Source organism: Streptomyces sp. NPDC050528 (genome assembly GCF_044457795.1).
Lineage (GTDB): Bacteria > Actinomycetota > Actinomycetes > Streptomycetales > Streptomycetaceae > Streptomyces.
The window spans coordinates 114,476-172,146 of record NZ_JBITHH010000006.1 but is presented as its reverse complement, the minus strand read 5'-3'; the positions used below and the strand labels follow the sequence as shown (position 1 = coordinate 172,146).

Annotated in this window: 41 protein-coding genes and 1 tRNA gene (2 of these 42 running past the window's edge); 21 read left to right on the top strand and 21 right to left on the bottom strand. The window is 71.3% G+C overall.

The annotated features are described in order from the left end of the window. From ACIBK4_RS22285 to ACIBK4_RS22270, 4 genes are all read left to right on the top strand, one after another. Positions 1–737 carry the final stretch of a phage tail sheath family protein gene (locus ACIBK4_RS22285; RefSeq protein WP_398996710.1) on the top strand. It extends 856 nt beyond the left edge of the window, so the window shows 737 of its 1,593 coding nt (coding positions 857–1,593); its start codon lies off the left edge, out of view; the stop codon is at positions 735–737. A gap of 70 nt (positions 738–807) precedes the next feature. After that, positions 808–1,251 (top strand): phage tail protein, encoded by a 444-nt coding sequence (locus ACIBK4_RS22280; RefSeq protein ID WP_019063375.1) that lies wholly within the window; start codon positions 808–810, stop codon positions 1,249–1,251. Beyond that, positions 1,251–1,763 (top strand): hypothetical protein, encoded by a 513-nt coding sequence (locus ACIBK4_RS22275; RefSeq protein WP_398996707.1) that lies wholly within the window; start codon positions 1,251–1,253, stop codon positions 1,761–1,763. The genes ACIBK4_RS22280 and ACIBK4_RS22275 overlap by 1 nt, the downstream gene beginning before the upstream one ends. Further along, positions 1,760–1,918, top strand: a complete 159-nt coding sequence (locus ACIBK4_RS22270) for a DUF6760 family protein (RefSeq protein ID WP_200684736.1) — start codon at positions 1,760–1,762, stop codon at positions 1,916–1,918. Before ACIBK4_RS22275 ends, ACIBK4_RS22270 begins: the two co-directional genes overlap by 4 nt. 917 nt (positions 1,919–2,835) lie before the next feature. On the opposite strand, the gene ACIBK4_RS22265 is transcribed toward ACIBK4_RS22270, so the two are convergent. Further along, complete coding sequence (locus ACIBK4_RS22265) at positions 2,836–3,174, bottom strand: hypothetical protein (protein WP_398996705.1); 339 nt, start codon at positions 3,172–3,174, stop codon at positions 2,836–2,838. A gap of 2,473 nt (positions 3,175–5,647) precedes the next feature. Between ACIBK4_RS22265 and ACIBK4_RS22260 the strand changes: the two genes are divergently transcribed. From ACIBK4_RS22260 to ACIBK4_RS22230, 7 genes are all read left to right on the top strand, one after another. Further along, positions 5,648–6,070 carry a phage tail protein gene (locus tag ACIBK4_RS22260; protein ID WP_033281422.1) on the top strand — a complete coding sequence of 141 codons (423 nt, stop codon included), beginning with the start codon at positions 5,648–5,650 and terminating at the stop codon, positions 6,068–6,070. A gap of 18 nt (positions 6,071–6,088) precedes the next feature. Next, positions 6,089–6,811 (top strand): LysM peptidoglycan-binding domain-containing protein, encoded by a 723-nt coding sequence (locus ACIBK4_RS22255; protein ID WP_318019426.1) that lies wholly within the window; start codon positions 6,089–6,091, stop codon positions 6,809–6,811. After that, complete coding sequence (locus tag ACIBK4_RS22250; RefSeq protein ID WP_398996702.1) at positions 6,811–8,718, top strand: VgrG-related protein; 1,908 nt, start codon at positions 6,811–6,813, stop codon at positions 8,716–8,718. Before ACIBK4_RS22255 ends, ACIBK4_RS22250 begins: the two co-directional genes overlap by 1 nt. Before the next feature lie 85 nt (positions 8,719–8,803). Continuing rightward, positions 8,804–9,247: a GPW/gp25 family protein gene (locus ACIBK4_RS22245; protein WP_019062855.1), complete on the top strand. Its 444-nt coding sequence runs from the start codon at positions 8,804–8,806 to the stop codon at positions 9,245–9,247. A gap of 3 nt (positions 9,248–9,250) precedes the next feature. Then, complete coding sequence (locus ACIBK4_RS22240; protein ID WP_398996700.1) at positions 9,251–11,209, top strand: putative baseplate assembly protein; 1,959 nt, start codon at positions 9,251–9,253, stop codon at positions 11,207–11,209. A gap of 46 nt (positions 11,210–11,255) precedes the next feature. After that, complete coding sequence (locus ACIBK4_RS22235; RefSeq protein ID WP_398996698.1) at positions 11,256–11,822, top strand: phage tail protein; 567 nt, start codon at positions 11,256–11,258, stop codon at positions 11,820–11,822. Further along, entirely contained in the window at positions 11,819–13,327 is a 1,509-nt protein-coding gene (locus ACIBK4_RS22230; RefSeq protein WP_398996696.1) for an NADase-type glycan-binding domain-containing protein, read from the top strand. Before ACIBK4_RS22235 ends, ACIBK4_RS22230 begins: the two co-directional genes overlap by 4 nt. 32 nt (positions 13,328–13,359) lie before the next feature. Here ACIBK4_RS22230 and ACIBK4_RS22225 read toward each other — a convergent pair whose 3' ends face one another. After that, positions 13,360–13,818, bottom strand: coding sequence for a cupin domain-containing protein (locus ACIBK4_RS22225; protein ID WP_398996694.1), 459 nt, complete (start codon positions 13,816–13,818; stop codon positions 13,360–13,362). Positions 13,819–13,991: 173 nt separating this feature from the next. Between ACIBK4_RS22225 and ACIBK4_RS22220 the strand changes: the two genes are divergently transcribed. Next, positions 13,992–14,615: a TetR/AcrR family transcriptional regulator gene (locus tag ACIBK4_RS22220; RefSeq protein WP_398996692.1), complete on the top strand. Its 624-nt coding sequence runs from the start codon at positions 13,992–13,994 to the stop codon at positions 14,613–14,615. 53 nt (positions 14,616–14,668) lie between these two features. On the opposite strand, the gene ACIBK4_RS22215 is transcribed toward ACIBK4_RS22220, so the two are convergent. The 3 genes from ACIBK4_RS22215 to ACIBK4_RS22205 all read right to left on the bottom strand — a co-directional run bounded on the left by ACIBK4_RS22215 (position 14,669) and on the right by ACIBK4_RS22205 (position 18,241). Next, positions 14,669–17,053 (bottom strand): hypothetical protein, encoded by a 2,385-nt coding sequence (locus ACIBK4_RS22215; protein WP_398996690.1) that lies wholly within the window; start codon positions 17,051–17,053, stop codon positions 14,669–14,671. A gap of 3 nt (positions 17,054–17,056) precedes the next feature. Then, positions 17,057–17,128: transfer RNA gene (locus ACIBK4_RS22210), tRNA-Lys, on the bottom strand. 87 nt (positions 17,129–17,215) lie between these two features. Then, positions 17,216–18,241: a YbhN family protein gene (locus tag ACIBK4_RS22205; RefSeq protein ID WP_398996688.1), complete on the bottom strand. Its 1,026-nt coding sequence runs from the start codon at positions 18,239–18,241 to the stop codon at positions 17,216–17,218. Positions 18,242–18,546: 305 nt separating this feature from the next. Here ACIBK4_RS22205 and ACIBK4_RS22200 point away from each other — a divergent pair, with 305 nt between their 5' ends. Further along, positions 18,547–20,025 carry a glycoside hydrolase family 3 protein gene (locus ACIBK4_RS22200; protein WP_398996686.1) on the top strand — a complete coding sequence of 493 codons (1,479 nt, stop codon included), beginning with the start codon at positions 18,547–18,549 and terminating at the stop codon, positions 20,023–20,025. Positions 20,026–20,028: 3 nt separating this feature from the next. Here the strand turns inward: ACIBK4_RS22200 and ACIBK4_RS22195 are convergent, their stop codons facing one another. After that, positions 20,029–21,315, bottom strand: coding sequence for a glycosyl hydrolase (locus ACIBK4_RS22195; RefSeq protein WP_398996684.1), 1,287 nt, complete (start codon positions 21,313–21,315; stop codon positions 20,029–20,031). Positions 21,316–21,330: 15 nt separating this feature from the next. Here ACIBK4_RS22195 and ACIBK4_RS22190 point away from each other — a divergent pair, with 15 nt between their 5' ends. Next, positions 21,331–22,341 (top strand): N-acetylglucosamine kinase, encoded by a 1,011-nt coding sequence (locus ACIBK4_RS22190; protein WP_398996682.1) that lies wholly within the window; start codon positions 21,331–21,333, stop codon positions 22,339–22,341. Then, on the top strand, positions 22,338–24,647 hold the full coding sequence (locus ACIBK4_RS22185) for a glycoside hydrolase family 3 N-terminal domain-containing protein (protein WP_398996680.1): 2,310 nt from the start codon (positions 22,338–22,340) through the stop codon (positions 24,645–24,647). The genes ACIBK4_RS22190 and ACIBK4_RS22185 overlap by 4 nt, the downstream gene beginning before the upstream one ends. Here ACIBK4_RS22185 and ACIBK4_RS22180 read toward each other — a convergent pair. The 6 genes from ACIBK4_RS22180 to ACIBK4_RS22155 form a co-directional block, all read right to left on the bottom strand. After that, entirely contained in the window at positions 24,637–25,521 is an 885-nt protein-coding gene (locus ACIBK4_RS22180) for a carbohydrate ABC transporter permease (protein ID WP_398996679.1), read from the bottom strand. The two genes, ACIBK4_RS22185 and ACIBK4_RS22180, sit on opposite strands and share 11 nt — an antisense overlap. After that, positions 25,518–26,534, bottom strand: a complete 1,017-nt coding sequence (locus tag ACIBK4_RS22175) for a carbohydrate ABC transporter permease (RefSeq protein ID WP_398996677.1) — start codon at positions 26,532–26,534, stop codon at positions 25,518–25,520. Before ACIBK4_RS22175 ends, ACIBK4_RS22180 begins: the two co-directional genes overlap by 4 nt. Beyond that, entirely contained in the window at positions 26,534–27,904 is a 1,371-nt protein-coding gene (locus ACIBK4_RS22170) for an extracellular solute-binding protein (RefSeq protein ID WP_398996674.1), read from the bottom strand. Before ACIBK4_RS22170 ends, ACIBK4_RS22175 begins: the two co-directional genes overlap by 1 nt. 129 nt (positions 27,905–28,033) lie before the next feature. Further along, complete coding sequence (locus ACIBK4_RS22165; RefSeq protein WP_398996672.1) at positions 28,034–28,663, bottom strand: peptidyl-prolyl cis-trans isomerase; 630 nt, start codon at positions 28,661–28,663, stop codon at positions 28,034–28,036. Beyond that, on the bottom strand, positions 28,660–32,904 hold the full coding sequence (locus tag ACIBK4_RS22160; RefSeq protein ID WP_398996670.1) for an NEW3 domain-containing protein: 4,245 nt from the start codon (positions 32,902–32,904) through the stop codon (positions 28,660–28,662). The genes ACIBK4_RS22165 and ACIBK4_RS22160 overlap by 4 nt, the downstream gene beginning before the upstream one ends. A gap of 133 nt (positions 32,905–33,037) precedes the next feature. After that, positions 33,038–33,922 (bottom strand): MurR/RpiR family transcriptional regulator, encoded by an 885-nt coding sequence (locus ACIBK4_RS22155; protein ID WP_318019443.1) that lies wholly within the window; start codon positions 33,920–33,922, stop codon positions 33,038–33,040. Between the two features lie 118 nt (positions 33,923–34,040). Here ACIBK4_RS22155 and ACIBK4_RS22150 point away from each other — a divergent pair, with 118 nt between their 5' ends. Continuing rightward, the gene (locus ACIBK4_RS22150) at positions 34,041–34,805 is read left to right on the top strand and encodes a sugar isomerase domain-containing protein (RefSeq protein WP_398996668.1); all 765 of its coding nucleotides are present in this window, start codon (positions 34,041–34,043) and stop codon (positions 34,803–34,805) included. A gap of 232 nt (positions 34,806–35,037) precedes the next feature. On the opposite strand, the gene ACIBK4_RS22145 is transcribed toward ACIBK4_RS22150, so the two are convergent. After that, positions 35,038–35,823, bottom strand: coding sequence for a DeoR/GlpR family DNA-binding transcription regulator (locus tag ACIBK4_RS22145; protein WP_398996666.1), 786 nt, complete (start codon positions 35,821–35,823; stop codon positions 35,038–35,040). A gap of 116 nt (positions 35,824–35,939) precedes the next feature. Here ACIBK4_RS22145 and eda point away from each other — a divergent pair, with 116 nt between their 5' ends. From eda to ACIBK4_RS22130, 3 genes are all read left to right on the top strand, one after another. Continuing rightward, on the top strand, positions 35,940–36,587 hold the full coding sequence (gene eda, locus ACIBK4_RS22140) for a bifunctional 4-hydroxy-2-oxoglutarate aldolase/2-dehydro-3-deoxy-phosphogluconate aldolase (protein WP_390160598.1): 648 nt from the start codon (positions 35,940–35,942) through the stop codon (positions 36,585–36,587). Between the two features lie 104 nt (positions 36,588–36,691). Beyond that, positions 36,692–37,987, top strand: coding sequence for an MFS transporter (locus tag ACIBK4_RS22135; RefSeq protein WP_398996663.1), 1,296 nt, complete (start codon positions 36,692–36,694; stop codon positions 37,985–37,987). Then, on the top strand, positions 37,984–38,568 hold the full coding sequence (locus ACIBK4_RS22130) for an AAA family ATPase (protein ID WP_398996661.1): 585 nt from the start codon (positions 37,984–37,986) through the stop codon (positions 38,566–38,568). Before ACIBK4_RS22135 ends, ACIBK4_RS22130 begins: the two co-directional genes overlap by 4 nt. Before the next feature lie 17 nt (positions 38,569–38,585). Here ACIBK4_RS22130 and ACIBK4_RS22125 read toward each other — a convergent pair whose 3' ends face one another. From ACIBK4_RS22125 to ACIBK4_RS22100, 6 genes are read right to left on the bottom strand one after another with little or no spacing between them, the layout of a single operon-like run. Next, positions 38,586–39,668 carry a class I SAM-dependent methyltransferase gene (locus tag ACIBK4_RS22125; RefSeq protein ID WP_398996659.1) on the bottom strand — a complete coding sequence of 361 codons (1,083 nt, stop codon included), beginning with the start codon at positions 39,666–39,668 and terminating at the stop codon, positions 38,586–38,588. Next, on the bottom strand, positions 39,665–40,864 hold the full coding sequence (locus ACIBK4_RS22120; protein WP_398996657.1) for a glycosyltransferase: 1,200 nt from the start codon (positions 40,862–40,864) through the stop codon (positions 39,665–39,667). Before ACIBK4_RS22120 ends, ACIBK4_RS22125 begins: the two co-directional genes overlap by 4 nt. After that, entirely contained in the window at positions 40,861–41,715 is an 855-nt protein-coding gene (locus tag ACIBK4_RS22115) for an alpha/beta fold hydrolase (RefSeq protein WP_398996655.1), read from the bottom strand. The genes ACIBK4_RS22120 and ACIBK4_RS22115 overlap by 4 nt, the downstream gene beginning before the upstream one ends. 3 nt (positions 41,716–41,718) lie before the next feature. Continuing rightward, positions 41,719–42,021, bottom strand: coding sequence for an acyl carrier protein (locus tag ACIBK4_RS22110; RefSeq protein WP_398996653.1), 303 nt, complete (start codon positions 42,019–42,021; stop codon positions 41,719–41,721). Beyond that, positions 42,018–46,562: a beta-ketoacyl synthase N-terminal-like domain-containing protein gene (locus ACIBK4_RS22105; RefSeq protein ID WP_398996650.1), complete on the bottom strand. Its 4,545-nt coding sequence runs from the start codon at positions 46,560–46,562 to the stop codon at positions 42,018–42,020. Before ACIBK4_RS22105 ends, ACIBK4_RS22110 begins: the two co-directional genes overlap by 4 nt. 2 nt (positions 46,563–46,564) lie before the next feature. Beyond that, positions 46,565–53,440, bottom strand: coding sequence for an SDR family NAD(P)-dependent oxidoreductase (locus ACIBK4_RS22100; protein WP_398996648.1), 6,876 nt, complete (start codon positions 53,438–53,440; stop codon positions 46,565–46,567). Between the two features lie 396 nt (positions 53,441–53,836). Between ACIBK4_RS22100 and ACIBK4_RS22095 the strand changes: the two genes are divergently transcribed. Continuing rightward, positions 53,837–54,442 (top strand): GPP34 family phosphoprotein, encoded by a 606-nt coding sequence (locus ACIBK4_RS22095; protein ID WP_398996646.1) that lies wholly within the window; start codon positions 53,837–53,839, stop codon positions 54,440–54,442. 212 nt (positions 54,443–54,654) lie between these two features. Here the strand turns inward: ACIBK4_RS22095 and ACIBK4_RS22090 are convergent, their stop codons facing one another. After that, complete coding sequence (locus ACIBK4_RS22090; protein ID WP_398996644.1) at positions 54,655–56,097, bottom strand: sensor histidine kinase; 1,443 nt, start codon at positions 56,095–56,097, stop codon at positions 54,655–54,657. Next, complete coding sequence (locus ACIBK4_RS22085) at positions 56,094–56,783, bottom strand: response regulator transcription factor (RefSeq protein WP_398996642.1); 690 nt, start codon at positions 56,781–56,783, stop codon at positions 56,094–56,096. Before ACIBK4_RS22085 ends, ACIBK4_RS22090 begins: the two co-directional genes overlap by 4 nt. Before the next feature lie 150 nt (positions 56,784–56,933). Between ACIBK4_RS22085 and ACIBK4_RS22080 the strand changes: the two genes are divergently transcribed. Beyond that, positions 56,934–57,671: the 5' portion of a ferric reductase-like transmembrane domain-containing protein gene (locus ACIBK4_RS22080; protein ID WP_398996640.1), read on the top strand. 600 nt of this gene lie beyond the right edge of the window; the window shows 738 of its 1,338 coding nt (coding positions 1–738); the start codon lies at positions 56,934–56,936; the stop codon falls past the right edge of the window.

Here is a 57,671-nt window from a genome sequence, read left to right as displayed (position 1 = left end):
GCGAGCTGATGGGCGACCGGGTCGCGGTCATCGACCCGCCGCCGAGCCTGAACGCCCGTCAGATCCGGGTCTGGCGGCAGGAGACGGCCGGTTACGACTCCAAGTACGCGGCCCTGTACTACCCGTGGATCAAGACCTTCGACCCGTCCAGCGGACAGTCCCGGCTGATCCCGCCGAGCGGCCACATCGCCGGCGTCTGGGCCCGCAACGACTCCGAGCGCGGTGTGCACAAGGCGCCCGCCAACGAGGTCGTACGCGGCGCGGTCGACCTGGAGACCCAAATCACCCGCGGCGAGCAGGACTTGCTCAACCCGATCGGCGTCAACTGCATCCGCGCCTTCCCTGGCCGGGGCATCCGCGTCTGGGGCGCCCGCACCATGTCCTCCGACCCGGCCTGGCGTTACCTCAACATCCGCCGGTACTTCAACTACCTGGAGGAGTCGATCCTGATCGGCACCCAGTGGGTGGTGTTCGAGCCGAACGACCACGCCCTGTGGGCGCGGATCCGGCGCAACATCTCGGCGTTCCTGGTCAACGAGTGGCGCAGCGGTGCCCTGTTCGGCCAGCGGCCGGAAGAGGCGTACTACGTCAAGTGCGACGAGGAGACCAACCCGCCGGAGTCGGTCGACGTCGGCCGGGTCGTCTGCGAGATCGGCATCGCACCGGTCAAGCCGGCCGAGTTCGTGATCTTCCGCCTGGCTCAGTTCTCCAGCGGCAGCGGTGAGTTGGAGGAGTAGTCCGCCATCTCCATCCCCGGCCCCATCAGCCAGCAGTCAGCCGCCGTAACGCCAGAAGGAACGCGAATTCATGAGTCTCCAGCCGGGTGACGCCCTCACCTCACACAATTTCGGCCTGCAGATCGACGGCGTGATGGTCGAGTACCTCGCGGAGGTCAGCGGCCTCAGCATCGAGCAGGACGTCATCACGTACCAGCAGAACACCCCCAACGGCCAGAACGTCGTCAAGAACCTGCCGGGCGTGAAGAAGAACGGCACCTGCACGGTGATCCGGGGCATGACCCAGTCGGCCTCGTTCACCCAGTGGATCAACGAGTCGATCTCCGGCCAGATGACCACCGCGCGCAAGAACGCGTCGATCATCATGATGGACTTCCAGAACAACCCGGTGAAGCGCTACCACCTGCGCAACGCCTGGTGCAGCAAGATCGACGCGAGCACGGTGAAGGCGGGCGAGGCCGCCGCGCTCACCGAGTCCGTGACCATCGTGTTCGAAGAACTGGTCATCGAATAATGAGGCGTTCGGCGGCCGCGGGAGCAACTACGGCTGTGGCTGCGCCGGGTGCGGGTCCGGGGACGGCGGCCGAGGTGGGGGCCGGTCCGATTCCGGCCCCGGCGCCGGCCGCCGCGGCGCCCGCTCCGGCCGTACGGCAGACGCTGCGGACCGAGTTCCCTTTCCAGCTGCCGCGTGGCTATGTGGACGAGTCCGGCACGGTCCACCAGGACGGTGTGATGCGACTGGCCACCGCACGCGACGAGTTGGTGCCGCTGCGGGACGTCCGCGTCCAGGAGAATCCGGCGTATCTGTCGGTCGTGCTGCTCGGCCGGGTGATCACGCGGCTGGGCAGCGTCCCCATGGTCCACGACGGGATCGTGGAGAACATGTTCGCCTCGGACCTCGCCTTCCTCCAGGACTTCTACCGCCAGATCAACGCGGAAGGCCACACCCGCGCGGCAGTTCAGTGCCCGCACTGCGCGGAGCCCTTCGAAGTGGAGCTCGGCGGGAGCCGCCTGGGGGAATCGTGACGTACGCGACCGACCGGCTGCACGAGGAGATCGCGTACGTCGCCTACCACTTCCACTGGAGCCTGGAGGACATCCTGGACCTCGAACACCACGACCGCCGCCGCTACACCGGCGAGATCGCGTCCCTGGTGACACGGTCCGGGGCGGAGGGCTGAGCGGTGGGGTTCTTGGACCGGTTGCGGGGGCGGGCGGATAGGTCTGTCGCCGGTGAGGACGCCAACTCCGGCGCTGGGAAGGGAGTTGGCGAGCTTCAGGGTTCCGGCGAGGCGGGTGGCTCCGCAGGGCCGGTGAGTTCTGGTGCTACGGCTGCTACGGCTTCTGCGCCTGCGGTGGCCCTGGCCGCGTGGCCGGGGTTGCCGCCGATTCAGCGGTCCTCTGCTGTTGGGGGCACCGGAGTTGCCGACGCCGGCTTCGGTACGCGGCTGCCCACGTGGCAGAACCCGTCGTTCACGGGGGCGGGGTTCCGTGCGGTGCTGGACGCGGAGCGGAGTGCCCGGATCGCGGGGTCCTCGCTGCCTGCGGGGTCGGCGCGGCCGGCGCGGGCGGTACCGAGCCTCGGGCAGCCTGCGGGTGAACTTCCCTTGGCGGGGCGGCCGTTGGTTGCGCAGCCGGGGCCGGTGGCGCCGTTGCGGGCGAGTGCGGGGCGCGAGGTGACGGGGCCGGGGCCTGCGGTGCAGCGGGCTGTGCGGGCTGTGCCTCTTGTGTCGAGTGAGGCTGTGGGTGTGAGCGGTACTGCTTCGGCTCCTGTGGTGGTGGGTTCGGGCGGGGCGGTGGGGCCGGTTCCCGGTATTCGGGTGACTGCGGTGTCGTCGTCGGAGCAACTCCGGCCGAGGACCGGGTCGTTGACGAGGTCGAGTGCGACTGCGGTGCAGCGGCGGCTGGTTGGTCGGCGGAACTCGGCGGTTGTGGGCGACAGTTCGGGTGGCGAGTCCCCGTCCGTGTCAACTGGCGGGGGGCGAGGGGAAGGCGAGCCGGGTGGTGACTCGCCTGTCCCACCTGCCGTCCGGGTGCCCGGTGACGTCGTTGATCAACTTGGCAGTGCCGCAAGCGTAGTTCGCGGTGCGGGGAACGCTCACAGCGCGGGCGGGAACGTTGCCGGGAGCGTTGCCAGGAGGAAGGAACCTGCCGGCCTCAACGCGACCGAGCCCGAAAGCCGCCCCAGCAGGCGCGATAGCGCGGCTCCCGTTTCCGGGGGCGGGACGGACAGCGTGCAGCGGGCGGTTGCGAGGCCGGGTGCGGCAGCCGCTGCTTCGACGGCTCCGAAGCCCACGCTGGCATCGATGCCGGCGTCGACGCCGACGCCGACGCCGAACTCACCAGCGCTGTCAGCCGAGTTGCCGCCCGTCATGCCCGTCATGCCCGTCACGCCCGTCACGCCCGTCGTTCCGGCGCGGCCGACGACCCCGAACACCTCCCGCGCACCGATGCCCGTACAACGCGCCGTGAGTGCTCCTGCCCCAGGCGATGGGGGCACCACCCAGCCCCAACCGCAGCCCCATACCCCGGCACCCCTGGCCGAACCGACGGACTCCGCCCGCACCCGGACCAGCGATCCAACCCCCGGTCCTACGCCCCCTCCCGCGCCCCAGATTCAACGCAGCGAGGCTCGCCGCCCGTCTCGCATTCCCCTCGGCGCCCCTCTCACCACGCGCCCGAACGAGATACGGCAGCCCTCCGCACCCGTAGCGCCGGTGCCTGGTTCGACCGCTCACTCCACACAGGGCAACACGTCCAACACCCCTGCACCGCAAGGTGATTCGCCCAGCGGTCCGGCGCCCACGTCGACCTCGGCATCAGGCTCGGCAAGCCCCGCCCCCCGTTCCCCGGCTCCCGCTCCCGCCCGACGCCGTTCACCCCTAGGCGCTCCGGTCACCGCCACACCCGCAGACGCCAAGCCCCTCATCGGCTCGCCGTTCACGCAGGCCGGCCCTGGGCACCGTACGGAAACGGGTTCGAGGCCAACAGCCGGACCCGGGGCGGCGATTCAGCGAAGCGTCGCTTCCAACACGTCTGTGCCGCCCCCGGCCACGGCCCCCTCAGTCACCACACACCAGCCCGCCGCATACCCAACGACCGCACATCCGCTTGCCGCACCCCCAACCACCGAGCACGGGCCGACCACAACTCCGGCCAACCCGGCGACACCGGGGCCGGGGCCGACGGTCCAGCGGAGTGTTGCCCCGGGCGTGCCGGTACCGGCTGTGCAGGCTCCCTCGGTCACGGGCCCCGCACCCGCCGCGTCCCCGTTCACCGAAGTCCCGGCCACCCCGGCACCTCCGGCGACACCGGGTCCGGGGCCGACGGTGCAGCGGAGTGTTGCCTTGAGCGTGCCGGTACCGGTTGCGCAGGCTCCCTGGGCAACGCCCCCCACACCCGCCGCGTCCCCCATCACCGAAGTCCCGGCCACCCCGGCACCTCCGGCGACCCCGGGTCCGGGGTTGGCGATTCAGCGGAGTGTTGCCCCGGGTGTGCCGGTACCGGCCGCGCAGGCTCCCTCGGTCACGGGCCCCGCACCTGCCGCGTCCGCGATCACCGAGCACGGGCCGACCACAGCTCCGGGCAACCCGGCGACCTCGGGTCCGGGGTTGGCGATTCAGCGGAGTGTTGCCCCGGGTGTGCCGGTACCGGCTGTGCAGGCTCCCTCGGTCGCGGACCCTGCACCCGCCGCGTCCGCGATCACCGCAGCGTCGGCCAACCCGGCACCTCCGGCGACACCGGGTCCGGGGCCGACGATTCAGCGAAGCGTCGTGCCCGGCACGCCGGTACCGGCTCCGCCGGCTCCCTCGGCCACCGCCTCCTCACGTGCAACGCCTACGACCACCGCAGACCGGACGCCTGTAGCCCCGGCCACGAGCCTGTCACCGGGTGCGTTTCCGTCCTCGGTCGGTGTCCGGCCCCCGGCGATGACTCCGACCTCAGCCGTGACGCCGTCTCCGAGCGGGCCTTCGCCCTTGGCCGTGCCCCCAACCCCGGCTCCGCCCAGCCCGACCACTCCTGCCCCGGCCGCGCCCGCCCTCACCACCTCCCCGCTCACCCCGCCCCACCCCAACCCCCTAGGGGCGCGGGGAACTGCGCGACAAGCCCCCACGCACCCGCACCCTGCAAAGAACCCGAATCACCCACCCCCGGTGCAGCGCCCCGCGCCCCCATCGCCCTTCAGCCCCGTACAACGTCACCGCCGCACGACACCCACCAGCCCTGCCACACCCGTAGTACCCGGCACGAGCGCAGCCCCTAGCACCCTCGGAGTACCGAGCACCCCCGTACACCCCGGCACCCCTGCCCTACCCGTAGTACCCCTACGCCCCTCCACCCCCGCACCCCACACCCCCCTCCCGGTCTCCACCCCACCCGGCCCCGGCCCCCTCTCCACCCCATCCCGCTCGCCGGCCCCCTTCCCCACAGTCCAACGCAACCCCTCCTCCCCCCTGAACCACGCTCTCCCCACCCTCACCAAAACCCCCATCGCACCCCCGCCCACCACACTCGCCGCCCCCGCCACACGCCCCTCCACCCCACCCCCGCCGTACACCGCATCCCCCTCCCAGTCACCCCCACCCCCCGACCCGCCACCCCCGTACTCCTCCACCACAACCGCCAACGCCAGCAACCCCCCACCCCCGGCCTACGAGGCAATCCCCGCAGGCCAGTTCGACCCCCGAGACCTGACGGACTTCCAGCTGGACGAACTCGTGCACCGGATCATCGGCCGCATCACCCGCCTGATCCGCACGGAACTCCGCCTGGACCGCGAACGAATCGGCAAACTCCGCGACCCCCGCCACTAACCGGAACCCGGAACCCGGAACCACCCCCCCGACGCACCACCCACCACGTACCGCCCCCGCCCCCAACGCAAAAGCAGAAAGGCAGGCCCACCCCCGATGTCCCGCCTCGACCCGGGCTCCACCATCTGGTTCACCCTCAGCATCGACGGCGAGAGCCTCGGCTACTTCAACGGGTGCGACGGGCTGTCGTCGACGGTGGAGATCGAGCACCGGCAAGAGGGCGGCAACAACGGCTTCGTCTGGCAACTCCCCACCCGTGTCACCTTCTCCACCATCCGGCTGACCCGCCCGCTCACCCCGGACACCGCGAAGGTCGCCAAGTGGATCTCCTCCGTGCAGACCGGGATCAAGCGCCCCACGGGCCAGATCGCGGCGCTGCGCGCGGACGGTTCGGAGGTCGCGCACTGGGGGCTGATCGACGTGCTGCCCGTCAGCTGGCAGGGCCCCTCCCTCGACCCGTCCGGGCCAGCCGTCGCCACCGAGGTCCTGGAGATCGCCCACCACGGATTCACGGACTGAGCGGGGGCGAACGAGACCATGGCCACCACCAGCAGGGGCGCCGGCAAGAGCCTTGTCCGGGCCAGCCTCGCGATACATGAGCCACCTGTCGGGGGCAGCACCACCCCGGGCGGGCTCATCAAGACCTTCGCCTTCGACTTCAACCCCGCGCAACTGTCCCTCACCCGCCGCGCCCAGTGGAAGACGACCCCCGCACAGATAGAACGGGACGGTTCCCTCCCGGAGTTCATGGGTTCGCAGCCGCGTGAGATGGGCGTGGAGATCTTCCTCGACTCCTCCGACGAACCGACCAGCAACTCCGTGCTGAAGAAGGTCGAGTCGCTCCTCGCGTGCTGCGACGTGACCACCAAGTCCATTGCCGCCAAACAGCCTTCACCGCCGTGGGTCGTGTTCCAGTGGGGTTCCTTCTCCACCGCCCGCTTCACCGCCTACGTCTCCTCCGTCGAAGCCGCTTACTCGCTCTTCGGGACGACAGGCGTCCCCATCCGCGCCACTTGCCGCCTCCAACTGCACGAGATACCGAGCAACACCAAGGGCCAGAACCCGACTTCGGGCGCGCTCACCGCGCAGCGCGTCCACCGGGTCGTAGCGGGGGACTCCCTGCAGTCGCTGGCCTGGCGGGAGTACGGCGACTCCGCCGCGTGGCGGGCGATCGCCGAGGCCAACGGGATCGACGACCCGACGCGGCTCGCGAACGGTGTCGAACTCGTGCTGCCGTCCGCCGAGGAGGTGCGTTCCTGATGGTGAAGTCCGCGTTCTCGAACGTCGTCGAGGTGAAGATCGGCGGCGCCAAGATCCCTTCCGAGTACGCCCGTTACCTCGTCGACAGCTACGTCGACCAGGGCGTCGGCGTCCCGGCCGCGTTCCGGCTCACCTTCCGGGACCCGTACCGGCTCATCCTCGGCAAGCTCGGCGTCACCTTCGGCACGAAGGTCGTCATCGCGCCGGTCGCCGACGGACAGGGCGCCTCCGATCCGCTGCTCACCGGTGAAGTCACGGGACTTGAGGCCGACTACGACGGCACCGGCACCTTCACCGTCGTGCGCGGCTACGACTTCGGGCACCGGCTGCTGCGCCAGCGCCGGGTGGCCGCCTACCGCAACCAGAGCGCGTCCGACATCGCCCGCAAACTCGCCGCCCAGGACGGGGTGCCGATCGGGAAGATCACCTCGACGCGGACCGTGTACGAGTTCATCTCCCAGTCCAACGTGACCGATTGGGACTTCTTGGCGCGGCTCGCGGACGAGAACGAGATGGTCATGTCGGTCGACGCGGACGGCAAGTTCCAGTTCGTGGAGCCGAAGCCGTCGTCCGGTGCGCCGTCGCCCGAAACCGACGGCGACAAAAGCCCGTTCGTGCTCCAGGCCGGGCACGACATCCTGCGGCTGCGGGCCGCCGTGACCGCCGCCGACCAGGTCGGCACGGTCGAGGCGCGCGGCTGGGACGTCACCACGAAGAAGAAGCTCACCGCCACCTCGCCCGGAACGTCCAACCCGGCCATCGGAATTGGCACCACGCCGGGTGCGGCGGCCGGCAAGTTCAAGACGGCCAAGCTGGTCGAGACGGGCACGCCCTACGACAAGCAGAACGAGGTGAAGTTCGCCGCCGCCGCGCTCGCCGACGACGTGACGTCCTCCTTCGCCGAGCTGGAGGTCGTCGCGCGCGGAAATCCCAAGCTGCGCCCGGGAGTTCCGGTCGCGCTCGCGGACGTGGGCCCACCCTTCGAGGGCAAGTACACGGCCACCTCCGTACGGCACGTCTTCGGCGACGGCAAGCACTACGAGACCTGGGTGACGGTCAGCGGACGGCAGTGGCGTTCGCTGTACGGGCTCGCCTCGGGCGGCTCGGAGACCGCGCCCCGGCTGCCCGGTGTCGCCAACGCCCTGGTCACGGACGTCAATGACCCGCTGAAGCAGGGGCGGGTGAGGTTGCAGTTCCCCTGGCTCGACGACACGTACGTCAGCGACTGGACGCGAACTGTCCAGTGGGGCGGGCTCGGTGGGGGCGGGATCTTCCCCATGGACGTCAACGACGAAGTGCTGGTCGCCTTCGACCGAGGGGCACTTGACCATCCGTTCGTGATCGGCGGGCTCTACAACGGCAAGGACAAGCCGACCGTCGTCGGCGATGTGCCGCTGCACGACGCCGTACGGAAGAAGGCGAGCCGGCACACCGTCTCCGACCGGGACGGCAACCGGATGGACCTGCTCAGCCAGAAGACCGGCGGACGTAAGCAAGGCGTCCGACTGGCCTCTGGGGACAAGCAGTTGACCATCACCCTGGACCGCACGAACACCGAGATCGTGGTGGACAGCAAGGGCGAGGTCACCATCAAGGGCAGCCGCTCGGTGTCGGTCGAGGCCGGTACCGATCTCACTCTCAGCGCCCGGCGCAGCCTCACGATCAAGAGCGGAGGGCCGCTGAACATCGAGGGACGTGGGCTGATCAACGTCAAGTCGACCACCGGGGCGATCACGTTGGACGCGATGGGTGTCCTCAACATGAAGGCGCTCGGCAACGCGATGCTCACCGCGGGCGGGAGCGTACAGGTCAACTCCATCGGCAACGTGGGCATTCGGGCCATCACCGTGCCGATCATGGGCGTGGTCACCCTCAACGGCCTTGTCCCGATGGTGATTCCGGCATGACCGGCCGACGGGGCATGGACATGAGCGGCCCAACAGGCGGGGACATGAGTGGCCCAACGGGCAAGGAACGGGCGGGTGTTGTCTGATGGCCGAACAGTTCGTGGGCTCCGGATGGTCGTTCCCGCTGCGCATCGGGCCGACCGGCGGTATCGCACTGGTCAGCGGGGAACGCGAGGTCGAGGAGGCGATCCGGCTCGTGTTGTCGACCGCGCCGGGTGAGCGGCCGATGCGCCCCGACTTCGGCTGCGCGATCCACGACCTGGTGTTCGCGCCGGTCAACGAGCAGACCGCGGGCCGGATCCAGCACGAGGTGCACGTCAGCCTCGACCGCTGGGAGCCGCGCATCGAGGTCGACGACGTCGAGGTCACCGCGGGCACCGAGCAGAGCGTGCTGTACATCGACGTCCGCTACTCGATCCGCGGCACCAACAACCCGCGCAGCCTCGTCTTCCCCTTCTACGTCATCCCGTCCCACGACGAGCCGGACACCTCCGGTACGCCCGGCACGGCTGCTGAAAGCGACAACTGACCGATGGCCCTGCCCTCCCCGAACCTCGACGACCGCCGCTTCCAGCAGTTCGTCGACGACGCCAAGCGCTACATCCAGCAGCGCGCCCCGGAGTGGACCGACCACAACGTCTCCGACCCCGGCGTCACCCTCGTCGAGACGGTCGCGCACATGGCCGACCAGATCGTCTACCGCCTCAACCGGGTACCGGACAAGAACCACTTGGCCTTCCTGGACCTGGTCGGCATCACGCTCTTCCCGCCGTCCGCGGCCCGCACCGACGTCACGTTCTGGCTGTCGGCGCCCCAGGAGGAGGCCGTTCAGGTGCCGCTGGGCACCGAGGTCGCGACGATGCGCACGGAGGGCGAGGAGGCGGTGGTCTTCGCCACCGAGCGCGAACTCGCCGTAGTGCCCAGCGCGTTGAGGCATCTCGTCGTGCAGCACCGGGGCAAGCAGGTCGTCGACCGGACCCACGACCTGGCCGAGGGCAACCACGTCATGTGCTTCGCCGAGTCGCCCGACCCCGGTGACTCGATGCTGTTCGGGCTGACCGCCGCCGTCCCGCACTGCGCCCTCGTCCTCGAACTCGACAGCCGCGTCGACGGAGTCGGCGTCGACCCGCGCCAACCGCCCCTGGTGTGGGAGGCGTGGACCGCCGACGGCTGGCAGGCGTGCGAGGTGGACCGGGATGGCACCGGCGGTCTCAACCGCCCCGGCGCGGTCGTCCTGCACGTCCCCGGCGGCCACAGCCTGTCCCGCAACGGCGGCCAGGAAGCGGGCTGGCTGCGCTGCCGGGTCACCGAACCCCACTCCGACCAGCCCTTCTACACCACCTCGCCGACCGTCCGCTCCGCCGAGGCCTTCACCATCGGCGGCACCACCACCGTCGTCCACGCCGACACGGTCTACGACGAGGCGCTCGGCGAGTCCACGGGCCTGCCCGGGCAGCGGCTGCGGCTCTCCCACACACCGGTCGTCGGCGACGCCGTACCCCTGCTCCTCCAGACCGCCGAGCGCGACGGCTGGACGGACTGGCAGGTCGTCCCGCACTTCGCCGCCTCCGGCCCCGACGACCGCCACATCACCCTCGACGCGGCCACCGGCGAACTCGCCTTCGGACCCGCCGTCCGCGAACCCGACGGCTCCCTGCGCCAGTACGGCATGGTCGCCCCCAAGGGCGCGGTGATCCGCGCCCGCCGCTACCGCACCGGCGGCGGCCGGGCCGGCAACGTGGCACGCGGCGCCGTACAGATCCTGCGCAGCTCCATCCCGTACGTCTCCGAGGTCGTCAACCGCGAGGCCGCGCGCGGGGGAGTGGACGGCGAGACCGTCCAGGAGGCCAAGACCCGCGCCCCGATCACCCTGCGCGCCCAGGAACGGGCGGTGACCCTCCGGGACTACGAGGAACTGTCCCGCCGCGCCGCCCCCGAGACCGCGCGCATCACCTGCCTGGAGGGCGACGAGGAGGAGCACGGGGCCTACGCCGTACGGGTGTTGGTGGTCCCGCAGGCCGTACCCGACCCGGGCGGCCGACTGCGCTTCGAGCAACTCGTGCCCGGGGACGCCCTGTTGGACCGCATCACCCGGCATCTCGACGAACGGCGGCTGATCGGGACCCGGTTGGCGGTCGGGCCGCCGTTCTACCAGGGCGTCACCGTCGTCGCCACGGTCCACGCCTTCCGGGGTGTCGACACCGACCGGGTGCGCCGCCAGGCCCACGACGCCCTCTACCGCCACCTCGACCCGCTCACCGGCGGATCGGACGGAAAGGGCTGGCCGTTCGGGCGCCCGGTGCAGTCCGGGGAGGTCTTCGCGGTGCTCCAGCGCGTACCCGGCGTCGAGTTGGTCGACGAGGTCGTCCTGCACCCCGCCGACCCGCTCACCGGCAAGCGCGGCGACCCGACCGACCGCATCGACCTGGAGCGGCCGTCGCTGGTGTTCTCCTTCGACCACCGCGTCCGCGTGATCGGAGACGGCGCGTGAACATCAGCAGCGCGAATCTCGCCAACTCCCGCCAGGGAGGCGTGTGTTGAGGGGATCAGTTGACGGGCTCGGCTCGTCCGCACCCATCGGAGCGATGCTGCCCGCCGTGTTCGCCGACGACGACCTCGCCCAGCGTTTCGTCGCCGGGCTCGACGAGGTCGTAGCACCGATCCTGAGTGTCCTGGACTGCCTCGACACGTACTTCCGGCCGTCGCTGGCACCCCTCGACTTCGTTCAATGGCTGGGGAGTTGGGTCGGTGCCGAGACCGACGGGAGCGAACCGGAGGAGCGGCTGCGGGCCGCCGTAGCCGCAGCGACGTACCTCCACCGCATTCGCGGCACCCGGCGCGGACTGGCCGAGGCCGTCCGGCTCGCCTTCGGGTACGAACCGGAGATCACCGAGAGCGGCGCCGCCGACTGGAACGCCCGCCCCCTCGGGCCGGTACCCGGCGAACGCAGCCCCCGGCTCCACGTCCACCTGCGGCTGCCCGCGCCGACCACCCTGGACACCCACCGGCTCGACGCCCTCGTGGCGGCGGCCCGTCCCGCCCATATGCCGTACACGGTCCAGGTGACCGCCTCCGTGCTCCCCGAAAGGAACCCCGAGAGATGACGACCACCCAGAGCTGCGCCGAATGCGGAACCCGCGCGGAACCGGGCCAGTCGTTCTGCGACGCCTGCGGTGCCGTCCTGAGCTGGACGGACCGCGCGGGCGCCCGCACCGGGGCCCCGGCCGAACGCGGCGAGGCAGCCGACGGCGGTGACGCGGGCTGGGACGCCTTCCCCCAGTCCGACAGCGCAGGCCCGCCCCGCACCCGCCGGGACACGCTGAGCACGAACGAGCCGTCAGGGCAAGGGAGTTCGGGCTCGGACGACCCCGCCGCCCGACTCGACGCCCTGTCGCTGCGCCTGGACGCCCTCGCCGCCGGCGGCTCGTACGACCCGGTCGGCGCGGGCACCCGTCAGGAGCCGGCGAGCGGCGAGGCGAACGGCGGCTCTACGACCCCGCACGCATCCGGCGCCGCTACGACCCACCCGTCCGGGAGCTCTACGACCCACCCCGCACCCCACCCGGCCACGGACCCGGCACCCACGCCCGACGCGCCGTACGGTCACCGGGACGCGGGCACCGTCCCCCGTACCGCGTCCACGACCGACACCGCCCCCACCCAACCGGTCCCCGCCACCTCCCCGGAACCGGGACCGGACCCGGACCGGGAGTCCGAGGCCGAGCGCGCCCGGCGGCTCCTCGTCCCGGTCTCCGACCCGGAGCCCCGCCCGGCCCCCTCGGTGGCCCCGGTGCTGCCCGGCCGCCCGGTCGCCGCGCGCCCCCAGTCCGTACGGGCACCCGGCGTCGAACCCGGCGCCGCCGGCGGAGTGCCCTGCCCCTGGTGCGCCACGGCGAACCGCCCCGACCGGCACTACTGCGCCCGCTGCGCGATGCCCATGGCCGGCGACGAGCGCGCCCCCGGCCGGCTGCCCTGGTGGCGGCGGCTGCTCGCGTTCCGCAACGGCGAGATCCCGTGGGCGGGGGACCGGCCCCGGCTGCGCCGCACCTTCGACCGCGTGCTGAGCTGGCTCGGCGCCGCGATCGTGCTGACCCTGCTGATCGTGCTGGCCGTCAACATCCCGGGTGCCGTGGACGCGACCAAGGACCACTTCGCCAAGCGCGCCCCCGTCTACCCGGACCGCGTCAGCGCCTCGCGCTCCTTCCCGGGCCACAAGCCGGAGTTGGCCTTCGACCGGCTGAACAACACCTGGTGGGGGCCGGGCGTGAGCCAGGCGGGCACGGGGCAGTGGCTGGAGGCGCAGTTCGACGAACCGACGCGGCTGCTGGACCTGATGATCACCCCGGGTGTCTCCACCCGCCCCGACCAGATCGGCCAGTCGGCGCTCCCGCACCGGATCCAGGCGGTGATCACCACGGCCAAGGGCAAGACGATCACCCGCGAGATCACCCTGGACCAGGGGGCGGGAGCCCAGCGCCGCTCCTTCCGCGTCGGCACGGTCACGTCGGTCCGCTTCACCATCGAGTCCGCCTACGGAACCTCCGGGAGCAAGCAAGTGGCCATCGCCGAGATCGAGTTCTTCGGCCCGTCGAACTCGGGCAATTCCTGACGGGCAGTCAATAAAGCGGCCCGTGCGGTGATTTACGCATAGTCGGTCGCGGGGACCGTGCCGTAGCGGCTCATCGTCTCGATCGTCGACTCGGTGTTGAACTCCCGGCCGCCCGCGATCATGTCCCGCAGGTCGCGGAAGTACTGCACGAACAGGTCGGGCGTGAAGGTGTTGATCATCGCCGCCGGTTCGTCGCCGGGGTTGGCGAAGGTGTGCGGGGCACCCGGCGGGATCATCGCGAGGGTGCCCGCCGGGGCGATGTGCACGGTCTCGCCGACGGTGAAGTGCACGGTGCCGGAGACGACGTAGAAGCCCTCGTCGTGCTGGGCGTGGCGGTGCTGCGGCGGGCCCTGGGTGTGCGGGGCGAGGGTGATCTCGCCGATGCCGAGCCGGTGGTCGGTGGTGCTGCCGTCCTCCAGGATGCGCATCGTGACCGGGCCCAGCCGGATCGACTCGCCGTCGTCCGGACCGACCACGGAAACCTCGTTCATCGCCGACTCCCTTGTGTGTGGCGCCAGTTGTGCGCTCGTCGCGGTGGCGCGCCCTACGGACGCTAGTCGGGCACCTCTCGTTATGCAAGCTCACTCTTACAATGAGAGCTGAGCGTGATAATGTAGGGGTGACGGACGACAGCGACGAGCGAATACGGGGAAGTGACGCACCGATGGCGACAGCACAGACGGACACGGGCCGCAGCAACCAGAAGAAGCGCACCCGTACGGCGATCGTCGAGGCGGCCCGGGGGCTGATCGGCACGGGCAGCGAGGTGACGATGCCCGAGGTCGCCCGCGTCGCCCTGGTCTCCGAGGCCACCGCCTACCGCTACTTCCCCGACCTGCCGTCCCTGATCGGCGAGGCCCTGGCCGGCGTCTGGCCCGACCCCGTCGACGCGCTTGGCCCGGTCGCCGACTCCCGCGATCCGGTCGAACGGATCGCGTTCGCCTGCGAGTTCCTGCTCCGCGGCACCCTGGCCCGGCAGGGCGGGGTGCGCGCGATGATGGCCGCGACCATCGTCCGCCCCGACGCGGCGAACATGCGCCCCGGCATCCGCTTCGGCCTCATCGACCACGCCCTCGCCCCCCTGACGGCCACCCTCGGCGAGACCGACCCGGACGCGTTCACCCAGCTCAAGCGGGGCCTCGCGGTGGTCATGGCCTCGGACGCCCTCTTCACCCTCACCGACCAGTGCGGCCTCACCCCCGACGAGGCGATCACCAGCGCCGTAGCCACCGCGAAGACCCTGACGGAGGCGGCGGTGCGCAAGGCCGCGGAGGCGGCGGAGAGTTAGCGGGGCCTGCGCACCGAGCTCTCAACTGTCCTTTGTTCCTACGCGCCGGGCTTTCAACTGCCCTTTTTTCCTAAGGCGGTTGGGTCCGTCGCCAGCCAGTGGCCGTCCGTGGTCCAGCCGAGGAGTCGGCGGGCGCGGCCCTCGTCCGCCGTGCCGTCGGGCGCGAAGGTGCCCCCGTCCGCGACCAGCCGCAGCCCGGCCAGTGCGGGCGGGAGACGGCCGGTGACGTGGGCCGGGTGCCGGGTCACCTCCGCGTCCAACTCGTCGAGTACGCGGCGCTGTTCGGCGGGCGGGCAGAGGGACAGGTGGAACACCAGCTGCCGCCAGGCGTACGCCGTGTCCTTGATCGTGGGGTACGGCCACGGGTTGCGGTGCACCCGGGCCGTCAGTCGGCACACGGTGCCGAAGCAGCGGCGCGCCAGGTCGGCCCACCCGGGCTCGGGGGCGATGCCGACCCGGTGGACCAGTGTGGCCAGGTTGTGCGTGGTGAGGATCTGGGACTGCTCGATCACCTTGCCGTTGGCCGCCACCCGGGACCCGGACGAGGAACCGGACATGGAACCGGACGTGGACCGGTCCGGAGCCGAGGACGCCGCCGCGGCCCGCTCCGCGCACAGTCGCGCGAACCCCGGGGACGTACGGGGTCCGGCGCCGTTTGCCCGGCCCCGGTCGGCCGATTCGGTCGCCTCGGTGATCGCGAGGTCGCGGATCGCCCCGTAGTCGATGCCGTAGTACCGCTCGTACAGCGAACCGCCGAGCAACTCGCCCGCGATCCCGGCCGCCACAAGGAACTTGGGGCCGAAGGCGTCCATGAAGATGTCGGCGGCCAGCTCCTCCACGAGCGGGGCGCCGAGCTTCGACTGGCGGGCGAGGACGCCGAGTTCGCGCACGAGCGGGTTGGGCAGGATCGTGCCGGGGAACGCCCGCACGGCCAGCTCGCCCAACTGCCTTAGCAGCAGCGCCGTTTCGGCCGAGCCGTCGCCGCGCTGAGCGGACACCGCCCGTACCCAGGGCAGTTCCTCGATTCGGACCTGTCGCTCCAGGTTGAGGAGGAGCAGCGAACGGCGGTTGCGGAACGCGCGGTAGTTCGCGGCCATCAGCGTCCGGAGCGTCGCGTCGTCGTAGCTCCGCGCGGTGGCGACGGCGACCAACTGCGGTACCAGTGCGGCCAGTACCTCGGCCGAGGGGACAACTCCCCGCTCCACGAGGGTGGATACGGGTGCGCTGAGTGCGCCTTCGACCACCTGCCGCAGCACGGGCGGGAGTTGGGCACCGGCGGGCAGGCCGGTCTCCCGCTGCTCCGGCTCGGAGACCGGGGCGAGTACGCGTGCGAGGTCGGCGATGCCCGACTCCTGGGGCAGCCCGGCGAGGCGGCCCACCAGCACCTGCGCCAGGGCGTGGTGGGAGGGGAGCGCGGCCTGGGCCCGCTGTACGCGGCGCAGTTCCGTGTGCGGGACCGAGCCCGGCAGACCGCGCCGCCGTACCATCGACGCGACGGCGTGCCGCAGCAGCCCGAGCCGCCGCGCGTCCAACGTCCGCCCGGCGACGGTCTCTTCCAGCGCGCCACGCAGAATGCCCAGGTTCTGCTTGGGATTACGGTGCTTCCCGCAGTGGGTGTGCTCCTCGGCCAGCTGCCGGTATCGGCTCAACAAACCGGCGCCGCGCTCCAACCAGGCGGCGTCCGGGGCGAGTTCGAGCACCCGGCCGCCCTCCCCGCCCGCCGTCTCCAGCCAGTGCGAGAGCAACTCGTCCCCGAACGGCTGCCATACGGCGAGCGCCTCGCGCTGGGTCTCCACGGCCGCGTTGGGACGCCGCCGGACGAGCCGGTCCACGGTGTCGGAGACGGTACGGCGGTGCAGCGCGTCGGTGACGTCCGGCGCGGGTCGGCCGGTCGACGGGCGGGGCAGGAACCGGAGTTGATCGGCGAACGGCTCCAACTCCGCGACCAGGTCAAGGGCGGCGGCCGTCTCCCCGTGCCGTACCAGCCACGCCATGGTGAGCAGCGCGCCCTCCTCGGGCACGGTCACCTCGTACCGCCCGCTGTTCAACTGCCCCCACAGCCAGGTGAGTCCGCTGTCGGTGAGACAGTGCGCGAACAGCGCCCGCCGGTCCGCGGGCACCCCGAACCGCTCCGCGAGCCGCGTCTCGTACGGCTGGAGCGGGCCGCCCGCGCTCGGGGTGCCCGTGGCGAAGCCGCCGTGCACCACCTCGGGGGTGACCCAGGCGGGGAGCCCGGCCACCGGAGTGCGCGAACCGATCGACAGCAGGCCGCCGGCCATCCCCGCGAGCACGGCACGCCAGCGCCGCACGCGGCCCTCCGCGCGCCGCCGGGTGTCGGCGTCCTCGTGGGTGAGCGCGGTCGTGAAGGCCTTGGCTAACTGGCCCTGGGCATAGCCGGGGGCCGCGGTGAGGTGCTGCTGGTCAGCGTCGTCGTCCATAAGCCGACGTGGCAGGTCCTGCCCCTGCGCCCTCCGGGATAAGAGCCCGGTGCTCTGCTGCTGAGCTACACGCCGATGAGCAGGGACGTTAGACGCGGAAGGGGCCGTCGTACAAGGGGATTTCGACGGACAAGGGGTGTCGATGTACGGGAGGGATGTCGGTCATAGCACCTTCCGGTGGACCAGCGCCGACAGCATCAACGCCCCCGGCAGCAACGGTACCCACACCGTCAGGACGCGGTAGCCGATGACGCTCGCCGTGGCCAGGTCCATGGGGGCGCCGAACGCGACCATCGTGAACACCGTCGCCGCGTCCACGGGACCGATCCCGCCGGGTGCCGGCACGGCGCCGACCGCGGTGCTGGCGGCGAGGAACGCGAGGACGACCTGGGCCCAGGACAGAGGCATGCCGAGCGAGGCCCCGACCGAGAAGATCACGGTGGCCTGCAGTACCGGCGCGGCCGCCGCCCCGCCCCACAGGGCGAGGATGCGGCTGGGCATGGTGTGCAGCTGCCGTACGTCGGTCAGGGCGGTGCGGAAGCAGCGCAGGACCGGGCGGCGCAGCGGGGGGACGACGGCCAGGAGCAGGGCGGCCGTGCCGAACGCGATGCCGAGGCCGCCGAAGGCGAGGACCAACGACCAGCCCCGCGGGACGAGTTGGCCGAACCTCAGCATCTCGGGGAAGGTGATGAGGAAGGCGATGAGCACGAGGGTCTTCGCGATCGGCCTGACGAGCGAGTACAGGGCGAGCGAGGCGGTGGCGCGGGCGAGGGGGATGCCGCGGCCCTGGAGGAAGCGCAGCGTCACGGCGTGGGCGCCGATGCTGGCCGGCAGCGCGTGGTTGGCGGCGCCGGCCGCGAACTGCGAGGCGATCAGCAGACCGGTCGGCAGCCGCTCGGGCACGGCGCCCTGGCGGACGAGGGCTGCGGTGCCCCAGCCGAGACAGGTGAAGAAGAACGCGGCGAGCAGCCACCAGGGGTCGGCGGAGGCGAGCCGGGCCGTGCCGTCGTACATGGCACGCCAGTCGACCGCCGCCCACACCGCGATCAGCAGCAGGGGCAGCAGGGTCAGCACCTTCGTGGCGAGGCGCGCCGCGGAGGGGAGACGGAAGGGGACGGGGGCGGGAGTGGGGCCGGCGGTGGAGGCGGGGAGCGGCCCGGGGATGTCTTCGAGCGGAAGCAGGGACACGAGGCGAAACGTTCCCCTCCGGTATGACGCCGCGGTGTCCGGAAGCGGAAGGCGCGCGGGCGGGTGGGCGACGCGGACGGCATACATGGCGTGAATGGCATGGTTGCCGCGGGGGTGCGGTGCGGGTGGGGCGCGAGTGAACGCTCATCCGCATCACCTGTGTCGGCACGGGGCCAGTCCTCTGTGTCATCCCCGTGCCGGGCCCGCGCCACTCCAGATCATTCGAGTTCATTCCAGTTCATTGCCTGAATCAACAATCCATCGGTTTGTTGACTTTCGGCTGATCGAGCCATTTGAATTCCATTATGACCCACGCCGAGCGTTCGTCCGCCGCCGCAACCGCCCTCCCCGTCGACCTCGACGAGGCGGCCCACCGCTGTCTGGTCGCCGGATTCGACGGCGCGACGGCGGTGCCGCACACGCTCAAGCGGCTCATCGACCGCGGCCTCGGCGGAGTCATCCTCTTCACCCGCAATGTGCGCGACGCCGAACAGGTGCGCCGGCTCACCGACGAACTCCGCGCCATCCGCCCCGACTTGATCGTCGCCATAGACAACGAGGGCGGCGGCATAGGCCACTTGGTGAACGCCGGTGCCCCGGAGGTCCCCGGCTCCTACGCCCTCGGCGTCGTCGACGACCCGGCCCTGACCGCCCGTTGCGCCGACGCCCTCGCCGGTCACCTCGCCACACTCGGCATCACCGCCTCCTACGCCCCGGTCGCCGACCTCCAGCACCAGCCGCGCAACCCGATCGTGCGTACCCGCTCCTTCGGCGCCGACCCGGACCTGGCCGCCCGCCATCTGCGCGCCTGGATCACCGCCACCGACGTCCGCGGCATCGCCTCCTGCGCCAAGCACTTCCCGGGTCACGGCGGCACGATCACCGACAGTCACCACGGCATCGCGATCGACCCGCGCCCGTACGACGAACTCCTCGTCGACCTCGCCCCGTTCCGCGCCGCCATCGACGCGGGCGTGCCGATGCTGATGAGCGCGCACGTCGTCTTCCCGGCCCTCGACGCCAACCGCCCCGCCACGCTGAGCCGCCGCATCCTCGGCGATCTGCTCCGCCTCGAACTCGGCTTCGACGGCGTCCTGGTGAGCGACGCCCTGGAGATGAAGGCGATCGCCGACGCGTACGGCGAGGCCGCCGGGGCCCGTATCGCCCTCGCCGCCGGAGCGGACCAAGTCATCGTCGCCGTACCGGACTTGGAGGTCACCCTGGCCTGCCGGGACGCCGTGCTCGACGCGCTGCACTCACGCGTGCTGCCCGAGGAGCGGGTCCGGGAGGCGGCGGGCCGGGTGCAACGCCTCGCCGAGCGGTACGCCACCCCGCGCCGGACGGTCGCCGCCTGGGACGCGGACGCCGGCCTGGAGGCGGCCCGCCGCGCGGTACGCAACCGCACCCTGCCGTCCGCGCTGCGCGGCGCCCACGTCGTCGACCTGTTCCCGGCCCCGCACCCCGCCCTGAACTGGGGCGGCGAGGACCTCCTCACCGAACTCCGCGCGATCGACCCCACGGCCACCGGCACCGCGCTCACCGAGGAACCGGCCGACCCCGGCGCCCTCGTCGACGGCATCGCACGGACGGGCGCGCCCCTGGTCGTCGCCACTTCCGACGCCGGCCTGCACCCCTGGGAGGCCCGGCTGCGCGACACGCTCGCGGCCTGGCGACCCGACGCCGTACTGGTCGACACGGGGCTGCCGGAGGGCGGCGCCCTCTGCTCCTACGGCCGGGGGAAGGTCAACCTGCGAGCGGTCGCGGAGGTCCTGGCGGGCACGTGACCGTCACGTCGGCCGTACGACTTCCTTGATGCCGCGCGCCGCCAAGTACCCTGCGTCATCTGCCCGTTCGGCCAGCACCACCGCCGGCCGGAGACCCTCCTCGCGCAGCCGCATCCACTCCTCGAAGTACGCGCCGCCCGGCCCCGACACCGAGCGGGTGCCCGGGGTGCAGTCCAACACCAGCGCGGTGTCGCGGAGTTGGACGGTGTGCGGCTCGGCGATCGCTTCGGCGAAGGCCTCGGCGATCGGCTTGGGGCGGCCCGCCGAGTCGAACAGGCCCAGCGTGTATTCGAGTTCGGGGTAGTCGGCGAGCGAGCGGTCCACATCGTGCGAGCACCACCAGGTCACACCCCACAGCCCCGCGCACTCGGCCGCGTTGCGCACGGTCGCCCGCGCGAACTCCGGGGCGTCGGCCGCCGGGATGTGCGGTTCGGGCGCGCCGGTCTCCTGGACCCAGACGGGACGGTCGGGGTCGGTGGCGTACGCCTTGGCCAACTCCGTTCCGTACTCGGCGAGATGGAGCACCTGCGGGGAGCGCGGGCCGTAACGGCGGGCACAGTCACCGGAGAACACCCACGGGTGGACGGTGGTCAGATCACCCTTGCGGGCCGAGGCCTCCGGCGTGAACGGGTGGTCGTCGCCGTACCAGGCGGCGTCGTACGCGGAGTGCGTGACCAGGCGGTCCGGCGGCAGGTGTTCGCGCGCGGCGGCGAGCAGGGTGTCGAGGTAGTGGTCCACCTCGGCCGCCGTCACCGGGTTGTGCTCCACCAAGTTGTTGAGCTCGTTGCCGAGTTGGAGGCCGATCAGGTTCGGGCGGTCGGCGAGGGCGCGGCCCAGCGTGCGCATCAGCTCCGCCTGGGCGGTGATGGCCCCCGGGTCGGTGAAGACGTTGCGGTGGTGCCAACTGCGGGTCCACTCCGGGTAGAAGTCGAAGCTCGACAGATGGCCCTGGACACCGTCCACGAGCACGTCGAGACCCGCCTCGCCCGCCAGGTCGACGAGATGCACCAGCTGGTCCACGGCGGTCCTGCGGATGAACGTGCGGTTGGGCTGGAGCAGCGGCCAGAGGTGGAAGACGCGGACGTGATCCAGGCCGAGCCCGGCTATCTGGGCCAGATCCTCGCGGATGTGCGCCGGGTCGAAGTCGTGCCAGGAGTGGAACCAACCGCGGCGCGGCGTGTAGTTGACGCCGAAGCGGAGCGTAGGAATGGGATCCTCCCCAGGTCCGGTCTTGCTTCTTGTACTGCGTGCTCTTGTACCGCTTGCTCTTGTACTGGGCGAATGTATCAACCACCATAGTCAGTGATGAGCAATGATTTGAACCAAGAATTCACCGGTGACTTCGTCGTCGGCCTCGACGCCGGTGGCACCCGTACCCGCGTCGTCCTGGCCGCCGCCGAGGACGGGCGCCCGTGCGGCGAGGGTGCGGCCGGCCCCGGCAACGCCCTGACCGTCCCGGTCCCGCGTCTCACCGACCACCTGGTGGAGGCGATCGGGCAGGCCGTCCCGGCGGCGGCCCGCGCCCGGGTGGTCGCCGTGTCCGGCGGCTTCGCCGGCGCCACGGCCGCCTCCACCGAGGAACCGGGACACGTCAACGCCCGCGCCGCCCTCACCGCCGCGCTGCGCCGCCTCGGCATCCCGGCCGACCGCGTCCGCGTCTGCAGCGACATCGAGGCCGCCTTCGCCTCCGCCCCCGGCACCCCGGCCGACGGCCTCGCCCTGGTCGCCGGCACCGGCGCGGTCGCCCTGCGCATCACCGACCGCCGCACCACGACCAGCGTGGACGGCGACGGCTGGCTCCTCGGCGACGACGGCAGCGGCTTCTGGATCGGCCGGAACGCGGTAAGGGCGGTGCTGCGCATGGCGGACGGACGCGGCCCTACGACCGTGCTGGCCGGGTCCGTCGGACAGGCACTCGGGGTACCGGACGAGGTCCTGCCGGGCGACGGCGCCTGGTCCCGCGCCGACCGCGAGGCCTACCGCATGCACGTCCTCCCCGCCGTGATGGCCGAACTCCCCATCCGCCTCGCCCGGTTCGCCCCGCTGGTGGTCGAGGCGGCGGGGGAGAAGGACACCGTGGCGGAAGGCATCCTCGACGAGGCGGCGGACCAACTGACCGACACGGTCAGGGCGTTGGAGCCGGGCCCGGGTGAGCGAATCGTCGCCACCGGCGGCCTGCTCGGCCCCGACGGCCCGCTGACGACCCCCCTCACCGCCCGCCTCCACGCCCTCGGCCTCACCCTCGACTGGGTACCGGACGGCTGCCGGGGCGCGGTCGCGCTCGCCCGGCTCGCGTACGGCGGTGACGGCCGATGACCGACGCCACCACCCCCGTCTACCGTGACCCCAACGCCCCTATAGGCGTGCGGGTTTCCGACCTCCTCGCCCGGATGACCCTCCGCGAGAAGGTCGGCCAGCTCAACCAGCGGATGTACGGCTGGAACGCCTACCGCCGCACCCTCGACAGCCCCGAGGGGTTCGAACTCACCGACGCCCTCCGCGCCGAGACCGACCGCTTCGCCGGACTCGGCGCGCTCTACGGCCTGTTCCGCGCCGACGCCTGGTCCGGCGTCGACCACTCCAACGGCCCCGGCGCCCAAGACAGCGCCGCCCTGGCCGAGTTGGTGCAACGCCACGTCATCGCGAGCAGCAGGCTCGGCATCCCGGCCCTGTTCGTCGAGGAGGTACCGCACGGCCACATGGCCCTGGGCGGCACCGTCCTCCCGGTCAACCTGGCCGTCGGCGCCACCTGGGACCCCGACCTGTACGAGCGGGCCGCCGCCCACGCCGCCGCCGAACTCCGCGCCCGTGGCGGCCACTTGGCCCTCGTCTCCGCCCTGGACATCGCCCGCGACCCCCGCTGGGGCCGCACGGAGGAGTGCTTCGGGGAGGACCCACACCTCGCCGCCCGCCTCACCGAGGCGCTCGTGAGGGGCATGCAGGGCGACATGACGGCGGGGTCCGCGAGCGACCAAGTCCCCGTCGCAGACGCAGGGTTCGCGCCGGACAAGGTGCCGGTCACCGGAGCCCGCTTCGCTCCCGACAAAGCCCCCGTCGTCCTCAAGCACTTCGCCGGCCAGGGCGCCACCGTCGGCGGCCGCAACTCTGCCGAGTCCGAACTCGGCCTCCGTGAACTCCACGAGATCCACCTCCCCGCCGCCCGCGCCGGAGTCCGCGCAGGCGCCGCCGCCCTCATGTCCGCGTACAACGAGGTCGATGGCCTGCCCTGCTCCGGCAACCACGCCCTGCTGACCCAACTCCTGCGTGACGACTGGGGTTTCGAGGGCCTGGTCATGGCCGACGGCCTCGCCGTGGACCGCCTGGCCCGCATCACCGGCGACAAGGTCTCGGCAGGCGCCCTCGCCCTCAACGCCGGTGTCGACCTGAGCCTGTGGGACGAGGGCTTCACGCATCTGGAGGAGGCGGTCGAGCGGGGGTTGGTGAGCGAGGAGACCCTCGACACGGCTGTGGCCCGCGTGCTCCGCCTGAAGTTCCAACTCGGGCTCTTCGAACAGCCCTACGCCACACCCGAGTTGTCGCCCCCGAACCAAGGCCGGGAACTGAGCACCGCCCTCGCCCGAGCCGCCGTCACCCTCCTCCACAACGACGGCGGTGTCCTGCCCATCCCGGCAACCGCCTCCCGCATCGCGGTCATCGGCCCCCAATCGGCCACCACCGCCCACCAGTTGGGCGACTACACCGCGCCCCAACACCCCGGCACCGGTACCAGCGTCTTCGACGGCCTACGCCAACTCGCCCCGCCCGGCACCGACATCCGCCACGCCTCCGGCTGCGCCCTCACCGGCGATGACCTCTCCGGCATCCCCGAGGCGGTCGCGGCGGCCGCAGCCTCCGACCTGGCGGTGCTGGTGCTGGGCGGCAGCAGCGCCCGTACCCCCGACACGGACTTCGACGCCAACGGGGCCGCACGGAACGCCGTTTCGGAGATGACGTGCGGCGAGGGCGTCGACCTCGCGGGCCTGAGCCTGGGCCGGGCCCAGCACGCCCTCCTGGACGCGGTCACCGCGACCGGCACACCCACGGCGGTCGTCCTGATCCAGGGCCGCCCGCACGTCGTCCCCGAACATGCCGGCGCCCTGCTCACCGCCTGGTACCCCGGCCCGTGGGGCGGCGAGGCCATCGCCGAGGTCCTGCTCGGCCGAGCCGAACCGACCGGCCGCCTGCCCGTGTCCATCCCGCGCTCGGTGGCCCAACTCCCCGTCTACTACAACCACAAGGACACCGAGTACGGCGGTTACGTGGACGGCGACGCCGAGCCGCGTTACTCCTTCGGGCACGGGCTGTCGTACACGAGCTTCGAGTACGGTCCGCCGCGCGTAGCGGGGGACATGATCGAGGTGGACGTCACCAACACCGGTAAGCGGCACGGGCGTTCGGTCGTCCAGGTGTACATCCGGCGGCTGATCACCCCGGTGTGGCCGCGCACGCTCGAACTGCACGCCTTCCAGGCGGTCGAGTTGGCCCCGGGGGAGCGCCGTAGGGTGGAAATCCGCTTCGGCACCGACCAGTTGGAGCAGGTCGGTGCCGTGGAGGTTCGGGTCGCTCAGTCAGCCCGGGCGGCGCTCGTCGCGGAACCCCTCGTCGTACACCTCAGAGTTTGACCGCTCCGGCCGACACGCCCTTGTAGAACCAGCGTTGGGTGATGACGAACAGGACCAGCACCGGGATCACCGAGATCACCGAACCGGCCATCACCACGCGCTGGTCGTAGCCGAACGACGAGCTCTGCAACCGCGAAAGGCCCAGTGTCAGCGTCATGTGGTCCTCGGAGCGGAGGACGATCAGGGGCCAGAGAAAGTCGTCCCAGGCGCTGATGAAGGTGTTGATGGTGACCACCATGATCGCGCCCCACGCGGACGGGAGATAGAGGTAGCGGAAGCGCTGCCACTCGCTCGCGCCGTCCAGCATCCCCGAGTCCTCGATCTCGCGCGGTACCGCGAGGAACGCGCCGCGCATCAGCAGGACGTTGATCGCGCCGACGAAGCCGGGCAGCCACACGCCCACCACGCTGTCGACCAGGCCGAGGTCGCGGATGCTCAGGAAGAGCGACACCATGATCGACTCGAAGGGGAACATCATCGAGGCGACGAGGAGGATCCAGACCGCGCGGCGGCCCTTCCAGGCGGGCTTGGACAGCATGTAGCCGGCGGTCGTCGAGAAGAGCAACTGGCTTGCCACCGACAGGAGTACGACGATCAGGCTGTTCCTGATGTACGTCACCACCGGGACCTGGCTGAAGACCTCGCGGTAGGCGTGCAGGGTCGGGTGGTGGGGCAGCAGGGAGGCGTTCGCGCCGAAGACGTCCTCGCCGGTGCCCTTGAGCGAGGCCAGGAGCTGCCAGATCAGCGGGCCGACCGTGAGGCCCAGGACCAGCAGCAACAGGAGGTAGCGGACGAGGAGTTCGCGGGGGCGGCCGTAGTCGCGCCAACGCGGAGTCAGGCGGCGGGACTTGGGGCGTACGGCGGTCGTCGTCATGACTCGTCCTCCTTCGTGAGGCGCTGCGCCAGCAGGGTCAGGCCCAGGGTCAGGACGAACAGCGCGACGCTCACCGCCGAGCCGTAGCCCGCGTTGCCGGTGATGGGGTCCAGGCCGACGTCCCGGATGTAGAAGGGCAGCGTGCGGTCGGCGCCGCCGGGGCCGCCGGTGGAGCTGCCGAGCATGTAGATCTCGGTGAACACGCGCAGCGAACCGATGCCGGTGAGGGTGCCGACCAGCATCATCGCCTGCCGTACGCCGGGCACGGTGATGTGCCAGAAGCGGCGGGCGGCACCGGCGCCGTCCATGGACGCGGCCTCGTGCAGCTCTTTCGGAACGTTCCCGAGGGCGGCCAGGTAGAAGACCATGTACCAGCCGAGGCCCTTCCAGAGGGTGAGGCCCATCGCGGAGAGCAGGATCAGCCAGGAGTCGGAGAGGAAGGGGATCGCCGACCGGATCAAGTGGGCTTTCTCCAGCCAGGTGTTGACGAGTCCGTCGTCCGCCAGCAGCCACTGCCAGCTCAGGCCGACGACCACGCTGGAGGCGAGCACCGGGGTGTAGAAGGCGGAGCGGAAGAAGCCGATGCCGGGGAGGTTCTTCTCCACCAGGACGGCCAGCAGGAGCGGCAGCAGCACCATCAGCGGGACGACGATCACGGCGTACAGGACGCTGTTGCGGGTCGCCAGCCAGAAGTCCGAATCACCCATCATCCGGGTGTAGTTGGAGAGCCCGACGAAGTTCGCGGCACCGCCGAGCGGCTTGGCGTTCGTGAACGACAGCAGCAGCGTGTTGAGGAACGGGAACACCCCGAACACCGCCGCGCAGACGATCGCCGGCGCGGTCCACAGCCAGGGCAGCCACCAACGGCGGTACAGGGCCGCCCCGTTGGCGCCGGGGGCGGGACCGGGGAGGACGGCCCGGGCGAACTTGCGTATGCGGGACGTGCCCGGTGCGGAGACGACGGCCTCCGCACCGGGCACGGTCACCGGCTTCGCGGTCTGCGTCGCCACCATCAACCAGCCTGCTTCAGCAGCTCGTTGGCCTTCGCCTGAGCGTCCTTGACGGCCTGCGCCGGGCTCTTCTTGCCCTGCATGGCCAGCTGCACCTGCGAGACGATCGCGTTCTGCACGGCCGGGGAGAGGTTGGTCTGGTAGGCCGTGGTCGTCTTGAGCTGGTCGGCCACCAGCTTGCGGGCCTGTGCGAACTGGTCGTTGCCGCTGACCTTCTGGAAGAACGGGTCGTTCAGCGAGGTGGTCGTGGTCGGGAAGATCACCACGTCCGGGTCCTTGGCCCAGGCCGTCTGGTTCTCGGCGTTGGTGAGGTACTCCGCGAACGCCAGTGCCACGGGGGCGTGTTTGCTGGTCGCGGCGACCGAGATGTACTGCGGGGCGCCGGTGGTGTGGCCGAGCGCGTCGAAGGGCTGCTGCCCGACCGCCGTCTTGGCGTAGATCGAGGGGCTGTTCTGCTTCACGAACCGCACATAGCTCGGATTGGTCGAGCCGTAGGCGACCTTGCCCTGCGTGTACGGCGTGGACGGGTCGTTGCTGGAGGACAGCGAGTCCTTCGGCATCGCGCCCTCCTTGTACAGCTTCGCCATCCAGGCGACCCACTGCGTGGTGCGCGGATCGTTGGCGAACACGGCCGATTTCCCGTCGCTGGAAAGGGTCTTGATGTTCATCTGGTCGAAGTCCGCCGGGATGCGCCAGATCGGGTTGGCCATCGTCGCGTAGTACTTGCCCTTGGCCGACTTGGCGATCTTCTCGTAGTCGGCGAACAGTCCGAAGATCGTCGTCGGTGGCTTCGCGGGATCGATCCCGGCCTTCTTCAACAGGTCGGTGTTGTACGTCAGGACGATGCCGCCGGTGTACCAGGGGAGCACGGTGTGCAGTGCGGAGCCGGAGGCGTCCTTGAAGGTGCTGGACTTCCAGAACGCGGGGACGAACGGCTTGCCGACCGAGGGGTCCTTGACGCCCAGGTTGAGGAGATAGCCCGCCTTCGTCAGTGCCGTCGCCGTCTCCGCGTTGAGGTTGAGGACGTCCGGCAGCGTGCAGGCCTGGGCGTCGGCCACGGTGCGCTGGGTGAAGGTGTTGTCGCCCGGATCGTCGATCCACTTCACCGACGTCCCGGGATGCGCCTTCTCGAAGGACTTGATCACCCCGTTGAAGAAGGTCCCGAAGTCCTTCTTCAGGTTGGTGGTCTGGAAGGTGATGCTGCCCTTCACGTCGCCGGTGAGCTTCCCGGACCCGACGTTGCCCTTGTCGACCTTGCAGCCGCCCGCCGTGGAGTCGCTGTCGCCCGAGCTGCCGGACAGCCCGCAGCCGGCGGCCGTCAGGGTCAGGACGATGATCCCCACCATCGATCCGGTCAGTCTTCCTGTGCGCATCGCTGCCCTCCTGAGCATCAGCCAACAGCTGGTTCAATTAACCAACTTCGACTCCGATTGATGAAAAGGTGGACCAGAATTCATCGGAGGTCAATGGGTTCCCATGTTGCTTTTAGGTTCCGGTAGTGATCAGTGCCGGTGCTCGTGGTCCGGGTGTGCCGGATCGCCCGGGTGCTCATGCCCCACGGCATGCACAACGCCGGCCTTGGCCTGGTCCAACCAACCGAAGAAGGCCCGCCGCCCCGCGACGTGCCGCAACTCCCTCGCGACACCCGCACGGGCCTGCTCGTACGCCAGAAAGTCCTCCGATGACGCCCCGCCGAACGGGTCGACACCGCGCCGCAGCGCCTCCGCGGTGAGGAAGCGATCCCGGTTCCGGTCGTAGTAGTCCCGTACGTCCGCCTCCGCGACCACCTGCTCGCGCTCCAACTCGGCCAACAGCAGCCGGGCCGCCGGGGAGTGTGCGAGGGCCGCCGCGACGATACTGCCGAGATCCGCTACGTCCGTCTCGGCGACCGCGAGCACCCGGTCCGGCGCCACTTCGTCGGGAGGCTCCAACCTCCGCTCCGCACAAGCCCGTTGGGCCAACTCGTCGATGACCACCACCTGGGTCGCCCACCGCCGACGCTGCCGCTCGGCCCGCGCGAGCGCTTCCGGCCGGGTGCTCTCCCGGTCCCGCGCCGGTACGACCGCCAGCAGCGCGTCCACCCGCCTCTTCGGAACGGTCCTGCCGCGCACCACGGCCGCGTGCTCGCTCACGGCGTCACCTCCAGCGCGACGGCCTCCGTGTAGGCGACACACCCGTTCCAGGCGACCTTGGCGAGCAGCCAGTACGACCCCGGCGGCACCGCCGAGCCGTCCACCTCGATGAGACATTCCTGTTCCGCGCCCCCGGCGACCGTGAAACCCTGGCAGCCGGGCGCGACTCCGGCCCAGGTGCCCCACGAGGAGACGGCCCAGAGGGTGCCGTTGATGGGCCCGAGGGTGGTGTTGCGGATGGTCACGGGCACCTGGACCCGCTCGCCCGCCCGCACGCTGATCCGCTCAACTCCCAGCTCGGACAAGAGCGTTGGGCCATGCTGGCCACCCGCCACATCCAGTGCCACGACGTCCTCATACGTCTGTCCGCCGTACGACAACCGGGCCGCGAGCCAGTGCCGGCCGGGCTCCGGTTCCGGCGGCGGGGTCACGGTCACCTCGGCCAGCGTGAAGCCGCCCGGGCCCAACGCGTAGGGCAGTTCGGCGGGTTCGGCGGTCCAGCCGGGCGGGACCTCGACGCTCACCGTGCCCGACACCGGCGCGTCGGTGAGTTCCGAGCCGACCCGGACGGTCGCGGTGACGGGGCCGGAGACGGTGAGGGTGCCAGGGGAGAGGTACACCGACACCGGCATGTTTCCCCGGGGCGCGGGGCCGGAGTTGTGGAGCCAGTAGCGGGTGTGGACGGGTTGGGCGAGCTCATGTGCTGCGATTCCAGGATGGGTTGAGGCCTCGGAGGCTTCGCCGGGTGTCGCCAGCACCGTCGCGACCTCGAACCCGGTCAGATCGACGGCGAGCCCGCCGTCCCGCTCCGGCGCCAACTCCTCGCCGGGCGACTCCAGTACGTCGGCCCGCGCGCCCTCGGCCCAGTCGCGCGGTCCGCGGATCCGGGCCCGCACCGGCCGACCGTTCACCTCGTGCATCCGTACGACGACACCGCGCCCGGGGTCGACCGGTACCGCGCTGCCCCGGGCGAGCGGAGAGCCGAGCGGCTTGAGCGCGTCGAGGACGACCTCACCCGCCGGTTCCAGGCCGAGCAGGGCGAACTTCCTTGGCAGAGAGCCCTGTTCGGCAGAGGCACACGGAGTGGTCCGCAGGCGGGCCGTAAGAGGATGGTTGAACTCATGCCCGGCCTGAGGGAGTTGCGCCTCGCGCCAGTCACCGGCCCCCGCGACCACCGCGTACTCGAACTCATGCGTCCAGCGCTGGAGTTGGAAGGCCGACCCATCCGGTGCCGTACGGCGCGGCGGGTCGACCCAGATGCCGGAGGGCCACCCGGTGCAGGAGCGCATGAGGGACATGTACAGGTCGCCGGAGGAGGTGACGACACAGCCCGGCGTGCCCCGGTTGAGGACGGCGAAGCTGCGCCCGTCCCACGCGTCGCCCGGCGGCAACGCCTCGCAGCCGCCCGCCGCCGTGGCCGTGAGGACCGCGTCGTCTAGGTCGGCGATCAGCGCGTCGACCGCCTTCGCGTCGTCCTCGGGGCGGGCGCCCGCGACGACGAGCAGCGGAAGCCGTTCGAGGTCGCGCAGGTCGGCCCCGGGCACCCACTCCTCGCGCAGCCCGGCACGCGGTGCGACCCATACCGTCGCCACACCACGCTCGGCCAGTTGCCGGCGCAGCTCACGCCCTGCTGCCGGGTCCCATCCGAGGGCCTCGGCGACAACGGAGTTGCGCTCGGGCGAGCCCACGGCGATGCGGAAGTCCGGGAGATTGGAGTCGACTTCGAGGTCGCCGTAGCGCGGGCCGCCGGCGATCGTCGAGGTCGCGGTGACCCCGGCGCGGACCAGCGCGGCCGCGAGCGGGGCGCCGAGTTCACCGGCGTCGTCCCAGTCGGCGTAGACGAGTTCGGCGACCCCGATCGACCGGTGGCCGAGCAACTGCCCCGACTCGTCCCGCACCGCGACCCGCGCGGTGGACCCCAGCCCGAACCACGTGTTCGCCGGGTTGTCGAGCGTCCACGGGAACTGCTCGCTGTCGACCTCGACGAATCCGAACCCCCGCCCGATCACCGCGTCCGCCACCTCGTGCACGGGCAGGCCACCGGTCACGTCGGACGGCCAGCGCACCCGGATCAGCCGGTCGGCGCCGTCGTACCCGTCGATGGTGGTCGTCACATCGAGGCGCGGCACCCCGGCCCACAGCGTCAACCGCTGCGTGTACCGGAACAGTCCGAGATCGGCGGTGACGGTGATTCGCGAACCGGCGGGGGAGTGCCGGACATCGATGTCGGCGGTGACGTCCCGGCTGCGTGCGGCTGTGGTCCCGGTCGGCGTGAGATGCCAGGGCCCCTCACCGAAACGCGGGTGGCGCGCGTACTCCTCCTGTACGACCAGTTCGTTGCCGATGTCATCGGCGCGCAGCAACTCCCGCCCGTCCACGGCAAGTTCGCGCAGGCTGCTGACGCCACCGCCGCGCGCGGGGTCGACCGTCACCTCGTAGAACTCGTTGCGGATGGTGAGGCCCTCGCCGGGCGTCCACTCGGGCACCGAGCCTTCGGCGAGCGGTAGGGCCTTGAGGCCCATGCCGGGGATCTCCGGTACGACGACGTGGAGTTGGTCGCCGTCGCGTACGGCGGGGAGGGGCAGGCCGGTGTCGTCCAGCGGGACCAGGCCCGGGTCGGTGACCGTCAGTACGTCCCGGCGCTCCCAGGTCGCCGCGTTGAACACCACCAAGTCATCGGTGGCGCCCGGCAGTTGGGCGACCTTCCCGGCCAGGGCGTCCGTCGCGTCGGCGTGCACCGTCTCGGCCAGGTCGTACAGCTCGCGCCAGCCGGTCATCAGGTCGATGTACACCTGGTCCGACTCGGAGCCGGTGATGGCGTCGTGGTGGGCGCCGTAGATCAGCTGCCGCCAGGCCTTGTCCAACGCCGCGTCCGGATAGGGGTGTTGGGTGACGAGCGAGGCCAGGGTCGCCCAGGCCTCGGCGTCGGCGAGGAGGGTCTCGCCGTAGCGCTGGGCCTGCTTGGTGTCGATGTAGGAGACGTCCTTGCCGGTGTAGACCGGGTTCATGTCCCGGGTCTGCGGGGACGCCTTGCGGCCCTCCTCGTCCAACTGGGCGCGTACGGCGGCGAAGAAGTCGCGGGGGATCGCGCTGACGAAGCGCGGCCAGACATAACGGGCGTTCCAGTCGCGGTGAATGTCCATCACCCAGCGGCACGGGGGTGCGTAGTCGCCGCCGACCGGGAGCAGCACGTTGCGGGTGAGCGCGACCTTCTTCAGCCCCGTGAAGAGCTTGAGGGCCGCCGCCTCGGCCTCGGGGAGCGTGGGGGCGTTGTCGATCGCCCAGCCGGCGCCGTAGTGGTTGACCATGTAGGCCGTGAGCAGGCCGCGTCCGGAGGGGGCGATCCAGCTGAACTCGGCCGGGAACTGCATGCGTTGGGGGTCGCGCGGTTCCTCGCCGAACACCGACAGGGTCGGGCCCCACTGGTGGAACGGTCCGCGCGCCCACGAGCTGGAGGTGACCCCCGCGTCCGCCATCAGGCCGGGGAACTGCGGGTCGTGCCCGAACGCGTCCAGCTGCCAGGCGGTTTCAGGGGTCGCGCCCAGGATGCCGCGCTGGAAGCCGTCCCCGTACAGGGCGTTGCGGACGGTGGCCTCGGCGCCGGTGAGGTTGGTGTTGGGCTCGTTGTAGGTGCCGCCCATGATCTCGACGCGGCCGGTGCGGATCAACTGCCGTAGAAACGACCGCTCTTCGGGGAAGGCGTCCCAGTACGGCTTGAGGTAGTCGACCTCGGCCAGGACGAAGGTGTAGGCCGGGTCGCGGCGGGCCAGGTCGCAGTGGGCGCGGACGAGACTCATGCCGGACTGGCCGCGGGAGTCGAAGGTGCGGGCCGGGAGGCCGGTCGTGGCCGGGTCGTCGGCCACGTCCCAGGTCTCGGTGTAGGCGCCCTGGGTGTTCCACCAGACGGGGTCGTAGTGGAAGTGGCTGACCATGAACATGGTCCAGCCGGGTTCCGCGGCCGTGAACTCTGCGGTGAGCGTGGCCAGTTGGGTGCCGTCGGCCGCCGTCACCTCGATCGCGCACCGCTCGCCGGGCGCGAGGTCGCAGGTCACCGGTATCTCGACGTGCGCGGTGCCGTCCTCGCCCACGGTGGTCTCCGCGGTGCCGTGCAGGCCGGGGCCCTCGACCGTGAGGCGGACCGGCCGGCCGGGGGCATGGGCCAGTTCGGCGGCGACCACCTGGAGCGGATGCTCGGCGGTGCCGACGAACAGCTCGGTCGACAGAGCAGCGGTGACGCGCATGGGTCTCCTACCAGAGGCTCGGCGGAGCGCCCATCCTGACACCGCGAAGATGATTCAAACAACCATCCCCGCGTAACTTCGGTGGTTCATCCATACAGACTCGGCCGAGATCACGGCCCGGTCTCGGCTCGGATCACCGGCCCCTGCGAGCCTTCACCGTGTGCTCCCCGGCGATGTGGTCGGTGAGGGCCAGGGAGGCGCTCGCGCGCTGGTAGGAGAGCTGCGCGATGCGGACGTAGAGGCAGTCGATGAGGACCAGGACGGAGTGGCGGGCGCCGATGATGCCGGTGGGGAAACTGGTCGCGGAGGACGAGGAGATGAGCCGGATGTCGGCGGCGCGGGCGAGCGGGGAGCGCGGGTCGGAGGTGAGGGCGATGGTGGTGGCGCCGCGCTCCTTGGCGAGCTCGAAGGGCTCGATGGTCTCGCGGGTCGAACCGGACTGGGAGATGCCGATGGCCACGTCCGCCGGGGTGAGCAGGGCGGCGGAGGTCGTGGCCGCGTGCACCTCGGTCCAGCCGCGCACCGCGCAGCCGATGCGGAACAGTCGGGTTTCGGTCTCCTGCGCGACCGCCCCGCTGCCGCCGATGCCGTAGACGTCGATCCGGCGGGCGCGGGCGGCGGCGGTGGCCGCGCGCTCGACCGCGTCGAGGTCGATCCGGTCGATCGTCTGCTGCACCGCGCGGAGGTCCGCGCTGCCCACGACCTGCACGACCCGTTCGAGATCGTCGTCCGGCGAGATGTCCGGGCCGATCTCCGCGGTGCCCCAGTCGGAGACCTCGCCGCGGCCGCGCTCCTGGGCCAGTTCGATCAGCAGATGCTGGTACGAGTCGAGGCCGACCGCCCGGCAGAACCGGGTCACCGTGGCCTGCGACGTGCCGGTGCGGCGGCCCAGTTCGGCGGCCGAGCAGTGGGTGACGGCGGCCGGATCCTCCAGGATCAGCTCGCCGACCTTCCTCAGTGAGCCGGCCAGCCGGGGCAGCTCGGTGCGGATGAGGGTGGTGACGTCTGTCGGGGGCATGTGCAGAAGGTATCAGCCACCCCAGAGGCCATCGATTGAATACCAGGACCGCATGTGATTTATTGATTCATTGATCTAGAAAGAATAGGTGGTTTGATCCACCGGTGGGGAGAATCGCGTGTCCGCCGAGTCCGTAAGCGCCGAGACCTTCGCGCGCGAGAGCCTGGCCGTCCTCCAACACGTCACCGAGTCCAGCCGCGACACCGTGTCCCGCGCCGCCGAACTGATCGCCGAGTGCGTCCGCACGGACGGCGTCATCCAGGCCTTCGGCACCGGCCACTCCCAGGCCATGGTCCTCGAACTCGCGGGCCGCGCCGGGGGTTTGGTGCCCACCAACCGCCTCAGCATCGCCGACCTCGTCCTCTACGGCGGTGACGCCCCGAGTGTTCTCGACGATCCGCTGCTGGAGCGGCAGGCCGGGATCGCCGAACGCCTCTACGACCTCGCCGAGCCCCGCCCCGAGGATCTCTTCGTGATCATCTCCAACTCCGGTGTGAACAAGGTGATCGTGGAGATGGCCCTGCGGGTGAAGGAGCGCGGCCACCGGCTGCTGGCCATCACCTCGCTCGCCCACACCCACGCCGTCCCGGCCGGTCACCCGAGCGGCAAGAAGCTCGTCGACCTCGCCGACGTGGTCCTCGACAACGCGGCCCCGCGCGGCGACGCCCTCCTCGAACTCCCCACGGGCGGCGCCGTTTGCGCCCTGTCCACACTCACCGGCGCGATGCTCGTACAGCTGTCGGTCGCGGAGGCGGCGGCGCAGTTGCTCGCCTCGGGGGAGCGCCCGCCCGTATACGTCTCGGCCAATGTGCCCGGCGGCTTCGAGGGCAACCTGGAGCTGGAGAAGCGGTACGAGGGGCGAATTCGCCGTACCGCGAGCTGAGTTGACGTAACGGCGCGGTGGAGACGAGCGGCCGGAGCCCCCGGAACCGGGCCGCGGCCGCTCGTCGTCGTCACGTCCCCCGCCACGACGTCTCCCGTCAACGCGCAGGAGTCAGACGGGAATTGCTGGAATCACCGAGTGATGCTAGACGCGGTGAATGCATCATTCAATGGGGGCCAGCCGGTACTGCGCCGGTACTCGGCCGGTGTTCGCCCTGTGCCGAAGGCCGCGCTCAGCTTGTGCGGAGCACCTCCGGGCCCTCCTCCGTGATGCGGTCGACCACCGCCGACGGCAGGCCCTCGTCGGTCACCACCGTGTCGAGCCGGTCGAGCCCGGTCACGGTGAACCGCTCCACCGTGCCCCACTTCGTACTGTCGGCGAGCAGCGCGACCGAGCCGGCCGCCTCCATCACCGCCTGCTTGAGCAGCACCTTGTCCATCGAGAAGCTCGTGATGCCGTGGGCCAGGTCCCAGGAGCCGGCGCTCAGGAAGGCGAGGTCGATGTTGATCGCGCCGACCGTCCTGGCCGCGAGGGGCCCGCTGCTCGAACCGCTCGACACATCGACCTCGCCACCGGTGTGAACCGTGTTCACGGACGGCAGTTCGCACAGGGCGAGCACGGCGTGGAAGTCGTTGGTGACGACGGTGAGGTCCTTGCGGCCGACCAGGAACGGTACGACCGACTGACAGGTCGTCCCCGCGTCGAGGAACACCACCATGCCGTCCTCGACGAGCTCCGCCGCCCGCCCGGCGATCGCCTGCTTGCGGGGCATCTCCAGCGCCGCGCGTGAGGCCCGCTCGCGCGGCGGCACATGGCCGCTCCAGTCCGCGAGCCGCACGCCGCCCTGCACCGAGACCACCTGGCCGCTCTTCTCCAGCGCGGTGATGTCCCGGCGCACCGTCATGTGCGAGACGTTCAGCGCCGCGGTCAGGTCGTGGATGCTCAGCACCCCGCTGCCCCTCAGCAGGCGCAGCAGCTCCTGATGGCGTTGCTCGGGGATCAGGGGTGCCCTGCTCAATGCGTCTCCTCGAAGCCGGGACAGCGCGGTGATGGTGGCGGCTCGCCGGGGTCAGCCTAACTTCGTGTGACAAGGGGCGTGACAACGTGTGAATTCATGTTCTAACGTGTGCTCCCATGGTAACAAAGTTTAACGCCCTGGAATCAATCACCGGCACGGGCGCGCTGCTCATCGTCCGCCTGGAGAGCGCCGAGGAAGCCCTCGCCGTCTCGGAAGCGGCGATCGAGGGCGGCATCCGGGCCCTGGAGATCACCCTCTCCGTGCCCGGAGCGCTGGACGTCATCAACAAGCTCGCCGAGCGCTACGGCGACGACGGCATCCTCGTCGGCGCCGGCACGGTCCTGGACGAGCACTCCGCCTACGAGTGCCTCTCGGCCGGCGCCCGCCTCCTGGTCAGCCCCAACCTCAACCCGGCCATGCTGACCACCGCCAACCGCTACCAGGCCGTCACGGTCAGCGGCGCCTACACCCCGACCGAGATCGTCGACACCATGCAGGCCGGCGCCGACATAGTGAAGCTCTTCCCCGCCGAGTTCGTCGGCCCGTCCTACGTCCGCACGGTCCGCGCCCCCCTCCCGCAGGCCCCGCTCATGCCCGCGGGCGGCGTCACCGCCGACAACGTCAAGGAGTGGTTCGACGCCGGAGTCGTCGCGGTCGGCGTCGGCAGCTTCGTCACCAAGGCGGCCCGCGCGGACGGCGATTACCGCCACGTCACGGATGCCGCTACGACGATGCTGCGGGCCATCGAGGGCGCGCGGGCGTAACTCCCGGTCCCCGTACGGCACGTCCCGCACCGCTCATCCCCGCACCGCACCACCCCGTCCCCAACTCCCCAACACCCGCACGGTGGTTCCCCGAGGAGCTCTCCATGGCTCAGCAGTCCCTCACCCCCGAATCCCTCGACCTGGGCGACACCGCCCGCCGGACCTCGATCCGCATCCGCTGGGTCCTGGTCGCCCTGCTGGTGATCGGCGGTGTCGTCAACTACCTGGACCGCGCCACGCTCAGCGTCGCCAACACGACCGTCGCCGGTGAATTCGGCCTGAACGCAACCGAGATGGGACTGCTGCTCGCCGCGTTCTCCTGGCCGTACGCCATCGCCAACCTCCCCGCCGGCTACCTCGTCGACCGCTTCGGCCCCAAGCGGATGTACGCCTGGGCCGCCGGACTCTGGTCCCTGATGACCATGGTCACCGCCGCCGCCCACTCCTTCGGCCTGCTCTACGGCGCCCGGGTCGCGCTCGGGATCGCCGAGTCACCGTTCTTCACGGCCAGCCTCAAGGTCAACGAGCGCTGGTTCAACAAGGACGAGCGGGCCCTGCCGATCTCGATCGTCAACACCGGCTCGCAGATCGCCAACGCCATCGCCCCGCCGATCCTCACCGGCCTTCTCCTGACGGTCGGTTGGCGCGGCATGTTCGTCGCCGTGGGCGCGCTCGGCATCCTCGTCATGCTGGTCTGGCTGCGCGTCTACCGTGACCCCACCCTGCGCGAGGAAGCCCTCATCCGGGGCGCGGAGTTGGCGGAGGTCCGCGCCAACGAGCAGACCAGGCCCGCGAGTTGGGGTGCCCTGTTCCGGCAGCGCAACACCTACTTCATGATCCTCGGCGCCTTCGGCATCTTCTACACCGTGTGGGTCTACCTGACCTGGCTGCCCAGCTACCTCCAGACCTCCCGGGGCTTCAGCCTCTCCGAGACCGGCTGGCTGTCCTCCCTGCCCTACCTCTGCGGCATCCTCGGCGTCCTCTTCGGCGGCTGGCTCTCCGGTCGCCTGATCCGCCGGGGCGTCTCCGCGGTCGTCTCCCGCAAGGTCCCGATCGTCGGCGGCGCCGTACTGGCAGCGGCCGCGGTCCTGCCCGTCGCGTACGTCCACAGCACACCGCTCGCGATCGCCCTGCTCTCCCTCGGCTACTTCGCCGCGCAGGTCCCGATGGGCTGCCTGTGGACGCTGGCCTCCGACATCGCCGAGTCCCACCAGGTGGCCTCGCTCGGCGCCATCCAGAACTTCGGCGGCTTCCTCGGCGCCGCGATGGCCCCCATCGTCACCGGTGCGATCCTGGACGCGACCGGCAACAACTACACGTACGTCTTCCTCGTCGGCGGAGCGCTCCTGCTGCTCGGCGGGATGTCGTACCTCTTCTTCGTGAAGGAACGCCGCGCATGAGCACCGCCCCACGCGTCCACGTCGTGATCGGCCCCGCCGGGTCGGGCAAGACCGGGGTGGCCCGGCTGATCGCCGAGCTGAGCGGTGCCGCGTACATCGACAAGGACACCGCCTGCACCCGCTTCACCGAGGCGCTCCTCGAACTCGCCGGCACGGACCCGAACGAGCGGGACCTCAACCCGTACTACCAGTCCGTGGTGATGGACCTCGAATACGCGACCATCCTCGACCTGGCCGCCGACAACCTGAGATTGGGGCGCCCGGTCGTCCTGGACGCGCCGTTCGGCCGCTACTTCCAACAGCCGGACTATCTGGCCGAAGTGACTTACCGTCACAACTGGCCGTCCGACGTCGAGTTGGTGGTCGTCCAGGTCCAGGTCGACAAGGACACCGCCCGCGAACGCGTCCGTGCCCGGGGCTGCGCCCGGGACCTGTCCAAGCTCGCCGACTGGGACACGTTCTGGAAGACGGCCGAGGCCAACGAGTGCCTGTGGGCGGACGGGCGGCGGCTGGTGTTCGACAACCGCGCCGACGGTGTCACGGCGGACGCGGTCGCCCGTGCGCTGGAGAGCCTGTCCTGACGGTCCGCGTCATGGGCTCAGTCCCGTCGCGCCACCAGCCGGTAGGCGTTCGACACCCCCAGCCGGTGCGACAGCCGCTTCACGACGAACCGGTCCAGGACCGTGCCGAGGATCAGTGCCGGGATCCCCGCGATCAGCACCGCCGCACGACCCGCACGGGCCTGCCCCGTCGGCGGCTTCGGCAGCCACGGCAGGTCGTCGCGCGGCGCCGCTGTGTCCAGCGCCAACCAGGTGCCGGCCAGGAGATCGACCGGGTCGTGCGGCTCCGCGTGCTGTTCGGCCACTACCGTGAAGCCCAGGTCCGTGAGGCGGGCGCGCAGGTTCTCGACCGGGATGAAGTGCAGGTGCTGCGGCTGGAGCCACGGCAGCCACCAGCGGCCCAGGATGCGGGAGTAGCGGCTGTCGGGGTCCGGGACCTCGATCAGGAGGTGGCCGCCGGGGCGCACGGCCAGGTGCGCGGCGGCCAGTTCGCGCTCGGGCTCCGTGCTGTGCTCCAGGTAGTGGAACATGCTGACGACGTCGTAATGACCCGACAGCCCCGGCGCCAACTCGGGGAAACTGCCCCGGTATCCGCGCTCCACCCGCCCTGCCTGCTCGGCGAGTTCGGCGCCGTCCGTGAAGTCGAGCCCGTCGAAGGTGGTGTCGGGGTACACCGTGCGGGCCGACTCGCAGAAGTGACCGTGCCCGGTGCCGACGTCCAGCCAGTTCTTGGGAGTTGGCGAGTGCGGGAGCAGTGACTGCGCGCGCTGCTCGTACATCTTGGTACGGGCCGCGAACGTGTTGCCCAACTGCTTCTCGCCCAGGCCGTCGTAGAAGTCCCGGTAGTAGAACTCCAGCCCGGCCGGGCTCAGTCGGGGGTTCTGGAAGGTGTGCCGGCAGTCCTCGCACTGGTCCAGGACGAACGCGCCCGGCTTGTGCTGGATCAGGTCCTTCGTGCGCAGCCGGGTCTTGAGCCGGGACGAGTCGCACCAGGGGCACGTGTCGCGCCGGGGTTCGAAGAAGCGGTCCAGGCCCTCGGCCAAGTCGGCCTGATAGGTGGGCCGTAGGGCCGCCACCTGGTCGGTGCGGCTCGGGGGCTTGGGGTCGTCCTCGTTGCTCACGGGGTCTCCTTGAGGGACGCGCCGGTGGCCAACCGTTCCAGATGGGTCGCCGCCGCGCGGGTGCCTCCGGCCGCGCGGAACGCCGTACGGATGCGGCCGGCCGCGGTGCGGTGGTCGGGTTCGTGGAGTACGGCGTCGATCGCCGCGCCCAGCTTGGGGGCGGTGACCCGGCCGAAGCGGACGCGGATGCCGGCGCCCGCGCCGGTGACCTGCCCGGCGATCACCGGCTGGTCGTCGCGGATGGGGGCCACGACGAGGGGGACGCCGTGCCACAGCGCCTCGCAGACCGTGTTGTGCCCGGCGTGCGAGACGACCGCGTCCGCCCTTTCCAGCAGCGGGAGTTGGGGGATCGACGGCAGGATCAGCAGGTCCTTGTCCTGTTCGTCGGACGCGCCCAGCGCGTTGCCGGGGTCCGCGATCACCGCCTGCACGCGGTCCGTCCGTGCCCGCAGCGCCGTCACGCACTCGGTGAGGAAACGGGCGCCCACATCGGTGTTGGCGGTCCCGAGGCTGACCAGGACCAGGGACCGGGCCGGGTCCAGCCAGTCCCAGGGGAAGTCCGGCGCCGCCGGCCGGGGCGCGATCGACGGGCCGACCCAGCGGATCTGCTCGCCCTGCCGCGCCTCGGGGCCGACGAGTTCCGGGGTGCTGAACGCGAGGACGAGGTGGGGGGAGAAGCGGGGGTCGGCGGTGCCCGTCGGGTCGCCGATCCCGGCGCGGAGTCCGGCCAGCAACTCGTCCAGCCACAGGGCGACTTTGGGCATCCCGGCGAGGACGTCCGTGAACTCGGCCGAGGTGGTCGCCGAGGTCGCCCACGGCACGCCGAGGCGTTCCGCCACCAGGCCCCCGGCCAGGGCCTGTTGGTCGGCGACGACCGCGTCCGGCCCGAACTCCTCGACGGCCGCGGCGACTCCGGGGGCCATCTGCTCGGCGAGCGGCGCGAGGAAGGCCTCCCAGAGGAACTTCAGCGCCTCGGGGCCGCGGATGTCGGGCGGGCGGATGCCCTCGCCCTCGCCCGGTACCGGTCCGGCGCACGGGAACACGCACGCCGACTCTCCCGCGAGCCGCCGTACGAGAGTGGGGTCGGCGCAGACCCACGCCAACTCGTGTCCCCGGGAGGCCAGTTCGGCCGCCACGCCCACCGCCGGGTTGATGTGGCCGACCAACGGAGGGACGACGAACAGGAACCGGCTCACCGGACCGCCACCTCGGCGGCGGCCTCCGACGCGCTCGCCTCCTGGAAGCCTGCCTCTTGGATGCTTGCCTTTTGGATCAGGGAGAGGATGTGCCCGCCGACCGTGCCCGCCGCCTCGACCAGCACCGAGTGCTCGTGGCCGGGGACGACGACGGTCCGGCAGTCGGGGAGTACGGACTCCAGCCAGGGTGCGAGGAGGGCGAGGTCCGAGTCGCCGCCGTAGATGCCGAGCACCGGGCAGTACACCGCGCTGATCTGATCCTCCGTCAACACACCGCTGGCCGGGATGTCTTGGGAGAGGGAGGTCTCGCGGGCCAGGCGGGCGGCGCCCTTCGCGAGGCGGGCGGTGTTGTGGCCGCGGTTCTCGCTGATCCAGGCGATCGCGTCGTCCTCGTTGTGCGCCAGCTGGTGCAGCACGCGGTCCAGGATGCCGCCGAGCTTCGGTGCCCAGGCCGTGGTCGCCGGTTCCGACTCGATGAGGGAGACGCTCGCGGCGCGCTCGGGGTGCCGGGCCGCGTAGCCGAACGCCACTGTCCCCCCATAGGAGTTGCCGACCAGATGGACAGGGCCGGTCACCTCCAGGCGGTCGAGCAGTGCCTCCAGGTCGTCGATGTTGTCGTCGAGGGTGTAGCCGGTGGCGGGGCGCGCGCTGCGGCCGTGGCCGCGCAGGTCGTACATGACGACGTCGATGCCGGCCAGCGCGAACGGCGGCGCGATGGTGAAGTAGTAGCTGGCCAGGCTGTCGGTGAGCAGACCGTGCACGAGCACCGCCGTGGCGGTGACCGGACGGCCGTCGGGCGGGCTCATTCGCTGTACGTGCAACCGGAGTTGACCGGTGTCGACCATCGCCATGGCTCAGCCCGCCTCGGCTGCCTTGAGGCTCTGCACGACGTACTCCACGAGCCGGCCGACGGTGAGTTCGATGATCTCGTCGAACTCCATCCCGGCCAGGAACTCGGCGAAGTTGACCTTCGTGCCGTAGTGCTCCTGGAGCAGCCCGGCCAGGGTCACCAGGTCGATGCTCTCCAGCTCCAGGTCGCGGTTGAAGGTCGTCGACATGGTGATCTCGACGTCGTCGACGCCGTACTCGTCCTCCAGGAGCGCGGTCAGCATGCCGGTGAGGTCGGCGAGGACGGCGTCCTCGGTGGTGGGGGTCATCGGTCGTACTCCTCTTCGTGCGCGGGTCCCGTCGTCCAGGCCACGACGTAGGTCCTGTCCGGCAGATTGGGGGGATTGCCGGCCGGCTCGTAGTGCACGGTGTAGGCGCGTTCCAGCCGCCCCGACACCAACAGCTTTGATCCGGGGGCCACTTGGAAGACGGCGAAGTCACGCGGCCGGCCCCGGAAACCGGTGCCCTCCGCCTTGGCGACCGCCTCCTTCGCCGCCCAGAAGCGGGCGAACCACAGCGCCTCGGACTCGCCGGTGGCGGCCAACTGCGCTTGCAGCAGCGCCAGTTCCTCCTCGCCGAGGGCAGTGGTGAGGGTGGCCGGGGGGCGTTCCACGACCTCCTCGATGTCGATCCCGGGGCCGGGACCGGGGGCGTGCGGCCGGACGATCGCGACCGCCGCCTCGGCGCGGTGAGCGAGCGAGACGTCCAGCGGGGGCAGGGTCCGGCCGTGCAGACCGGTGACGTACGGGCGGCCCGACTCGTCGTTGTGGACCCGGATTTCGGCCGGATAGACCGGCCCCTCGCCATGGCCCCACAGCCACTGCCGTACCGCGTCCTTCACCGCGATCCGGCCCAACAGCCACTGCCTGCGGCCGCGCGGCGGATGCTCCTCGTACTGCGAACGCTCCACGCTGCTCAGGGAGTTGCGCATGATGAGGTCGCGGGAGGCGAGGTCGGGCCAGCGCTCGTTGAGCAAGGTCCGGCCGCCCGGACGGGCCTCGGAGAGGGTGTTGCGCTCGGGGAAGCGCTCCACCGGCCTGGTCTGCGGGTCGTTGTCGAAGCGCCGGTCCTGCCAGCCGGTCAGCTCCGCCCACACCACGCCGTCGACCGTGAGCTGTACGTCGGCTTCGAGCGCGGTGTCGGTGAGCGAGGTGATCCGCACCAGGCAGTCCACCTCCGTGCCGGGGCGCGGATGGGGGCCGTAGAAGCGCATCTCGCGCATGCCGACCGGGAAGACCACGGTCCGTTCGGTGAGGGTCGACATGATCCAATAGCCCAGGATCTGGCCCACGTTGTCGAGCAGGGCGCCCGGGGCGGAGGGTGTGGTGATCACGCCGCGTACGTGGCGGTCGCCGATCGCGGTGAGTTCGGTGACGCCCTGGAACGCCGGGCCGTGGAACATCCAGCGCTCGTCGTAGAGATGGGACGCGGTGTGGTCGGGGACGCGTTCGGTGGTGGGGTCGGGGCGGGGGTGCGGTGGGGGCGATACGGCGTGGGCGGGGGCCAGTTCGACCACACCCCGGGCGTGCGGGCCGAAGGAGACGGCGAGCCGGTCGGGGGTCTGGGTGACCACCTTCACCGGCACGTCCACCGACGGCGTCGCCGTCAGCCATCGGTCGAAGCGCGCTTCGTGCACCGCGACCGCGCGCATGCCGGGGGCGGCCCGTTCCGCCGCCTCGATGATGTGCTGCACGATCGTGGTCGCCGGGACGACCGGCCAACGGTCCGCCACATCCGGCCAGTTGGGGCGTTGCGGGAAGAAGCAGTGGTCCATGAGGTAGGGCATGGACCCGGGGGAGACATGGACCGTGGTCTGCCACTCCCGTGGGGGAGCGGGAGGCGCGGCCGCGATGCGGGGTGCGGGGGCGGACATGGCCGGTGCGCTACGACGGCTGCCCGCGCTGATGAGTTGGGCGGCCGTGTCGGCGGTGTCGCGCATGAGGGCGTGCAGTTCGGCGGCCGCAGGGAAGCGGTCGGCGAGGGCGTCCAGGGGCGAAAGGGCCGCCAGGGTAGGGGTGTTGGCGGCGGCCGGTGTGCGTAGTTCCGCCCGGAGCTTGACCAGAGTCGGGGCGTCGAAGGACACGAGTGCGCCGTCCATGTCCAGCCGCACCGGGGGCCGTTCCCGTCGTAGAGCCGGTTTCTGGGGGGCCAGTGTCACCGGGTCAGTCGTTCCGCCCGCCGCCCACAACGCCATGGCCACGCGCCGGAGTTGGGCCAGTCCGGAGCGGTGGGGCGAGTTGGCGGCGACGACCAGATGATCGCGTCCGCTGAGGGTGGCGTCGATGAGGGAGCCGAGTTGGCCCGTGCCGACCTGGACGAACGCGCGATGGCCGGCCGCGTACATGGCCTCGACGAGTTGACGGAACCGGACGGGTTCCAGGAGGTGGCGGATGAAGAGTTCGCGGACCGCCTTCTCGTCCGAGGGGTACGGCGAGGCGGTGGTCCCGGACCAGAGGGGGACCGTCGGCGGGTGGAGGCGGAAGCGGTTCGTGGCCTCTTCGATCGGGGCGAGGTAGGGCTTCAACATCGGTGTGTGGAAGCCGGATTGGAACGGGAGGACCTGGCTCAGGACGCCCTGGGCGCGGAAGGACCGCACGAACTCGTCCACGGCCTTGTCCGGGCCGCACACCATCGACTGGCCCGGCGCGTTGTCGTGGGAGAGGACGATGCCGGCGTCCGGCCAGTCGGCGGCGAGCGCCGCGAGCACGCGCTCGGCCGGGGCTCCGATCGCCCCGAAGGCGAGGCCGGGGACCGTCACCGAGTCGGGGTCGAACGCCTCCATGAAGTCACTGACCTCGTCCGGCGCATACACCCCGGCGGCCGTCATCGCGGTCCACTCGCCGACACTGTGTCCGGCGACCGCGTCCGGTACGACACCCATCTTGCGCAGCGCCGCGTCCAACAGTCGCCCGACACCGACGACATCGAAGCCGTGACGGCCGATGTCCCCTACCTGTGCGGGGGTTGAGGACCGGTTCTCACGGAGTCCGAAGTGCGCGGCGACGTCCTCGACCCGGGGGGTGAAGTCGCCCTCCAGGCCCGGGAAGACGAACGCCAGCTTTCCCGCGCCAGGCCCGATCAGCGGGCTCGGCGTGAACCACACATCGCTGCGGCCTTGCCACGCCCGGCCCTTGGCGACCGCCCGGCGGGCCAGCGCGAGGCGCTTGGCGTCCGGGGCGACGATGCCGAGCCGTGAACGGCCGGTGGTGGCAGGGGAGTTGTGTGCGGCCAGGAGGGCGGAGTCGTCGGCGTTCAGCAGCGCCGCGAGAGCCTCGGGGCTGTCGGCGGCGAGCATGAGCACGCGTTCCGGTTCGGCCACGGAGGCAGCGCTGGCGGGGGCGTTCGTGCGTCGCGGTTCGTCGGCCACCGCCGTCGATCGTGTTGCGCGCGCGCCCGGCGCCTCCTCCAGCACGACGTGCGCGTTGATGCCGCCGAACCCGAACGCGTTGACTGCCGCCCGTCGCACTGGTTGTTCGGGAGTCGTCTCCCAGGGCGCCGCCTGCTCCAGCGGGCGGAACCGGGTCGCCGCGAGCGCGGGGTGCGGGTCGTCGCAGTGCAGGGTCGGCAGCAGCATCCCGTGGTGGACGGCGAGGGCGGCCTTGACCAGACCGGCGACTCCGGCGGCCGGCATCGTGTGGCCGATCATCGACTTCACCGAGCCGATCACCGCACGGCCGTCGGAAGTGCCCGTGTCCCCGAACACCTCGGCCAGCGTGGCGAGTTCGGCCGCGTCACCGGCGGGCGTCGCCGTGCCGTGCGCCTCAAGGAGGCCGATGGAGCCGGGCAGTGCGGGATCCAGGCCCGCCGCCTCCCACGCCTGGCGTACGGCGTGGGTCTGGCCGGTCGAGTCGGGGTTGACGAGGCTCGCGGCGCGGCCGTCGCTGGACACGCCGGTGCCGCGGATGACGGCGTAGATCCGGTCGCCGTCGCGTTCGGCGTCGGCGAGCCGCTTGAGGACGACGACTCCCGTGCCCTCGCCGATCAGGATGCCGTCGGCGTCACGGTGGAAGGGGCGGATGCGCTGGCTCGGGGAGAGCGCGCGGAGTTGGGAGAACACGCTCCACAGCGTGATGTCGTGGCAGTGATGGACACCGCCCGCGAGCATCAAGTCGCAGCGCCCGGCGGCCAGTTCGGTGACCGCCTGATCGACGGCGATCAGCGAGGACGCGCAGGCCGCGTCCACCGTGTACGCCGGGCCGCGCAGATCGAGGCGGTTGGCGACGCGGGACGCCGCGAGGTTGGGGACCAGGCCGATGACCGACTCGGGGCTGTCGGGGCCGAGCCGCTCGGTGAACGCGGTGCGGATGCGGTCGAGTTGGCCGGGGTCCAGGTCGGGCAGCAACTCGCCCAGAGTGCGCACGAGTTGGCCCGCCGTACGGACCCGCTGATCGAGGCGGACCAGCCCCGGGGTGAGATAGCCGCCCCGGCCGAGCACGACACCGACGCGCCGCCGGTCGGGCAGGCGGCTCTCACCGCCCGCGTCGGCGAGGGCGGCGGCGGCCACGTGGAGGGCGATGAGCTGGTCGGGTTCGGTGCCGGGCACCGAGTTCGGCATGATGCCGAACCGGGTGACCTCGACCTCGGCCAACTCGTCCACGAATCCGCCGCGTCGGCAGTACACCTGGTCGGCGACGGCCGGACCGCTCGCGGAGTCCGGGCGGTAGTAGTCCGCGTCCCACCGCCCGTCCGGCACCTCGCTGATGGCGTCCGTGCCGCCCAGCAGATTCCGCCAGTACGCGTCGAGGTCGGCGGCGCCGGGGAGCAGCACCGACATTCCCACGATGGCGACCGGCGCTTGACGGTCCGTCATGGCTACCAGCCCGAGGCGGTGTAGACGACGGCCCCTGCCGACTCGTCGCCCCAGGCGAGCTCGCGCAGCAGGGCCGCGGTGCCCTCCTCGGGGTCGATCAGCGAGATACCGCGCCGCGCGTACTCGCGTCCCAACTCCGGTGTGACCATGCCGTGGTGACCACCGGTCGGCGCCCAGGGACCCCAGTGCACGGTGAGCGCACGGTGTCCGGTGCGGGCGGCCCAGTCGGTGCCCAGGCTCTGCAGCGCGTCGTTGGCGGCGGCGTAGTCGACCTGGCCCCGGTTGCCGAGGACGGCCGAGATGGAGCCGAACAGCACGGCGAAAGCAGGGCCGTTGGGAAGCTCCTCCAGCGCCGACAGCAATGTCTCGGCGCCGTGCGTCTTCGTGCCGTAGACCCGCTGGAAGGACTCGGTGGTCTTCTCGGCGATCAGCCGGTCCTCGATGACGCCGGCCGCGTAGACGACACCGTCGAGGCGGCCGTGTTCGGCGTGGATCTCCTTGACCGCCTGGAGCGCGGCGTCCGGTTCGCGGAAGTCGACGGAGTGGTAGCGGGCCTCGCTGCCGAGGGCGGTGAGTTCGTCGAGGGTCGCGGTGATCTCCCGCTGGGCGAGCAGGAGTTCGGCGGTCCGGTTGATCTCGACGGGGGTGAGTCCACCGCTGTTGCGGGCGAGGGCGGCACGCAGTTCGGCCGGGGTACGGGCGCCCGCGCTTGCCGGGTCCTCGGGTCCTGCCGGTGCGGGGGTCCTGCCGAGGAGTTCGATACGGCACCGGGACGCGGCGGCGAGTGCGACGGCGAACTTCGCGGTGATGCCGCGTGCTCCGCCCACCAGCAGGACCACCGAGTCGCGGTCGAGCCCGATCGCGGCGGCTTCGGCGACGCCGTCACCGGCGGGTCCGGCACCGTTGGTCGCGAGGGCGCCGAGCGGCGTCTCGGTCAACTCAAGTCCGTGCCGTCCGGCGGCAGTTCGCAGGACGACCGGCTCGGTGTCGGGCGCGAGCAGTTCCGATATCAGCGCGTCGGCGACAGCGGCCGGGGCGGTGTCCGCCACCTCGACGACCCTCGCGACGGTGTCCGGGTACTCGCGGGCCACCGTACGGAACAGGCCGTGCAGGCCCGCCGAAGCGCCGTCCGCCCCCTGTACCGCGAGGAGTTGGCGCGGGTTGCGGCGCAGGGCGGCCTGGAACACCGGGAACGCGTCCGGCAGCACCGGCGCCGATGCCGTGAGCGGGGCGAGGTACAGGATGCCGTCCACCTGGCCGTCGGCGTCGGTGAGTTGATGCTCGGGGCCCACGGTCACCGTGTCGGCGCCGTAGGAGGAGAGCCGCGCTGCGACCGTCGTCGGGACGTCGCCGTCGCCGTAGAGGACGAACCGTCGGCCGCTCAGCACGGATGCCGGGTCCGGCGGGTTGTCGCCGTCCTGGTGGGCCAGCAGTACCGGGCGCAGTTGGAGGCGCTTCGGCGCGGAGCCGGTGACCTCGTCCTGCGGGGCGTTCGGGGAGGTGTCCTTAGGGGCGCCGGTACTCGGGGGAGTTTCGTCCGCCGCCGTGGGTTCCGTCAGCCGTGCCGACAGCCAGCCCGTGACGGAGGCCGCCGTGCGGGCCTTCGCCAGGTCTTCCAACTCGGCGTCGTCCAGCGTCGCGACGTCCATCCCGCCGCCGATGCCCAGGCGTTGGGCCAGTTCGCCGGCGATCTCGGCGCGCTTGATGGAGTCGATGCTGAGGTCCGCCTCCAGGTCGAGGTCGGGCTCGATCATGTCGACGGGGTAGCCGGTGCGTTCGCTGATGATCTCCAGGACGACCCGGAGCACGTCGGCCTCGGTGACGGCTTCGGGTGCTTGGGGTGCGGCCAACTCGGCCACAGCCGTGGGTTGTTGAGGTAGGGGTGCTTCGGCCGCCGGCAGGGCGGGTATCTGCGGCAGTGCCTCGACCACGGCGGGCGCGGGTGCGGGCACCCACGTTCCCTGCGGCACCGGTCCCTGCGTCGCGCCGAAGTACGTCAGCAGCACATCCCGTTGCGCGGCCACCATCTCCCGGCTGGTGCGCAGGAATTCGGAGATGAGCGCGTCCCTGTTCGCCTCGACGGGGGCACCGCCTTGAGGGTTCGTCGTCACAGTCGTCTCCACAACGCGTCGGGCCGGTGCGAGCGCACCGGGCAGGAGTGCTCCGGCGGCGGTACGGACCAGTTGTCCGTCGACCGTCCAACCGGGTCGCGAGGGCACGGGAGTCCGGGCGGCGTCGACGGCGTCGCGCCCGTTGAACAGCCAACCGGTCCGCACCGGCAGCCCGGCGACGGCCAGTTGGGCCAGCGCGTCGAGCCAGCCGCGCAGCCCGCTGTTCTGGTTGGGCTCGCATGCGACCGTGCGGTGCGGGCGGTCGCCGAGGATCTGGTCGACCAGCCGGGTGAGCACGGAACCGGGACCGGCCTCGACGAAGACCCTGGCTCCCGCCTCGTACATCGCCTCGATCTCCGCGACGAAGCCGACCGGGGAGCCTATCTGCGCGGCGAGTTCGGCCCGGACCGCGTCGGCGTCCTCGCCGTAGGGGGCCGCCGTGCGGTTGGACCACACCGGGAACTCGGGGGCGAGGACCGGCCGTTGGGCGAGAGACTCCGCGAACCGTTCGCCCGCGGCCGCCACCAGCGGGCTGTGGAAGGCGCAGGCGACGGGGATGCGCTTGGCGCCGAGACCGGCGTCGCGCAGGAGGCGTACGGCGGTGGCGACTGCCTCCGTCGGGCCCGAAATCACCGTCTGGCGGGGCGAGTTGTGGTTGGCGATGACGACGGAGTCGGGTGCGTTCGCCGTCTTCAGGGCCTGCTCGACGTCCTCGGCACCGGCGGCCACCGCGGCCATCGTTCCCGGGTCGTCCGCGCCGGTGGCTTCGAGGATCGCCGCGGCGCGCTCGGTGCTCAGTTCCAGCAGGGCTTCCGGCGTGATCGCACCGGCCGCGCACAGGGCGACCAACTCGCCGTAGCTGTGCCCGGCCGCCATGTCGGGCCGTACGCCCGCCTCGGTGAGCAGGGCGTGGGCGGCCAACCCGGCGATGCCCAGGGCGGGTTGCGCGACCCGGGTGTCGGTGAGGCCGGCCTGCTGGCGGTCGCGGGCGGTGTCGTCGAAGGCGGTCGGCGGGTACAGGGCGTCGGCGTGGTCGCGGCCGAGGTGCAGATAGTGCTGCAGCTCGGGGAACGCGATGAAGACGTCGGCGAGCATGCCGGGGCGCTGACTGCCTTGACCGGGGAAGAGGAAGGCGACCTTGCCCGTGTCCCCTTCGGGGTCCGCCACGTGGATTCCCGAAGTGGGGTCGTGCTCCCCTTCGAGGGCCCGCCGCAGTTGCCCGACCAACCCCTCGACATCCCGTGCCACGACGGCCACTTGGACCGGATCGAGCCGGGCATCCGCGCGCCGCGACGCGCTCAGCGCGAGGTCGCGCAGTTTCCAGTGCCCCGTCTCCGCGAGCTTCAGGATCTCCTCGATGCCTCGCCGCGCCGCCGCCCGGTCCGCACTCCGGAACGTGAACAGCTCGGCGGGCCACGCGTCCAGACCCTGCGCGGGCGGAACCGCCTCGCCGTAGGCCCCGATCACCGCATGGAAGTTGGTGCCGCCGAAGCCGAACGCGCTGAGGCCCGCGACGCGTTCCTCGGCGGGGGCCGCCCACGGCCGGGGCCGGGCGTGGAAGACGAACGGGCTGTTGTCCGCCTGCCAGGCCGAGTTGGGCTGCTTCATGTGCAGGGTGGGCGGCTTGACGCCGGTGTAGAGGGACAGCACGGTCTTGATGAGACCGGCGAGTCCGGCGGCGCACTTCGTGTGCCCGATCTGGGACTTGACCGAGCCGAGCGCGCAACTGCCGTTCTCCGCGCCGGACTCGGTGAACACCTCGCTGAGGATGGAGAGTTCGGTACGGTCGCCGACCACTGTCCCGGTGCCGTGCGCCTCGACCAGGCCGACCTCGGAGGGGGAGACGCCCGCGTTGCGGTACGCCCGCTCCAGCGCGGCCCGCTGTCCCTCGGGGCGGGGTGCCGTCAGGCCCAGGGAGCGGCCGTCGCTGGAACTGCCAACTCCCTTGATGACGCCGTAGATCCGGTCGCCGTCCCGCTCCGCGTCCGCGAGCCGCTTGAGGACCACGCAGGCGACGCCCTCGCCGAGCGCGATGCCGTCCGCCGAGTTGTCGAAGGCGCGGGAGCGGCCGGTGGGGGAGAGGGCGTGCACGGAGGAGAAGAGGACGTAGTCGTTGATGCCGTTGTGGAGGTCGGCGCCCCCGCACAGCACCACATCGCTGGTGCCGCCCACGAGTTCCTTGCAGGCGACGTCGACGGCGGCCAGCGAGGACGCACAGGCCGCGTCGACGGTGAAGTTGGCGCCGCCGAGGTCGAGACGGTTGGCGATGCGGCCCGAGATGACGTTGGAGAGCATGCCGGGGAAGGAGTCCTCGGTGAGCGTGGGGAGTTGCTCCTCGATGCCCTGCGGGATCCTGCCGTAGTAGGAGGGGAGTACGGCGCGCAGCGTGGTCGCGTTGGACAGGTCGCTGCCCGCCTCCGCGCCGAACACCACGGAGGTGCGCGCGCGGTCGAACTCCCGCCCCCGGTCGCCGTATCCGGCGTCCTCCAGGGAACGCCGGGCCGCTTCGAGGGCCAGCAGCTGGACCGGTTCGATGCTGCCGAGGGAGGTCGGCGGGATGCCGTAGCGCAGCGGGTCGAAGGGGATGCGCGGGAGGAAGCCGCCCCACTTCGACGGGGTGGCGCCGTCCTTGTCGGCGGAGTAGTGCACGGCGGGGTCCCAGCGGTCGGGTGGGACCTCGTCGACGGAGTCGCGGCCGCCGAGGATGTTCGCCCAGAATGTGGGGAGGTCGGGCGCCTGCGGGAACATGCACGCCATGCCGATGACAGCGATGTCCAGCGGGGCCGGGGCCTCCGGCTCGACAGTCTCCTCAACTCCCAGGCGGGCGCGGGCGGTTCGCGCGCTGTCGGCCAGGAAGTCGGCGGCCTCCTCGGTCACCGAGCGGTGCAGGGCGTCGATCGTGGTGGTCGCCGAACGCAGCACGGCGACCTCGCCGGCCATGAACATCCCCTCGGCGAGCTGGCGTTGCTCGTCCACGGCGGTCAGCGCACCGTCCGCGCCCCGCTCCACACCCTTGCTGGCGATGCGCAGCCGGCCGACGTTGAGCCGCTCCAGCTTCTCCCAGATCTGCCGGTCCGGTACGCCCTGCTCGCGCAACTGGGCTTCGAAGTCGAGGTAGTTGTCGCTGAACGGGCTCGGTACGCAGCGGGTGGCGTGACCGGGCGCGGTCTCCAGCAGCGCGGTCCGGGTGGCCAGGACGACCTGTTCCTGGAACAGGGGCTGGACCGCTCCGCGCGTCACCGCCTCCTCCGTGAAGAGGTAGGCGGTGCCCATCAGCACGCCGACGGCCGCGCCGCGTGCGGTGAGCGGTGCGGCGAGGGCGGCCACCATCGCCGCCGAGCGTTCGTCGTGGACGCCGCCCGCGAAGAACACCTCGATGTGTTCCGCCGTATCCGCTGGTGCCTTCTCCAAGAAGTCGTCCAGGACGGCGAGTTGGGCCTCCCAGAGGGGGAAGCTGCCGCGCGGTCCGACATGGCCGCCGCACTCGGAGCCCTCGAACACGAACCTGCGCACCCCGGCGTCCAGGAACTGCCGCAGCAGCCCCGGCGAGGGCACATGCAGGAAGGTGGAGATCCCGGCCCGCTCCAGCGCCTCGGCCTGGGAGGGGCGTCCGCCCGCGATGATCGCGTGCGTGGGCTCCAACTCCCGTACGGCTTCGAGCTGGGCGTTGCGCATCTCCTCGGGCGCGAAGCCGAGCACCCCGACACCCCAGGGCCGGTCGCCCACGGCGGCGCGGGTCTCGGCCAGCACCGCCCGCGACTGCTCGCCGCTCGACAACGCCAGCGCGACGAACGGCAGGGCACCGCCCTCGGCGACGGCCGCGGCGAACTCCGCCTGGTCGCTGACGCGGGTCATCGGGCCCTGCGCGATGGGGAGTCGGGTACCGAGGGTCCGGCTCATCGGGGAACCGGCGCGCAGTGCGTCGGCCGGTGTCTCGTCCCGTACGGATTCCCTTATGGCGGACGTCAGTTCGCGCACGGTGCGACCCACGTCGCCCCAGCGCTCGGCGAAGCGCGCGGCGAGGAAGCCGTCCTGGCCGACCGGGAGGAGCTGGGTGCGCGGGTCGCGGGCGCCGAGCAGTTCGGGGACGCGGTCGGCGGGTACGCGCGGGGCGTCCGGGCCGCGTCGTAGGAGCACACGGTGGCCCGCCACCAGCGTGGTCTCCGAACCGTCCATCGAGCGGAGCGCGGCGGCCGCCGTCTCCGGCAGGGTCGACTCGGCGAGCAGGGCCAGTTGGCTGTCCAGGACGACGCCGGCCGCGCCACCGGCGACGGCCGCGGCCGCCGTGCGGGGGCCGATGCCGCCGCAGGCCCAGACCGGTACGTCCACGGCGGGGTCGGAGAGGAGGCGCTGAAGTAACACGAAGGTGCTCAACTCGCCCACGCGGCCGCCGCTTTCGGCGCCCCGGGCGATCAGTGCGTGCGCGCCGGCGCGGACCGCGGCCAGTGCCTGGTCCGGGTCGGTGACCTCGACCAGCACCCGGTGGTCCGCGGCCACCTCGTCGACCCGCCAGGGAGCGTCCACGGCGAGGACGACGGTGTGCGGCTTCTCGCCGGCGCCCGTCGTGAGGTCACCGGGAACGATCCGGCAGTGGGGTCCGACCCGTACCCCGAAGGGGCCGGGGGACCAGCGCCGTATCCGCGCCAGGGCCTCCCTGGCTCTTCGGTCGCCCGTTCCCAGGTCCAGTACGCCGAACCCACCGGCACGGCTCACGGCCGCCGCGAGTCGGGCATCCGGTTCATGGAACGGGGTGATTCCAATGATCATGCATTCGGCGCGCGCGACAGGCGTCATGATTCTCCGAATAAACGGTGAAATGGCACGGTGGGGGGTTTCGGCGGGGGTGCGCCGAACGTAATCGCAGAGGCGCAAGAGGGCTGATGGAAAGCTAGCCCCCCGGTTACTCGTCGGTCAACAACGGCAAGGTAAGCAACTGGTGGATGGGGGTGTTCCGGCCAGCGGGAACCGGCCCCCAAACAACCGAAAACCCTGCCAATTTCCTTCAGAGGGCACGCCACTCGGACCGCAGTGGCGCAAGCGGTCCAAAAGCCCCCGCTATTCATCCGAGGCTCACAGTCCCGAAACACCACTGACGGCAGGAAGGAATTATGTAAACGTTGGGTGTCGATGCCTCCTCGCATAAGCCGCGCTAGGTTGGCACCCATGAGCACACCGCGGGACCTGATGATCGTCGCCATGGATGTCGCACCCGAGCGCCCCGTCGAGACGGGTGATCTTTCGCTCGCGCTCGCCGGAGCGGAGGTGGTCGACCTCCTCGCCGCCGAAGCCGTCGTACTGGACGGCGACCTGATCGTGCCGAACCCCCAACTTCCCTTGGGGGACGGCCTGTTGGACGAGGCCGCAGCCGCGCTCGTGCGGGAGACGCCGTACGAGTCGGTCGAGGACTGGCTGTGGCGGCGCGGGCGGAGCCTGTCCTCCGCCTATCTCGCCGCGCTGGAGGCGGAGGGGCTGGTCGAGCGGCAGCGCGGGCGCTGGATCCCGGTCCGCACGGGCCGGACGGCCCTGGTCGACTCCCCGGCCCGCACCCACGCGGCCGACCGCTGGGCCGAGGGCGAGCCCGTCCTCGCCCAGCTCGCCGCGGCGGCCGGCATCCGCGAGGTCTCCGACGAGGACTCCGCGAAGGTCACCGACGAGTCGCTGGACACGGTCATCGCCGTGGTCCACGACGCGGTGACGGAGCTGGAGGCCGTACGGCAGCGGAAGAGTGTGGAGGACGCGGCGTACGACAATGTGTGGCGTGGGATGTGACGGTGATCTGTCGGCTTCGAAACACGACAACTGCCGATAAAACAGAGCCAGTTGATGATCCTGAGCCTCAGGTGACGACACGTCACCCATGGTAGGCACAAGGGCGTCGCTGAGCTAGAGCGAGCGGGGGCGCACGCTACCCGCGTTCACCGGGACGAAGCCGCCGCCCTGACAGGAACCTCATCGAACCGGGGCCGCCCCCGACCGAAACCTCACCGAAACGAAGCCGCCCCCAACGGAATCGTCACCGTGAACACCGTCGCCCCCGGCTCCGACGTCAGCTCCACCGTGCCGCCGTGTGCCTTCGCCAGGGAGCGGGCCACCGCGAGGCCCAGGCCGCTGCCGCCCCGGTCGCGGCTGCGGGCCTTGTCGACGCGGTAGAAGCGGTCGAAGACGCGGGCCCGGTCGTCCTCCGGGATGCCGGGGCCCGCGTCGGCGATCCGTACAGACGCCGTGCCGGCCGCGACCGACAGCGACACCGAGACCTCCGTGCCGGGCGGGGTGTGCACCGCCGCGTTGGTGAGGAGGTTGTCCAGCACCTGCCGGATGCGGACCGGATCGACGCGCAGCCGGACCGGGGACGCGGGCACCGACACCGTCAGCGGGTGGTCCCGGTGCCCGGCGCGGAACGCGTCCGCCGCCTGCCCCACCAGGTCCACCAGGTCCGCGTCCTCCGGCCGTAGCGGAGTCTCCACGTCCGCCGCGTCCAGGCGGGCCAGCAGGAGGAGGTCGTCGAGGAGGATGCCCATGCGGGCCGCCTCGGCGCGGAGCCGGGCCAGGTGCTTGTCGCGCTCCTCGGGGACGTTCGCCGCCGCGTACTGGAACAGGTCCGCGTAGCCGCGCACCGACATCAGCGGGGTCCGCAGCTCGTGCGAGGCGTCCGCGACGAACCGGCGCAGCCGCTGCTCCGCCTCCGCGCGCACCGCCAGGGAGTCGTCGATGTGCTCCAGCATCGTGTTGAACGCGGTACGCAGCTCCTCCACCTCGGGCCCGCCGTCACCCCGCTCGGCGCGCAGCGGCAGCCGGGCCGCCGACTCGCTGAGGTCGTGCGAGGCGATGCCGTGGGCCGTCGTCGCCATGTCGCTGAGCGGCCGCAGCCCGCGCCGCAGCAGATGCCGCCCTATGACCACCAGCACCAGCAGCGCCAGCGCGAACGCCACCACCTGGACCGTGATCAGCTGCCGTACCGTGCCCTGCACGTCCGCCAGTGGGGCCGCGCTCACCAGGACCACGCCGGGGTCGACCTTGCAGGCCCGCAGCCGGTAGGTGCCCTCGCCGTCGATCGTCACCGTGCGGGAGATCTCCGTGCTGGAGTGCGCCATCGTCTTGGCCAGGGCGCTGAGCGCCTTGGTGTCGTCCGGAACATCGGAGGGCTCGCGCAGTTTCGGGGTCGTGCCCGAGACGTCGTAGACCGCCGTGTACCAGCCGTAGTACGGCTTGCGCTCGACGATTCCGTGTACCTGGGCGTCCTTGGACTGGACGGTCTGGACGAGCTTCATCTGGTCGCTGACCTGGCGCTGGAGATAGTCCCGCATATACATCGTCAGGGCCGTGCCGACGATCGCGAACACGATCAGGGACAGGACGCCGACGCCCAGGGCGAGGCGGGTGCCCAGGCGTACCCGGCGCCAGTCGCGGCGCAGTCGTCGGATCATTCGGCTGCCTGCCGGATCACATAGCCGAAGCCGCGCACGGTGTGGATCAACGGATCGTGCCCCTCGTCGAGCTTCCTGCGCAGGCGGCTGACCACCAGTTCCACCACATTGGAGCGGCCGCCGAAGCCGTACTCCCACACGTGGTCGAGGATCTGCGCCTTGGTGAGGACGGTCGGCGACTTGCGCATCAGGTAGCGCAGGACCTCGTACTCGGTCGGGGTGAGGGTGACGAGGTGGTCCCCGCGCCTGACCTCTCGGGTGTCCTCGTCCATCGTCAGGTCGGCGACCCGCAGCACCGAGCGCGGGAAACCGGGCCCCGCGCTGCGCCGCAGCACGGTCCGCAGCCGGGCCATCAGTTCCTCGACCGCGAACGGCTTGACCAGGTAGTCGTCACCGCCCCGGGTCAGCCCCGCGACCCGGTCGGCGACCGCGTCCCGCGCGGTGAGGAACACCACGGGCACCATCGTCCCGGACCGCCGCAGCCGGTCCAGCACACCGAAACCGTCGAGGCCGGGCAGCATCAGGTCGAGCACCACGATGTCCGGTTTGAACTCGGCGGCCACGGTCAGCGCCTCCTCACCGGAGTACGCGCACGCGGCCTCCCAGCCCTCGTACCGGGCGACCGTCGCGACGAGGTCGGCGATCGGCGGGTCGTCGTCCACGACGAGGAGTCGAACTTTGTCCACTCGCACATAGTGCTTCACACACCGGCAGACGCCAGACCCGCGTCACCGTCCCACCCACATCGATAGCCACTTGAAAGTCGTCCGACAGGAAAACGACAGCGCCCCGAGGTCAAGCTCGTCTCCCAGGACCCGATCAAGGAGCTGCTGTCCGTGACGACCGTCCAATCACCCCCTGCGCCCCCCACGGCGATACGCCCCAGGGTGGTGGCCCGCACGAGCCTGTACGCCGTGCTGGCCGCGAACGTCGCCGTGGTGACCGTCTTCTTCGTCCAGGCGGGATTCGCCTCCAACTCGCTCATCGTCATCGGCCGCCTCCTCGGCCTCTACGGCGCCCTCGTCATGGCCTTCCAGCTGCTGCTGGTGGCCCGGCTGCCCTGGCTCGACCGCCGGATCGGCATGGACCGGCTCACCAACTGGCACCGCTGGACCGGCTTCGCGCTGCTCTGGACGCTGCTCGGGCACCTCGTGTTCATCGCCTTCGGCTACGCCCAGGGCACCGACACCGGCCCGGTCGGCGAGGTCGTCGACCTCGCGGAGACCACCGAGGGCATCCTGCGCGCGCTCGTCGCCTTCGCCCTGATCCTCGTCATCGGCGCGACCTCCGCCCGCTACGCCCGGCGCCGCCTCGCCTACGAGACCTGGCACTTCATCCACCTCTACACCTACGTCGCGGTGGTCCTCGCCTTCACCCACCAGGTCGCGGTCGGTACGACGTTCACCGCGTCCTCCGCCGCCACGACGTACTGGTACGCGGTGTGGGGCGTCGCCCTCGGCTCGGTCGCCCTGGGCCGCGTGATCCTCCCCCTGTGGCGCAACCTCCGCCACCAGCTGCGCGTGGAGGCGGTGGTCCCCGAGTCCGACAACGTCGTCTCGATCTACATCACCGGC

Bases quoted from the DNA above. Each gene is read 5' to 3' on its own strand.
- ACIBK4_RS22280 (WP_019063375.1), top strand. From the start codon at position 808: ATGAGTCTCCAGCCGGGTGACGCCCTCACCTCACACAATTTCGGCCTG.
- ACIBK4_RS22275 (WP_398996707.1), top strand. From the start codon at position 1,251: ATGAGGCGTTCGGCGGCCGCGGGAGCAACTACGGCTGTGGCTGCGCCG.
- ACIBK4_RS22260 (WP_033281422.1), top strand. From the start codon at position 5,648: ATGTCCCGCCTCGACCCGGGCTCCACCATCTGGTTCACCCTCAGCATC.
- ACIBK4_RS22255 (WP_318019426.1), top strand. From the start codon at position 6,089: ATGGCCACCACCAGCAGGGGCGCCGGCAAGAGCCTTGTCCGGGCCAGC.
- ACIBK4_RS22250 (WP_398996702.1), top strand. From the start codon at position 6,811: ATGGTGAAGTCCGCGTTCTCGAACGTCGTCGAGGTGAAGATCGGCGGC.
- ACIBK4_RS22245 (WP_019062855.1), top strand. From the start codon at position 8,804: ATGGCCGAACAGTTCGTGGGCTCCGGATGGTCGTTCCCGCTGCGCATC.
- ACIBK4_RS22240 (WP_398996700.1), top strand. From the start codon at position 9,251: ATGGCCCTGCCCTCCCCGAACCTCGACGACCGCCGCTTCCAGCAGTTC.
- ACIBK4_RS22230 (WP_398996696.1), top strand. From the start codon at position 11,819: ATGACGACCACCCAGAGCTGCGCCGAATGCGGAACCCGCGCGGAACCG.
- ACIBK4_RS22225 (WP_398996694.1), bottom strand. From the start codon at position 13,818: ATGAACGAGGTTTCCGTGGTCGGTCCGGACGACGGCGAGTCGATCCGG.
- ACIBK4_RS22220 (WP_398996692.1), top strand. From the start codon at position 13,992: ATGGCGACAGCACAGACGGACACGGGCCGCAGCAACCAGAAGAAGCGC.
- ACIBK4_RS22215 (WP_398996690.1), bottom strand. From the start codon at position 17,053: ATGGACGACGACGCTGACCAGCAGCACCTCACCGCGGCCCCCGGCTAT.
- ACIBK4_RS22200 (WP_398996686.1), top strand. From the start codon at position 18,547: ATGACCCACGCCGAGCGTTCGTCCGCCGCCGCAACCGCCCTCCCCGTC.
- ACIBK4_RS22190 (WP_398996682.1), top strand. From the start codon at position 21,331: ATGAGCAATGATTTGAACCAAGAATTCACCGGTGACTTCGTCGTCGGC.
- ACIBK4_RS22185 (WP_398996680.1), top strand. From the start codon at position 22,338: ATGACCGACGCCACCACCCCCGTCTACCGTGACCCCAACGCCCCTATA.
- ACIBK4_RS22180 (WP_398996679.1), bottom strand. From the start codon at position 25,521: ATGACGACGACCGCCGTACGCCCCAAGTCCCGCCGCCTGACTCCGCGT.
- ACIBK4_RS22175 (WP_398996677.1), bottom strand. From the start codon at position 26,534: ATGGTGGCGACGCAGACCGCGAAGCCGGTGACCGTGCCCGGTGCGGAG.
- ACIBK4_RS22170 (WP_398996674.1), bottom strand. From the start codon at position 27,904: ATGCGCACAGGAAGACTGACCGGATCGATGGTGGGGATCATCGTCCTG.
- ACIBK4_RS22160 (WP_398996670.1), bottom strand. From the start codon at position 32,904: ATGCGCGTCACCGCTGCTCTGTCGACCGAGCTGTTCGTCGGCACCGCC.
- ACIBK4_RS22155 (WP_318019443.1), bottom strand. From the start codon at position 33,922: ATGCCCCCGACAGACGTCACCACCCTCATCCGCACCGAGCTGCCCCGG.
- eda (WP_390160598.1), top strand. From the start codon at position 35,940: ATGGTAACAAAGTTTAACGCCCTGGAATCAATCACCGGCACGGGCGCG.
- ACIBK4_RS22135 (WP_398996663.1), top strand. From the start codon at position 36,692: ATGGCTCAGCAGTCCCTCACCCCCGAATCCCTCGACCTGGGCGACACC.
- ACIBK4_RS22130 (WP_398996661.1), top strand. From the start codon at position 37,984: ATGAGCACCGCCCCACGCGTCCACGTCGTGATCGGCCCCGCCGGGTCG.
- ACIBK4_RS22115 (WP_398996655.1), bottom strand. From the start codon at position 41,715: ATGGCGATGGTCGACACCGGTCAACTCCGGTTGCACGTACAGCGAATG.
- ACIBK4_RS22110 (WP_398996653.1), bottom strand. From the start codon at position 42,021: ATGACCCCCACCACCGAGGACGCCGTCCTCGCCGACCTCACCGGCATG.
- ACIBK4_RS22105 (WP_398996650.1), bottom strand. From the start codon at position 46,562: ATGACGGACCGTCAAGCGCCGGTCGCCATCGTGGGAATGTCGGTGCTG.
- ACIBK4_RS22100 (WP_398996648.1), bottom strand. From the start codon at position 53,440: ATGATCATTGGAATCACCCCGTTCCATGAACCGGATGCCCGACTCGCG.
- ACIBK4_RS22095 (WP_398996646.1), top strand. From the start codon at position 53,837: ATGAGCACACCGCGGGACCTGATGATCGTCGCCATGGATGTCGCACCC.
- ACIBK4_RS22090 (WP_398996644.1), bottom strand. From the start codon at position 56,097: ATGATCCGACGACTGCGCCGCGACTGGCGCCGGGTACGCCTGGGCACC.